Genomic DNA, 57671 nt, shown 5'->3' with positions numbered 1-57671 from the left:
AACAATATAGCCCTCATTATGGTTATCGCTAGCAACAGCTGGCATATCAAACATGGGAGCAGGAATACTGTCGCCTTTATGCAGTCTAATTGTCGCTGTAGCCGCCATACGAGTCTCGACCGCGGTACCACATACTTCTCCATCCCCTTGACATGCATGTGTATCGCCAATGCTAAGAAGAGCACCTTTGACCTGAACTGGTAAATAAAGCTTAGATCCCTTTACCAGATCGCGAATATCTAAGTTCCCACCACATACACGCGGGGGAACGATAGAATGAGAACCAGGTTCAGCAGGTGCTAACCCAATGGTCCCAGCAAACGGCCGGAAAGGAATAACGATATCATCATAGAAATACACTGACTCATTATCATACTCTGAAATTTTTAACCACGGCTTTGTAAACTCTTCAGCCAGTAAGCCGAAGCCAGGTATTATTCCTGTCCATCCCCAACCACCAGGTTCAAAATCTAAAAGCTCAATTTCGATAACATCACCTGGCTCGGCGTCTTCAATGAATAACGGACCACATACAGGGTTCAAGGCATCCATAGGCAATCGTGTAAGGATCTCAGCCTTACTGTCACGAGTAATCAACCCTCCACTAGCATCCAAAATATCAAATCTTCTAGTATCGCCAGAATTTATGATTTCAACGGGCTTCAAATCATGATCAAAGCAATGATGAACATCATGTATCGTTTTAAAATGCATATTAAATCTCCATATCAACTTCTTGGCCACGCATTTTAGCTAGGTAATAAATACCAAAACCTATTGCGGCCCAGACTGCACCAGTAATAATAGTATAGGATTCAAAGCCACTCCAAATATATCCCACAACACCTATTCCAAATAGAGGACTTAGGATGTGAAGAAAAAAGTTGTAAGACTTCTTTTTAAGTACAAAATAATACATCGTACTAACGTTAAGAATCAAAAACGCTGTTAAAGCACCAATTGTGACGATAGATGTCAGTAAAGCAAGGTGAGACATAAAAGCAATTGCGGCTACAATAGATATCACACTGACTAAGAGCGTACTGACATATGGTGTTTTATAACGAGAATGTACACGCGAAAGCGCGGTAGGTAATAACTTATCACGTCCCATACTGTATAGAATACGAGCTGTTGCAATTTGTGCAACTAGTGAGTCCGCAATACCCCAAGCAATTGCTGTCGTCGCTGCCGTTAATACTGCTAGCCACTCGCCACCAGCGATACGTGCTGTTTCGTAAAATGCGGTATCAAGGTTGTTAAACTGTTCTGGATCCGGTTGTATTAAGGCTGCAATCCATGTTTGAGCAATAAATAAACCACCGATAATAAACAGTACTAAGAAAATTGCTTTACTGACCGCTTTTCCTCCCCCTTTTGCTTCTTCAGCCAGTGTAGAAATACCATCAAATCCAAGAAAACTCAGAACAGCAATAGGTACAGCAGAAATAATAAGTCCCAGCGAAAAATTATCTACATCGTAAACAGGCGCTATTGAAAATACGGCCCCGTTAACATTATTGCTAATCGCCACAACTCCTACAACTAGAAATATAGCAAGAACGATAAGTTCAGCGATCAACATCCAACGATTGAATCCAGCGGTGAAACTGATACCACGGATATTGACGTAAGTGTTAAATATTACAAAAGCAATAATCAAAATCAAAGGTGAGATAGAGGGAAAAATATCGTGAATAGCGAGTGCTCCAACCACGTAGAGCAGAGCTGGTATGAGAACATAGTCCAGCAACATAATCCAACCTGTGACAAATCCGACAAAGCTATTAGTACCTTTAGACACATAAGAATATACAGAACCTGCTACAGGGAACTCTTTAGCCATTTGTGAATAACTAATAGCAGTAAAAAGCATACCTATTAGCCCAATTATATAGGCCGTCACGATCGTACCACCACTGGCGCTCATTACATGCCCAAAGATGCCGAAAGGTGCAATAGGAACGATAAAAATAAGGCCGTAGATCACAAGATCTTTCAGTTCCAGCGTTCGCGAAAGCTCTTGCTTGTAGCCAAGACTTTCAAGCGTATTTTCACTCATTGATGAACTCCTTTTATTTACAATTTCCTTTTTAGTATTTTGAAATCTTTTTATTTATTCGATCAGCAGAGCAACACTGACTTCATTTTTAAAAGAAGTGAACGCCTTTAAGTGTATGTAAATTTTGGCACATTGCCGACTCATTAAGTAGATACTATATTTTCTACAGTACCAATTCCTAAAGTTTTGTATAAATATTTACTGGAAGCCCATATGCGTAGAGTATAATTACACTGTACCGAAGATATCTATGCTTCGCTCTTGAACGCCTCTAGACTGTATTGGCTAATATCACCCCTTTCCTCACTCAGGGTATGCGTTTAGACGATCTTTTGTCTTTTTGTCTCACTATGCATTACTTTAACTAGTAGCTCACATTTGTTACGGTATATGCGCTGTGCGCTCATACCACAACTTGCCCGCTCGTAGTAGCTTGATAGCTTCACGTCTAATATATGACATACTCGAGTAATACTGAGAAAGTGCCTGTTATCTTTAAAGGCGTGCTTCGCGAGCTGCTCTTTGCAGAGTTTAATTAACCATTCTAAGTTGCATATTACTAAGAAGGATTAGTTTATGAAGACCTACTATAGCTTCGCTCTGACTTAAGAGGATGTCTCATTGAGACGATTGTCATTTACGAAGCTAAAATCACAGTATAAATTTTGATGCTTCTCACTATTAGGTATCAAATAGGTATTTAGACTGTAGGATTATTCGTAGCTTTATCACTAAAATCGTTATTAGCATTCGGCTTAATATAACGAGGCATTTTTTGTCCAGTTTCTTTAGCAACAGTATGTAGCATCTGTTCAATCCACCCAGCATCCATAATAAACATAAGCGAGCCATCCTCATTGAAGTTTACATTAGCACCTTCAACCATGATAAACCCCTCTGCACCTTCGTCACTTCTGAGTGTATGTGTTGACCCTGCTGGTTCAAATAAATAGCTCCCAGCTGTTTGCACATCATCTGGATACTCCAAATACATCCAAGATCCTGCTGTGGTATAAAAATGTACTATCCCAGTATGAAAATGCTCTGGCAGTTGTGTGTTAGGTTCAAAACGGGCGTAAATAACCCATACCCCTGTTTCAGAGTTCAAATAAAAGGGCGTGATATGAACACCTGGTAAGGCATTTTTTATCTCGCCTTCTTTTTTCATATTTAGTGTTAATAGATAGTCTTGAGGGGTGCCGATAGACATAATGCAATTCCTTTTGCGATATACGATTCATAGTCGGAGACAGCATCAGTGTCCTTCAGATGCTGTTAGTTGTAAGCAAGTTAAGCCATGACTGGACCTAATCTCTTGCAGATACTCTATTAGTATATTCGCCTAAAACTTACTGCCAACCACTCAAAAGAATGGTTTTTTATAAGCACAATACTGAGTACAACCATCCTTTTATTATCAATATTTATGCTAATTTTAATCAATATGACTAGGGCATGTCTGATAGTAGACTCTGATAGGGACATTTTATAACTATCTAACCTGCTTCATAGCCATATACCAGAAGAGTAAGTTTATTAGTTTATCTAGCTACTTAAGTTATAGGTGTTTAATAAAAGGAATATTTCGTATGGATACGAGAGCATCAGATATATTTTCAAAAGATTTATTTGCTCATAAAGTTGTCGTTGTGACCGGAGCAACATCAGGAATTGGACAAGCCGTTGCCATTGCCTTTGCACAAAAAGGCGCTAAAGTTTGGGCATTGGGACTGAATAGTAAGGAGGCACAATATCCACAGCAATTGGATATAGAGTCAGTGGAACTAGATGTCACTGATGAAGATAAAGTCGCCCATTTTTTCAAAAATTTAAATCAGCTTGATGTGCTTTTTAATGGCGCAGGTATTGGCTCGACAACAGAACACGAACTACCTATGTTTAAAAAGGTTGTTGATATTAATTTAACGGCAGTTTTTCATATCAGTGAATGCGCGGCGCCACTATTGGCAAAATCATCTGGTGGTTCTATTATTAACGTCTCATCTATGTACTCTATATTTGGGTCACAACTCACGCCTGCTTACGCATCATCCAAGGGCGCAATCGATCAGCTGACTAAATCTCATGCTATCTATCTTGCAAAAGATCATATTCGTGTGAATGCTGTAGCACCCGGCTGGATTGATACCCCTATGATTCAACAGTTAAAAGTACTAGACGGTTTTACCGATGGTATTATGGCAAGAACGCCTCTGGCAAGGTTTGGTGACCCAATAGAAGTGGCTAATGTGGTTTTATTTTTAGCTTCTGATGCAGCTAGTTGGATTACTGGTACCATTGTCAACGTCGATGGTGGCTATTCTATTGTTTAACATGCAAGTGCCCTGAAAATAGGTCATGGTCTGTTACGACTTGGCCTATTTCAGAATATACTGTTGATGTGCTTGCGCAACGGCTTGTGTTCGGGAGCGTACTTGTAATTTATGATAAATATTACGTAAATGCCATTTTACGGTGTGGATAGATAAAAAAATCTTATCGGCTATCTGTCCATCACTCAACCCCTTTTCAACCAATAATAGTATTTCAATTTCGCGCTCTGATAATACTATCCTACTATCAGAATCACTCTGATTATCACGAGATGGTTGCATAGTACTTTCTATTTGATATTGTTTATCTTTCGATAAAAAATTGATTTCTTCACGAAAAGCATGCCCCCCTATTTCTAGTATAGATACTACATATTTTTGGATATCAGACGATACGGCAATCTCACTTCCTTGATACTGATAAAGCTTATTCAACAACATCAAAATTAGAGGATGCTCATCGAGTATAATTCGATGTGTTTGAGTTGATTTAAATTGTTCCAATGCGTTTAATAAGCTCTTATAAGACAATATAGGCTGATCCAACACGTAATAGGCCATTGCCAACAATAACCTTATACGAGCATTACGTATCACAAAGGGTAAATCAGCTTTTAGAAATTTATTCAGCTCCACCACTGCTTGCACTACTTGCTGACTATTCCCTAGAAATATCGTCGTACGATATGGTAACAGATCCAATCCAGTCAGTAATTCAGTCAACGTTAAATCACTAAGCTCACCGTCCTCTCTTTTTGCTCGTTTTTTTATTTGATAACTAAGCCGATCATTCTTATCATCATATTTTCCTGTCACTATTATTGGCATTATTTTTTTCAAGTCTTGCTCGTCAATCCATCGTTGTATATCACTGCTTAGCCGAGGGAGCGACCATTCATCCGCTTTACTATTGGCTTTTGAGAGAGCTTGATAGCTAATACCTATCCCTGATAAGCAAGTTAGATTTAGTTCTGTCAAAAAACCTAGCGTAATCATATCCGTGATAACCATATTTTCACCTTGGCCAAAGTCTCTCAATGCTTGTTTAGCATCTTCAATACGATTGCACTCATAATAGAAGTTCGCTTTTAAACTACTTGCCACACTTAGCATCATGTTAAGATTGCTATCGTTGGTTCCTAATTGAGCATACTCTGGACTGATACCAATGCGCTGAAATTTCTTAGTAGCCGATGGTATATCACCTAACAACCTGTCACAGGTCGCATCAATACTGTCTATATAAGTTAAACCGTACGGATTATTGTCCTTGATATAAAGGTTTCTTGATTGCAAAATTAGTGAATGAGCATGTTGGATACTGCCACTATTAAGTTGATATAAAGCACAGATGGCCAATAACGGTGCTCTAAAGAAATATGCCTCTAGTGACAGTTGTTTAAGACCTTTTTGCGCTAACTGATGAGACCTAGGCAAGTCATCAGCAATAAAAACGGTCATTGCTGATAAACCCAATTGCTTATCTTTATGACTAATAGAAGTTTGGTTATCCCTATCTAATAAATAGAATTCTTCTTGCTCAAGTACTTTTATATAACGGGCAGCTTTATAATGTTGGCGAGATAGAATCAAACCCCAAATCAAATCGTATAGCAAGGCTGGATGTTGGCATAGCTGAACGTCAGTTAGAGATTCTGTCAACTCTAATAAATTATAAAGCCGCCCCTCCAGGACCAAATCATGACTGACTGCTGTTAAGGCTGATAGAATCAATGTGTTATCACCGATTACCTGTGCATGGTAGATCGTCTCCAAAAACATATTATGTGCTTGATACCATTCTGCTGCTTTAGAGTGAGAAGCCAAATACTTTTCTGGCGCTCGATTTTGTAGCCTTGTTTGCAGAAACTGTCTCATTAATTGATGTATACGAAACCACTGATATTGATCATCTATGGCTTGAATAAAAAGTCCTTGTTGACTTAAGTTTTTAAGCAAGACCTGTGCATCAGTTGCACCAGTCAACGCATGACATAAGTTGGCATTTATTTTCCTTAATACGCTAATGCTTAATAAAAGATTTTGCACATGCGCATCACATTGTAAAAATACCTGCTCCGCTAAGAAGTCAGCTATTTGCCGCTGTGCGCCGTTCATTTGATGTACGAGTTGATATAGATCTTTTTCATTCTTACAGCATAAATTAATGAGCTGTATACCTGTTAGCCAACCTTCTGTTTTTTCAATCAACATTGATACCAATTCGTTATCAATCAAAGTCAAAGTGTTAGCAGCATCTACTATCACCTTTGACAATGATTGATTGGCCGTCATGTAGGGCGTAAGCGTGGTATTTTTTATCAAATTGTCGTGTAGATATTGCTGTAGCATATAAGTGTCAGATGCTGACAAACGCAATTCATGTGCTCTAATAATTTGTACTAATCCTTGTAATTCACCTTTTGTAAGTGGCCAGTTTGGTAATGTACGTGAGGCAATAACTAAATGATAATTACTGGGTAAAAATAAATATAGCCACCAGATTATGTTCAAGCTATTAAGGTTGGTTAATACCTCTAGTTCATCAATAAACAACGTATAGGAGGTTGCCGTATCAAGCTGAGACAACAAATGATGAATATGACTCTTTGTCACCCTGTCTTCTACTAATAATTGTGAATCAGTTTTCTGAGTCAATATTGTCCACAAATATCGGTACAGACGTATAGGGTCGTTATCGTCGCTATCTAGAGTTAGCCAACTAACCGTGAGACCACGTATCTCTAGCTGTTCGCTCTGCTGTACCATAACAGTCGTTTTACCGTACCCTGCAGCGGCTTGCATCAAAGTCAACCGATGATTAGCTTCTCCAAACACTTGATGCAGTAATTTGGGACGCTCAAGTAATCTGACTTGTTGCAATTGTGGTCGTTCGATCTTTGTTCTTAAAATAAGCATCCTTGCCTCATTTTTTAACAGTTTGTTGCTAAATAACCTTTATAAATATGACTCAAGATAGCAAAAAACAAGAGAACTTATAAGCTCACCATTTAACGTTTCCAATGACTCAGAAGTTCTGATATAAATAAAATGTTAAAGGATTAACTTAGATATTACTCTCTGTTTATTATGAGTATTATCAGACTCAATAGTGTTCATACAAGGAAAAGATTATGCCAAATATTAATGTCAACGGAATCAACCTGTTTTACAACGATGAAGGTCCCAAAGATGCGCCGGTATTGGTACTAAGTCACTCGCTATTTTTTGATCATAAAATGTTCGCGCATCAGATAGAGCACCTATCTAAAACCATTCGAGTGGTGAGCTATGATGATCGAGATCAAGGGCAAAGCGCCCGTTCAGAATTGAAAAGCGTTGGTATGGATACTCATACCAACGATGCCATAGCATTAATTGAGGAACTCGATCTAGAACCTTGCTTTTTTGCTGGCAACTCTATGGGCGGGTTTATTGCCTTGCGTTTAGCTGCTCGTCGCTCAGATTTATTAAAGGGTTGTATTGTACTTGGGTCTAGCGGAGAGCTTGAATACAAACTAGCTGATTTTTCACCTTTGGTTGAAGGCCTAGGCGCACAAGGTACTGCACCGTTTATAGATACGCTTATGTACATAATGTTTGGCGATAACTATTTGGCAGACGATTCCCGAGAAAGCGAACGTGAGTACTGGCGTGATCATATGCTAAAGTTGGGAACAGATATTGCGCGTAGTGCAGATGGCGTTATTCATCGTACTGGCGTATTAGAGGAACTTCAGGGATGTAAAGTGCCTATGCTGGTACTAGCAGGCGAACAAGATCATGCCTATGAAGTACCTTTGTCAGAAAATATAACTAAAACAGTAGCAAATGGCCAAATGTTTGTGATCCCAAAGGCCGGCCATTCGGTAGCACTTGAGCAGCCAGAAATCGTTAATAGATATATTGCAGATTTCATTTCATCGCATTCATTATAGTGAATAGCTTGAGATATTGGCGACTTGATCGCTTCCGAAGTATTTACTCACTTAATTAAATTCAATAAAGCATGTTTTGTCTATGTTATTAGTGAGTTTGTTTATGTGTTTGACACTTCCAGCTTTAAAAAAACCGTCTGTCATTATCCGCAGTATTATGCTGTAACTAAGCTATACATTGACACCAAGCAGCTTAATAACATCGAAAAATTTAACTTCATCACTCAATAAAATTATATTTTATTATCTCAACTCCTATATTTCAAAGCGTTAAGGCAACTATTAAAAATTAAAAGGCGCGCTAATTAATTGAAAACTTCTTTGTCAAGATTAACCATATCATGCAATTTTTACTCGCTATGATAAATCAGACCTTTATTTCGTAGGTGCTATACATCTGACTTAACGTATTTGTTGACTTAATTAATGACACGTCGTAATTGGTATTGGAAGAATACGGTGAAGAAGGTAAGTCAGGCTATAAGCCTAATACCGTTAAATATCTCAAATATTTCCCGCTCTAAATACTTAAATAGCCTCACTTAACAGTAGGGCTTTTTTTGTCCAATTTTTAGGGCTCGTAGAGAAATTCTCGGAATATTTTTTAAATATATTTACGTATAACTACTCAATCAAAAAGTTCATTTTCGATGCGGTGCCTATTTGGTGCCCAAACTGTGCCCTGCCCTAAAACATCACATACATAAGTAACCACAACCTAATCATTAAAAATATTGAAATAGATTACAATCAAACTAGAGTTCAAAAAGATTTAGGCTATAAAACACCAAGACATCTGTGGTTTGATTATCGTTGTAAAGCTACTGAATTCAATTCTCTCAAAGTAATGTCTATGGGTTTGATAATCCAGTTCAAGATTAATTATAACTACTATAAGAGATACATATCAAAAATTGATGTTAAGAATAATTAATGGGTATTAATGTTAATTAAAGATTATTAATGTAAAAAACATTGACCTAAATTAAATGATAGTAAGGGCTGTAAAAATTATTTTATTAGTAATAATTTAATGTCGTCTATCGTTTAGAATCTACCATATATCGAATATTTTTTCACTTTTTAAGCTACGTATAGCATTGTTTCTTCTCTCATATTTTTATTGTTTTCTAAAACTATATTACGAAGGAGACTGCTTTAGTGGATAAGGTTAATATACATTTTACAGAGATAGACTACAGATGGGATCAAGAGATTTCAGAACACATATTTGATATATATCATTTGTCTGGTTGGATTAACTCGTCAACAGGAATAGATAAAGGTAAGTCTAAAGGCATTGTTGCTGAATATAGGAATAAAAAGCTTTTTTTACCAATCATCATAAGAACTATTAACAATGAATATTGGGATGCTACATCCCCTTATGGCTATGGTGGTCCAGTTGTAGATAGCTCTTTAACTGACGGTGAAGTAGATATTATTTTGAAAAGTATAAAAACATTTCTTCATAGAGAAGGTTGTGTGTCTCTGTTTGTAAGATTAAATCCAATTACTAATAAGAAATGGTCTACTAGCATTGGATCATCGATAACTCATGGATTAACTTTAATTTCAGACTTGGCCAAATCTGAAGCTGAACACTGGCAAGAAACTCAAAACCAGCATCGTAGAGGTATTAAAAAGGCCTTAAATAACAATATAATTACCAAAATTGAGAGTTTTACCGAAGAACGAATCAACATGTTTGCGAAGATTTACCGAGAAACCATGCTAAAAGTTGAAGCGGAAGACTATTACTATTTTGATGATAGTTACTTTCAAAAATTATCTACTAATATTCAAAATAGACTGTTATTAATAACTGCCTATGAAAATGATATTGCTATTGCATCTTCTATATATACTATTTGTGAAGAGACTGGAATTATGCAGTTTTATCTAGGAGGCACAACTAATAAGTACAGGGATTTACAGCCGTCTAAACTGATTACACATATTGCGAGAAATTGGGGTAGAAAAAATGGGTATAAAATATTACATTTTGGTGGCGGTGTAGGTAGTACTTCCGACTCTTTATACAGATATAAAAGAGGATTTAGCTCTCAAGAATTGTTATTTAAAACATGGAGGCTCATTACTAACTCAGAAAAGTATAAGGAATTAGTAATACTCACTAATGAGATAGCTGAACTTAAACTGGAGTCAGGCTTCTTTCCATTATATAGAGACACTACTGCGCGAACCGTAGATCATAGTGAAAAAATGGCTTAGACATACTCCAAATAAGGCTAAGATATGAATCATGCAACATCGTTGAAAATTAAAACCGAACGACCTACTCTAGTTGATGCTGCTGAGGAAGTTTACGAATTAGCAGTTATATATAGAGAAAAAAACAGAGAACGCTAGAAGACTTGCTCCAGCTATTATTGAACGGCTCTCAGATCTCCAGCTATTCAGAATAGGACTGCCAAAATTCTTATGGGGTTGGGAAGATAACCCTGTAGAAACTTTAAAAGTCTATGAACTGTTGGCTAGTGCTGAAGCTTCAGTTGCTTGGGTTGCTTGGAATAATCACTTAGCCTGTACTTTTGGACGTTATTTAGACGAAACTAGCATGAAAGAAATTTATAATAACCCCTCCCATATTTATGCCAACTCAGCACGTCCCGAAGGCGTAGCTATGATAGTTCCTGGAGGTTATATAGTGTCTGGTCAATGGTCGTTAGTATCTGGATGTGAGTTGGCGAATTGGTTTGTTTTACGGTGTTTAATTACCTCTGAAGACTCTCCTAAAGTTCTTGGCCCAGGAGCGAACCTAAAACTCTTTTTCATTCCAAAGAAAGACGTTAATGTAGTTGATACATGGGATGTAGGTGGGTTAAGCGGTACAGGTAGTCATGATATAGTGGTAAAAGATGCCTTTGTAAAAGAACAGTATGCAGTAGGTTTCAATAGTCCTGTCGCCATCGATAATGCCTATAGTCGCTTACCTATTGGCTGTATTAACTCTGCTGGTTGTGCTGCAATGACTTTAGGTATTTTAAAAGCAGCCACGGATGATTTAATTAAAATGTGTTTAGAAAGGGTTACGCCTGGGGCAAATCCGGATCTACGCGACCGTGGAACAGTTCAAGCAGCTATAGCGAAGAGTAAAACGTTATTAGCATCTAAACGCTCTCAATTACACAGTACTGTTGCAACAATATAGGATGAATCACAAAATGAAAATACCTTTACTGATGTGCAACTTGCCGATGTATGGATCGCTTCATGTGAAGCTGCAAAAGAAGCGAGAGATATGGTGTCTGAAATTTACGCAGTTGCAGGAACTTCTTCTTTATATAAAAAATATAAAATAGAAAGAGCCCATAGAGATATTTACGCTATCTTACAACATGGTATGGTTCAACCTCATTGGATGAATCAAGCAGGAATGGCTTATATTGGACTAACACCAACTGGTACAATGTTTAGAACATAAAAAACCATATCGAAATTATATCTTTGTTCTTTCAGAGATTTGGACTTTTAGTTGCAAACTATTAGGGCCTTTGATGGTATCACGAATTCTGTATAAGCAAGTGTTTAGGTTGGCAACACAACTTTAAACAGCCACGAGATTGTTAAAGGTTCAACTTTTTAGAGAATACGACAATGAAAAGACAAAACTACACTCCCGAGATTAAAGAACGCGCTGCTCACATGCTGATTGAATTTTCGAACAAATAGTTCCAGAAAAACAACTAAGTAACACCGGCCACCTTTGATACGAATGTAAGTCACATCACCTGCCTGGGTCTGATTAGAGGCATCTGAACTAAACCTGAAATCTAATACATTTTTAATATACCTCAACACAGGTTGCGCAATATTTATATCGTTAGTATCATTTCAGCTTTAGAATAACTCAACGACTATTAGGGAAGATCTTATGGCAAAATTAGAATCAAACATCGAATTAGAAGCCGCGGCATTTCGTCGCTTATTGGCGCATTTAGACGAGCGTAAAGATGTACAGAATATCGAGCTGATGAACCTTGCCGACTTCTGTCGTAATTGTTTATCTAAATGGTATAAAGCGGCTGGTGAAGAGCGTGGTATTGAAATCGACTACGAGGATGCGCGCGAGCTGGTTTATGGTATGCCTTATGCTGAGTGGAAAGAGAAGTATCAACAAAAAGCCACGCCAGAGCAGTTAGCGCGTTTTAACGAGATTGAAGCTGCTAAGAATAAAACGGATTAAAACTCCCTGGTAGTGGCTTAAACAAAGTAAGGAACCACCAAAGAGTAATACCAAAAAAGCCAATATTGCCATTAGATCAACGATTTTCTATAGATTTGAGTATGCTACTAAACCCTATGGTTCCTTGTTTCTGCATTTTACGATCAAATAGGCGACCAACTAATGGCAATGGTACAGTCAATCGACCCTCAGATACCCAAGTCACTTGTGTAGTACCATCACCCAAGTCTTTTAAATCAATCACGCCTTTATCATGTCGCATCTTGATAGGTTTAGACTTTTCGATTTGGTACTGCATATGAGTAGGACGCTCAAACGCTGTAATTCGCTCCCAGAACTTAACAGGTCCCGTTTGAATACTACGCAAAGCACCAACGCCATTGGGCTCATTAGTACCTTCAGCGACTAACTTAGCAACGCCCACTGCTTTAAATGAGCCATAGCTGGCATGGTCACTCAGTGCTTCAAAGACTTCATCAATCGGTTTTCTGACAATGCGTTCTACTTTTATTTTAAACATAGTACTATCTCGTTGAGGTTAAAGTTATTTAGCTTACTAGCATTTCAAAAATGAATAAAGTCATCACTTCCTAAAAACTTATTACTGTAAAATGGCTACCGCTTAGAGCCTCGACCTTTTGAAGGACGCTTGCCATTGGTAGTAGGTTTGCCGTTGCCTCCAGACTTACCATTACCCCCTGACTGCTTACCACGACCAGTAGGACGCCCACCCCTACCTTTAGAGCTCGCTGGGTTTCTAGCATCATCTTTGGCGTACTTGCTACGCCCCTTTGCTACACCTGCCGATTTTGGAGATGCTTTTGACTTTGACGAAGTATCAGTACGAGGTTTTTTTCGTGGCGCATTACGAGATTTCTTGTTTGAGTGATTGTCTTGTGAAGATGAGTCCTCTACAGCTTTAAGTAACACAGAAAGCTCTTTTGGCGTTAAATCACGCCAGTCACCAACAGGCAAACCCTTGAGGCCCACATTCATAATTCGCGTACGCTCAAGCTTGACGACTTCGTAGCCGAAATGCTCACACATACGGCGAATTTGACGGTTCAACCCTTGAACGAGCGTGATGTTAAATACGGTTGGCGCTACTTTAGTCACTGGGCATTTTTTTGTCATCTTGCCGAGCATAGGCACACCGCCCGCTAAACCCTCGATAACACTATCCGTTAACGGCTTATTCACCGTTACCAGATATTCTTTTTCATGGTTATTGCCAGCACGTAGTACTTTATTAACTAGGTCGCCATTGTTGGTCAAAAAGATTAAACCTTGAGAATCTTTATCCAAACGACCAATCGGGAAGATACGTAGACTGTGTCGTACAAAATCGACAATGTTGTTTTTCTCGGAGCTTTCTGTGGTACTCACAATGCCCACTGGTTTATTCAAAGCAATAAATACAAAATCATCAGGCTCTCGTGGCTCAATAAGCTGGCCATTAACTTTTACTGCATCTCCGGCAACCACTTGATCACCTACTGAAGCACGCTTACCATTGATGTACACGTTACCTTGTTCAATAAAACGGTCAGCGTCACGCCTTGAGCAAATACCACTTTCGCTGATGTATTTATTTAAACGAGTCGAAGAAGCGTTGAACATAAAGCACCGTTTTACCTGATAAGAAGCTTGTTTGCTAAGAAAAAAGCTTAAATTGAATGGATCATCAATAATGAAGTAGCTCGTATTATATAGGAAATTGAGCAACCCTTTGAGGAGAGATGGACAGAAAACTAGAAATGTATACAGAACTGCATAGACTTGAATAGCGTAAAAATAGCTTTCTTATGATGTTAGAAATTCGAAAAAATACTATAAAAACAGAGCTGTCATCTTCTGGCATAAGTGAGTAAGTATCATAATGCTTTATCAATATACCTTACAAAAAACACCCCATCTTCTGAGAACTCGTTTGGTTTTGTTTGCAATGTTACTGATTACTCCGTTGCCTTAGCGCTCTAATTTCTAAAGTAGATGAAGGATAGTAAATATCTGGGAAATATCTCGCTAAGTACAAAACAAGAAGTATTTATTAAACTGTCGTAAAAAGTCGTCTATCATGGATAAACGGCTTTTTTGCACTGGTAGCTAATTATTTATATTTAAAAAATTATCGGAAATTAATAAGTCGCTAGCTCAAGTCCTATACCGGCACCAATATCGCTAGAGCGATTATCAGAATCAACTCCCCATACTCTAGTCGTCATTTTAGTCATAGGCTGTAACTGATGCTCCCAAGAGACGTCGATAGCGGTAAGCTTATCGGTCGTTGGAAAGGCTTGGTTATCCATCTCCCCAGTGCGAGAGCCTAACTCTCCTGACTGATTGACTTTGGCGTGTTGCAGTTTGGCATGAATAAAGTTACGCTCATCGAGCCATAAACGACCGCCAAGCGCAACACTTTCAGCATCACCGCCAAGCGCATAGCCGAGTGGATAGCCTTGCTGATAATAACCATCGGTATAATTGACGTGATCATAGGATATCCCTTTCACCTCACCACTGGTGCGTGTATCCGTATATTCAGCATAGAGTTGGTAGGGTTTGCCCATCGCCGCAGAGGCATAATCTACGCCAGCCAAATACATGTTTTTGGCCGGTAGTCCGCCTGCTTCATCTTCGCCAACATACTGACCATAGACACTCGCTGGCACGTTAATTAATGATGCTAGCTGTATGCGCGCATCAAAGCCGCCTAGCTGATTGGCTGGGTCACCGCCATCATTACCGCCATTATCTTTGGTCCCTAAAATCGCATCACCAAAGGAGCTGAGACTATCTGGACGACCTTCCCCGCCCCACATAAAGGTACGTGATGCACCGACTTCTAACCAAGGTAATGGACTCGCTGCTAGTCGTGCGCCAAACAATTTAGCGTCTGGAACGGCTTCATAATCGTCCAATTGGCCAGCAAATAGCTGATACTGCCAAGGGCCTACCCAATTCAAATATTTGTAATTTGGTGCGGTTTGCGTATCACGCTGCATCGTAAAGCCAGTAACTGCTAGACTGGCATCACCGCGGATCAGGCTACCATCATGCCCTGGACCCCACCATGCCGGAATCTTACCGGCGATCAGCCATTGATTGGCCGCCATACCAGCGATGTAAGAGCCCTCAAAGCTAATCTCTGAATCATCTTCGATTAGCTCATCATTTTTTAGCGTCGCCTGTAGGTTGAACTCCCAATTGGCTTCACTAAGTCCAATAGCACCGCTAATTTTCTGTCCAGCGAGCTGATCATCGCTAAAGGTCTGCGGTAAGGACTGACGAGCCGTCTGTAGCGTGATCTCACCAGTGGCTTTGACCAAAGAATCACGATCTTGATTTAGCCGTGTTTGTATCGACTGTACCATTTGCTGCTGCACGTCACTAGTTGATTGAGCATTCTGCAATCCTCGCTCGATCTCATTTGCAGTCAACGGCCAAGTGCTGGTACTGATCTGCGTTACGCCTTGGGTATTTAACCAATCGATATCAGCTTTTAGGCGTAGATCGTTCATGTACAGATTTTGTGCTGAGGCAGTCGTGGCTATGAGTGATACTATACTTGCGCTTAGGGTACTTAGGATAGTGACTAGCTTTTTATTCATAAGGGTCTGCTTTTATAGCGATGATTGGATAATCAACCGTGATATGGGGTTTTAGTCCCGCTTAGTTGTCTTAACTAGTTGCCTTAAAAATCATCAAAGCTGAATTAAGCACCCAGCATATGATTTTTTACTCTAAAGCTAGTGTAGGATGGTATACGTTAATAAGTCTTAGTTAGACACTTGAAATTTAGAGTCATGCATTTTAGTCAATACGCTATCGATAGCAGCTACAGTCTGCTCAATCTCAGCTGTCGTCAAAGTCGGATGGACTAAAAACATGAGGCTAGTCTCACCCAATTGCTTAGCTATCGGTAACGGTGACTCGGGACGTAGACCCGTATTATCAAAGGCTTTTTCTAAATAAACCTCAGAAGCTGAACCTGAGAAGCATGGCACATTCAGCGCATTGATCTCAGCGATGATACTATCACGCGACCAGCCCTCAGGTAAGTTCTCTAGCTGTACATAAACATAGAGCTTGTAATAGCCATGCGTACAATCGGCAAATTCAGGCATATGCTCTAGTCTAGGCACAGAGAGATAACCTTGCTGCGCCCATTTATCACATTCGTCTAGTATGGCATGGGCATTAGCAGTACGCTTAGCTGTCCAATCAGCCATTTTCGTTAATTGAATACGGCCGATCACCGCTTGCATCTCGGTCATGCGCCAATTGGTCCCGAAGCTCTCGTGCAACCAGCGATAGCCGGGAGGGTGCTCGGTCTCATAGACAGCCGCGTAGCTCTTGCCATGATCCTTATACGCCCACATCTTTCGCCATAGCTGCTCATCATTAGTAGTGACCATGCCGCCTTCACCGCCTGTGGTCATGATCTTATCCTGACAAAAGCTCCAAGCACCTATATGACCGATACTACCAACGCTACGACCTTTATAGCGCGTACCATGCGCTTGGGCACAGTCTTCTATCACATACAAGTCATGCTCAGCTGCCAAGGCCATGATACCATCCATGTCACAAGGCCAGCCTGCCAAATGCACACAAACAATAGCGCGGGTTTTATCAGTCAATACGGCAGCAATTGACTCAGGTGTGATATTACCCGTGGCAGCATCGACATCGGCAAAGATCGGAGTTGCACCAGCATTGACCACGGATGAGATACTGGCGATAAAGGTGCGCGGGGTGACAATCACTTCATCACCTTCTCCTAAACCTAACGCTTGCAAAGCAACATCCAACGCTAACGTACCATTACCGATGGCAATCGCATACTGACTGTCGGCCCATGTCGCAAATTCTTTTTCAAATTCGCGACCCTCAGTACCGGTCCAGTAGTTGACCTTGTTAGATAACAAAACTTGGCTGACGGCATCGGCCTCAGCTTGGGTAAAGCTTGGCCAAGGTGAAAATGAGGTGTTTAGCATGTTAAAAATTTACCTTATGAAATATTTTATTAATTTTTAAAGAATAAGATATAGGCATACATTTAATCTACATAGAAATTTTGGATTATATAAGGTCTCTTGCCACTTCTTTGAGCAGGTATATCATCAACATAATTAAATTTAATGATTGCTCCAGAACCTAGTATATTTCGATAAGCTTGAATTATATTAACTTCACCTACAGACGACTTATCAGTAATAATTTTTAATAAATACTCTTTGCTACCTTCTTGAGAAAATTGAAACTGAATAATATCTATTGATTCTCGAAGAGCACCATTGATTGAAAAAGATGAGACTTCTTCTCCTTTCACATCACGAATAGTAGCTAACTTTCTACCCTCAACACTTTCAATTTTTGTCACCTGACCTTTGATAATTTCATAAGGCTTTGCTAGATCACCTGTATCATAACGGATTAAGGGCATAGCCTCGTTAAAGAGGTCAGTAACTACGATTCTACCAAGTTCACCAATAGCAACCTCCTTGTTGCTATTTAACTCTAATATCTCAACAAGGTAGTTAGCTTGATTAAGCCAAAAAAACTCTCCAGATAAATCTTGATTTGCTAGTACACCAAACTCCTCAGATGAATATCGACTAACGGGCGGACATTCGAAACTATTTTCAATTTGTAGGCGCATAGCATCTGATAGTACTTCTGAAATGGTAATGATCCCATTCATTGGTAAATGAATATCATTTCTATAAATATAAGAAGCCAATCTTGTAATAGCAGATGGATAACCAACTAAAACTTTGACCTTTTGTTTTTTTAATCTTGCAATCGAGGCTTTACACCACTCATCATCAAGCTTATCTACGGTTATCATAACTTGGTTTTGTATCAATTGAGACGTTTTGCTCTTCTTCTTTGAAACAATATAAGCATGTTTAGAACCAAGAACAAAGTTACTTTTTTTACCGAAGTAGTAAACCTCGGCAATCATTTTTTTTCGCTTTTCGCTATTTAAGTAGAAGGTAAAAGGAGTGCCATAAGAACCACTCGTCGTCACTTTGTGCAAAGAGCCGATTTCCTCTTTATAAGGATTAGAGATAAAATCATTATAGTTTCTTTTAATGATAGACTTATCTAATACAGGGTACTCATTGAAACTATCATACTCTTTATAATTATTGTAATGAGGAGTGTTTTCAATTGCATATTGCGTAATAGCTTGCAATCGCGAAGATTGAGCAGGAAAAACATGATTAAATTGGCTTGTTAGATCGGCCAAATTTTCGTTTAATGAGCCTTTTTTTAGTTGGTCTTTGACTATATATACTAACTTTCTAATATTCATTTAATATTCCTATGGTTTAGGTCTTGCAGGTACACCAACAACAGTTACATTTGGCAAAACATCTTGAACGACGGCTGCGCCTGCACCTACAATAGCGTCCGAACCTATCGTTGTAAGCTGACGTACACTTGAACCAACTCCTATCCACGCACGATTACCTATATAAGCACCGCCTGCTATTCTAGCACCAGGACAAATATGCACCGCGTCTCCAAGAGTGCAATCATGTCCTACGCTACTGCAGGTATTGATAATAGCACCTATACCAATGGTACAATCTGGATTGACTACCGCACCGGCGACAACAACAGATCCTAAACCGATTTTAGTATATTTGCTTATAATCGCAGAGGGATGAACTAGTGAAACAATATTCGCTTGAGCACTCTGTAATTGAAGTAGCTTTTGTTGTCTAATCTTGTTATTACCGATAGCGACAATCACGCCTTTATAACTTGCTAAGTTGTTTAGCAAATCTTGAGTATTTCCAACTATCTGCCATGCGCCATTATATTGATTATCAGGCCAAGCATCATCGAAGAACTCAATACTACTCCATCCCGTAAGCTCTGCTATATCTGCTAGCACCTTGCCGTGACCACTAGCTCCTAAAATAGCTAACATATTAGTCTTTACTTCCTGTAAATCTAGTCATAGAAACATTCTCACTAGCATTTACGCCTTCTCTTATAAGAACTTTTTTCAGAGTTAAAAAGATGACTTTCAAATCAATTAGTAAGCTTTGATTCTCTACGTACCAAGTATCTAGCTCAAACTTTTCTTCCCAACTAATTGCATTACGTCCATTTACTTGAGCCCAGCCTGAGACCCCTGGGCGTACATTGTGACGACGCGCTTGTTCTTCATTATAAAGTGGTAAGTAGTCCATAAGTAAAGGTCGCGGCCCAACTAGACTCATATCTCCCTTAATGACATTCCATAGCTCAGGCAGCTCATCGAGGCTTGTGGAACGTAGGAAGTTACCAAACTTGGTATATCGTTGCTCATTAGGCAAAGGATTACCTTCATTATCATAAGCATCTAGCATAGTACGGAACTTTATCATCTCAAATGGCTCACCATGGAGTCCAGGTCGCGTTTGCTTGAATAGCACAGGCGAGCCCAAGTTTTTCTTTACTTTATAAGAGGTAAGAGCATATACAGGAGCTAAGGCCACTAGGGCTGTAGTTGCGGCAGTAATATCAAAAAGTCTTTTAATCATAAAATATCCATTTCTTTTAGCATAGTTTGGTTGACAGCATGTACATCGAATTTTTCTTCTACTAGCTGTCTCGATGCTGCTCCCATCTGTACGATAAGCTCTGGATCAATGATAAAATGTTCCATGGCAGCGACTAATTCGTCTACAGCTTTGACAGGCACGAGATAGCCATTGTATTTATTAATGACGGTCTCGCGACAACCTGGCGCATCAGTGGTGATAATAGGTCGTCCCATTGCCATAGCTTCCAACACAGTTCTAGGTGTACCCTCTCTATATGATGGTAGTACATAAACTGAGTTCGCTAAAATAGCAGGTTTTACATCATTTACTTTGCCCCAGTAATTGAATAACGCTTCATCAATCCAAAAATCTAGTTCACTTTGACCAATTGCACTGGGATTGGTATCGATAGGGCCGACTAGGTCAAACTGCGCTTGTGGGTATTTGGCTTTAGTCAGTCGAGCCGCTTGGGCATACTCTCTGACGCCTTTGTCCCCTAGTAGACGCGCTATTAATAAGAATCTAGGCAGGGGCTTGTGATCAGCTGCAGGAAAAGGCTGCACGCTATATTCAGAGGTATCAACGCCAGAGCCATTGACAACTTTGGTTGGGGTGTTAGGTTTTATAATGCCCATAGATTTAAATAAAGCCTCATCATCAGGATTTTGAAAAAACACTTTATGAGTCGAGGCTAACGCTACGGAATAGAGCTTATGCATGATCTTTTGAAGATTAGATTTTTGGTAATCTTGCTCATCCGCTCCTTGAAAAGCGTAACCTAGTCCTGTGATAAGCGCAAAGCGATGCGGCACTCGTGCCATCTTAGCAGCTAGTGATCCGTAAATAACAGGCTTTATGGTATAGGCCATCGTGTAGTCAGGTTTAATTTTTCTCATCAGACGATACAAGGTTACCAAAGTTTTTGCGTCTGATATAGGATCAGTGCCTGTACGTTGCATAGGTATATCATGCACTATATAACCTAACCCTGTTAACTTATCATACTCTTCTAGATATTTATCAAACTCAGGGGCAGCTACGTGAATCTTAAAACCGAACTGCTGTATAGCTGCGATTAATGCGCCACGGAATTTTAGAACAGAAACGGGATGGCTAGCAATTATTAGGAATTTCATGGGTAAACTCGCGCTTTTTCTAATTTCTGAGTATTATATAAATAAATTAATAAGTATATGACGACAGGCATAAACATCCATTTTTGCCGCGCAGCAATACCTAAATTAGATAATCCGTAAGACAGCATAATAGAAATCAGCAACACGTATAATGATAACCAAAGTCTTTCATTAGTAAAAATAACCTTAAGTTTGGACTTTGAACGATAAATAATAAAAATAGAGAATATTAATAAAAAGGTATTTTCTATACTTGCTACAAATGCTATAAAACTGTGTGCTTCAAAAGGTAGCGGCCTGAATATATACGAAAAAACCTTTAATGGAAGAGGCATAGATGAAGTGTCAATAGCACCGCCACCATTCATGTTGCTTCCTTGACGCTCATCGTAGAAGTCACTTATGCCACTAAGTGAGGCCTCATCTAAACCTGTGTACTCTTGGATAAAGCCTAACGATAAAAATGTACCAGTTGCTATGATAGGGATAAAAATAAGCTTTAAGACAATATGAGCTTTAGACTGCACAATAAAGTATATCAAATAAGAAACAGCCATTATAAAAGCCACATGAGGTCTAATCATAAACATCAAAAGTAACACTATAAAATAAAGTACAATTTTTTTTCTACCGACAGTAGCAGCATATATCAGTAAAGACACTGCAAAAAAAGCTATGGAGTCTTTACCTATCGCAGAGCTCCAATAACTAATGGAAGGTAAAAATAGTATGAGTGTCCAATACCAAGGCAAACTTTCAAGGTGTTTTTTTAGTGATAGATAGAGCAAAAGGAGCCCAAAAGCTCCTATCATATTGTAAATTAAGCTAACATTTAAGTAACTTAGTTCAAAGTTTCGAGTTAAAAGATAAGTAGCAAACGTAACAAATCTAGTTCCAGGAACAAACTCCACATTATGACCAGACAATGAGTTTAGGTAGTAAGCTCTTGAGTCTCCAACACTATTACTGCCAGCTGTGAAATAGAAATAAAGTAATGAAAACAATGTATGCCATGAAAACAACAGAAACATTATAGGCAAGTCTTTTTTCTTTCTACCAAAAAAAAACAATAATAACAAAAGGCTGACTATTAAGATTATAGGTGTCAATAGGTTTTGGGATACACTAAAGTCGAATAGATCTATATTACGCATCTATATATTACCCTAACCAAATGTCTTTGTACTTAGAGACCATATTTTGAATACTGAAGTTTTGCATAATATGTTGCTGACTTGACTGTCTTAAACGTTGCCACTGTTTATCATCATGCATTAGATCTAAGTTTTTCATTATAGCCAATGATAGTTTTTCAATACTATTCGATTCTACTATCGTTCCATAATCGCCTACTATGACTTTAGAATCTCCTATATCCGTTGCAATACAAGGAGTTCCACAAGCCATAGCTTCAGCAATAACGTTTGGAAAACCTTCGCCATAAGAAGAACTCAATACATGTATGTCTAAAGCATTCATTATGCTTGGAATATCATTTCTTTGACCCAATAGATAAGTTTCATTATATAAGTTTGCTTTTTTAATTTGTTCTAAAATAATTTCGTTTTCATCATTTAAATCTCTACCTATCAAAACTAGTTCAAAAGCATAACCTTTCTCTTTTACAATTCCTAAAGCCTCTATAAGGCCTCTATGGTTTTTCTGTGGGTCATATCTACCGACCATTCCTATGACAGGTGTTTTTCCAATATTCAGCTCACTTCTAATCAAACTGCGAGAATTATCATCGATCTTGAAAGTGCTTAGATCATAGCCATTTCCAATAACGACAATTTTTTCTTCGCAATAGCCTAGATCAGTATGAGCTTTGATAGCACCTTGTGCACAGGATATAATTTTCTTAGGTATTACCTTACTTAATTTTGCGTTTAATTTTGCAATTTTTATAGTACTAGATTTAGTATGATTGCTATCGAAATTGCTATGTCTTAAATTCCAAAATATATTCGTAATACCTGCTGCTCTTGCAGTGAGCCCGCCAACCAAGTCCGCATGGTACATCCAAGTTTGAACTACGTCTGGATTATTTTTCTTTAAAATTTTGTACAATTTTAATAAGGGCTTTGGAGAAATTTTTCCTGCACTCATATTCAAGTCATGTAAATCTATGCCTTTATCTAACAGCATCGGTCCGTACTTACCAGCGTCCATCATTGATATAACGATATGCTCATTTGCGTGATCGTGAGTGACTAAACGATAGAGAACACCTTCTGCACCACCGTTATGCAAGCCCGTGATTATATGTACTATCTTCATATTTTAAGTCTCTTAGATTCATTAGAGAATATATTATTTTGAATTATTTAAATAATAGTCTCTGTACCATTTAACAAACTTCGAAATACCATCCTCAATACTTGTATTAGGCTTAAAATCAATATCATCTATAAGTTCATCTACATCAGCGTAGGTAATAGGCACATCGCCAGCTTGCATAGGTAATAAATTCTCTCGGGCTTTTTCCCCACAAGCATTTTCGATAGCTGTTATAAAGCGACGTAGCGTAATCGGCTGATTATTACCGATGTTATAGACTTTATATGGCGCGGTGGCAGCCGACGTCAATGATGACTGAGAAGTAGGTACCTTATCTATTAGACGAGTTATACCTTTGACAATATCATCAATATAAGTAAAGTCTCGTTTCATCTCACCATTGTTAAAGACATCGATAGTTTTACCAGCGAGTATCTTTTTGGTAAAAGAAAAATAAGCCATATCAGGTCGACCATAAGGCCCATAAACCGTAAAGAACCGTAGACCAGTGGTAGGAATATTGTACAAATGACTATAGGTATGTGCCATTAGCTCATTGGATTTCTTGGTAGCAGCATATAAGCTGATAGGATAGTCAACACAATCATTAGTGCTAAAAGGTTGCTTAATATTCATACCATATACAGAACTTGAGCTAGCATATAGTAAATGCTTAACCTTAGTCTGTCTGCAACCTTCAAGAACATTTAAAAACCCTACCATATTAGAATCCATGTAAGCATTCGGGTTTACAATTGAATAGCGTACACCAGCTTGTGCTCCAAGATTGATAACAATATCAAACTCGTAATCAGTAAATAAAGCCGCCATCGCTTCACGATCAGCAAGATCAAGCTTAATGAATTTAAAGCGCTCAGCTTGAGAATGATTGCCAAGTACTGTCAAGCGTTCATGCTTCAAGCCTATATCATAATAGTCGTTAATGTTATCAATACCAACAATAGTTTTTTCATCTTCTAATGAGGGTGCTTCCAAAAGAGCTTTGATTAGATGAAAACCGATAAATCCTGCTGCACCTGTAACGAGTATTTTCATTCGTCACCTCCAAAGATATCCCTAGTATAAACTTTATTCATGACATCATCTAAATCACTGGATAATCTATTAGTAACAATAACATCGCTTAGTTTTTTGAACTCCTCTAAGTCTTTAAAAACTTTGGAATTAAAAAATTCTGATTCATCTAATACAGGCTCATAGACTATGACATCTATACCTTTAGCCTTTATACGTTTCATTATCCCCTGAATAGCGGAAGCTCTGAAATTATCTGAACCTTCTTTCATTACTAGTCTATATATACCGATTGTCTTCGGACTCATTGCCATAATTGAAGCTGTAATGAAGTCTTTTCTTGTACGATTTGAGTCGACAATAGCTCTTATAATATTGTTAGGCACCTCATCATAATTGGCTAACAGTTGCTTTGTATCTTTAGGCAAACAATAGCCACCATAACCTAGTGATGGGTTATTATAATGGCTGCCAATACGATCATCTAAACAAACACCCTCAATAATTTGACGAGTCTCCAATCCAAAAGATTGAGCATAGGTGTCAAGCTCGTTAAAGTAAGCAACACGCATAGCTAAGTAAGTATTAGAAAACAGCTTAATCGCTTCTGCCTCTGTAGAATCAGTAAATAATATAGGACTATCTTTCTTAATCGCTCCTTCTATTAGCATTCTTGCAAATAACTGAGCTCTATCAGACTTTTCTCCTACAATAATTCTTGAAGGATATAAGTTGTCATATAGCGCCTTACCTTCACGCAAGAACTCTGGAGAGAATATTATATTATTTGTACCTAACTGCTTTTTTATATTTTTAGTGAATCCAACTGGAACGGTTGATTTGATAATCATTATAGCTAGTGGGTTAATTTCTTTAACTTGGTTGATAACTGACTCGACACTACCAGTATTAAAGTAATTGGTCTTAACATCATAATTGGTAGGTGTCGCTATAATGACAAAATCAGTATCCTGATAAGCCTCATGCGGATCAAGAGTCGCTCTAAAATCTAGGTTTTTTTCACTTAGAAATTGCGATATTTCTACATCTTGAATAGGAGAAATACGATTATTCAATAGTTCGACTTTCTCAGGCAATATATCGATAGCAACAACTTCGTTATGTTGTGAGAATATCATTGCATTGGATAGTCCAACGTACCCAGTACCAACTACTGCGATTTTCATACTTATCCCTCAACCTTCTCTAGATTTAGGTTGTCTTTAAGATAGTAATTTAATGCGTAAGCATAATTAGACTCTAGGTCTTTACAGTTATTTTCTGCGACCCAGTCTTTACCTTGATATACATAACGATATGGAGCATTCAATAGTGTATAAGGACCGAAATTCGTACCTTGAAATTCAATTAAATGACAGCCAGTAGCTGACTGAGCAATGTCTAAAGATAAGTAGGGGTTATCTAAAATCGAAGCTACTTCCCTAGCGTATTCTAGTACTTCTCTTGGAGGTTCTACGAACTCGAAATTACCACTTCCGCTAGCTCTAAAGTCATTTTTTCTTATAGATCGTTTTAGAACAAAATAACGATTACCAAAGACCAGAACTTTGAAATCATGCTTTAAGTCAGGTATAAACTGTTGCTCAACAAATAAGCTAAACTTCTTATATCTATATTTATAAGTTTGATAATCAGAACTGCTTAATTTTATCTTTCTTTGCAACTTGATCAGTCGTCTTTTTAAATCATCAGTAAAGAAGTCAGATTTTATCTTGGCTAATTCTTTTAAATTCTTTACTAAGAAAACGCCAGAACTTCCTGCACCTTGCGATGTTTTTAGTACTTTAGGAAATTTTAAACTACTCTTGTCTATGTCAAAGATATAGTTACCTTTCAAGTTACCAAAACCTTCTTTATGCTTTAGTATTTCCTGAAACCCTTTATCTTCGTGAGCCATCAATAAATCATAGCTTGGTATAAGCCTTACTGTATCTTTCAGATAAAACAAGTTATTTTTTAAAAAGGTTCTAATGACTTCGTTTTCAGATGAAGTATAAATTAAAACATCATGCTTGTTAAAAGTTAAATTATTTATATTATCTATAGTTTCAACCTTAACTTCAAAGTCTAAATTAATCTTCAATCTATTTAAGTTTAGTTTTTTCCAGCTTTGACCAGCGCTTCCAAAGGTTCCATTTGGCATAATCAGTAAATAAATAGTCATAATCATAATTCTCGTTTTCAAATATTTTTAAGTTCTTTATTGCTTTCTAGTTAATCTTGAAATAATTATGAATATTTCAATAGATAGTATCCTGTTTAAAATGACCTTGCATTTAGATTAGTAATTTCAATATCTCTCATAAAATAAATCTCCTGCATAAGTACTCGATAGCTCTTGTAGATACATTACTAGAAGTCAATCCATAAGTGTTTTCATAAGAGGTTTAATATCTATACATTAATTTTTCGCTATTCTTTTGTACAAGATAAAAGCACTACCACCCATCAATAATTGTGCAAATGCAATGTTTATTGCGCCGCCTATCACACCTAAGTTTGTTATAAGTGGGTAAGAGGTTAGCAACCCAACTAGCGATATCATAAATGTTATTTTCATGACAGTCTTATCATGACCTTTTGGTATCAAAAAGTTTGTAGAGTAAATACTGTAAACCACAATGCAAGTGACCCCAAATGCTAAAATAAGAAATATGGCAGAAGATAACGGATCAGATATTTCCATCCATTGAAGTATATATTTGTGTAATACAATAAGACTCATAACAATTAATGAAAAGCCAATCATATAAATCTTACTAAATACATTGAATTTATCTTGCCTACGTACTAAATAAGGGAACACTACAGTAGATACCACTGAATTAAAAACGCTCAGTACATTAACGAGCTGTCTAACAGCACCGAATAATCCTACTGCCTGCTTACCTAATAGCATCCCGACCAAAAAACTAGTAGTATTATTATAAAAATTCGGCATAAACTGATTAACAAATAAAGGAAAGCCAAATTTTAGATTATTTATTACATTACGTCGTTTTACTAACTGAAATGATAACTTAAACTTTTTGATGATTAAAAAGTGAGAGAGTATGGCAATGAACATATACCCTAAACCAAATAATAAAGGATAAAGCCAATAGTCCTCAGGAGATTTGATCAATACAAAGACACCTATAGTAAAGCTTCCTTTAACGATCAAATCTAATATAGTGATATAACCCATTTGCTCCACACCACGGAAGAACCACTCAGGGAACATCGCCTGACCAATCAACATCAAGCACATCAATAAATATACTGGCAAATCTTCTCTAAACTGAGGCACAATCATGACAGTGGGTACTAATATACTTAAGGAGAACAGTAGTAAATAAAGTTTTGACGTTTGGGTTTTACTATAAATAAAGCTTAACTGCTGACGACTGCTCTTGTGCCTTGCAATTTCTCTTGTCGCTGATAAATTAAAGCCATAATTCGTTATTGATTGAAAATAGGCAATCAATGATAGAGCCAATACAATCGCACCATACTGCTGAAGTCCCAACACCTTAATCAAATAAGGCAAAGTAATAAAGGGCAGAACAGCATTGACGAGTTTCAGAACAGATAATGAAAAAAAATTTTTTATTAGTCGTCTGACATCTTCAACCTGTAAAGCCTTGCGAATTTTACGAATCATAAAGTTAAGTCACTATTTTTTCAAAGACTTAACATACCAAGGCATCGCCTTAGCAATACCTTGAATAATATCAAACTGCGGCGCATAGCCTATCGAATTCTGTATTTTACTAATATCAGCCTGACTATGACGCACATCGCCTGCTCTAAAATCTCGATAGACTGGGTCTTGAGAGTAGCTAACGCCATTAGTACCTAAATGCTTTTTAAGTGCTGAAAATAGCGTATTAAGGGTAGTACGACCGCCCACAGCGACATTGTATACTTGGTTCTTGGCTTCTTCATTAGCAATCGCTGCCAAAATATTGGCTTGTACCGCATTTTCGATAAAGTTAAAATCGCGACTGGTATCGCCATCACCGTTGATATAAACGTCATCGCCTTCGATCATAGCTGCCGTCCACTTAGGGATTACCGCTGCATAAGCACCATCTGGTGTTTGACGCTTACCAAAAATATTGAAATAACGTAGACCAATCGTCTGAAAGCCATAAGTACGTGAGAACACATCTGCATAAAGCTCATTGACGTATTTGGTCACTGCATAAGGCGATAAAGGATTACCAATATTTTCCTCAACTTTTGGCAGTGCTGGATGATCACCATATGTTGAGCTACTAGCCGCATAAGTAAAGCTAGACACCTCTGCATCGCGTGCCGCTACCATCATATTTAAGAAGCCGGAAATATTAGTCTCATTAGTTGCGATAGGATTAGCAATAGAGCGAGGTACAGAGCCTAAAGCAGCTTGATGTAATACGTAATTGACACCTTTACACGCTGCTTGACAGTCTGCGAGCTGACGGATATCACCCTTTACAAAGCTAAACCGTGCCCATTGCTCAGCGCTTACTAAGCCTTGTACTTCATCAAGATTATGCTGAAATCCAGTGGAAAAATTATCTAGACCCACGACCTTTTGATCCAGTAGGAGTAGCGTCTCTAGTAAATTAGAGCCAATAAAGCCCGCTACCCCAGTGATCAGCCATACTTTGGGCGATTGTATCAGTGACTCTTTGACTTGTTGATATGCTGTCGCTGTCATATACGTTTCTCTTGTGATGTTTTTATGATTTTGTACTTTTGTAGTTGTTACATGGCTATCAAAGGTTACAGACGAATATCTGTGTCTTCTTTGGCAAACACATATTTCAAATCATAGAGCACATGATTGGCTTTACCTAAGCTGCGAATGTGTGCGGCCCCCATCTCTACAAACTCACTATGAGCCACGGCAAGGATAATACTGTCGTAGCTATCGATCACAGGCGTACTAGTAAGTGTGATGCCATACTCTTTTTGAGCTTCTGCTTTATCTACCCAAGGATCATAGACATCGACTTCGATATTGTACTCTTGTAGCTCATGGACGATATCGATGACCTTAGTATTACGCACATCAGGGCAGTTCTCTTTGAAGCTCAAGCCTAAGACCAAAACTTTGGCGCCCTCAACTTGGATACGTTTTTTGATCATAGTTTTGACCAATTGAGTGACGACATACTCGCCCATACTGTCGTTTAAGCGGCGCCCAGCCAATATAATCTCTGGATTATAGCCAATTGCCTGAGCTTTATGAGTCAAGTAATACGGATCGACACCGATACAGTGACCACCGACCAAGCCCGGACGGAATGGCAAAAAATTCCACTTGGTACCTGCTGCTGTAAGCACTGCCTCTGTATCGATGTTCATTTTGTTAAAAATAACAGCCAATTCATTGATCAAAGCAATATTTACGTCTCTTTGGGTGTTTTCGATGACCTTAGCTGCCTCAGCAACTTTGATATAAGGCGCTTTATGTGTACCCGCAGTGATGATTAAGTTGTATACCTCATCTACAAAATCGGCGACTTCGGGAGTAGATCCCGCCGTTACCTTTAAGATATTGGTTACCCGATGCTCTTTGTCACCTGGATTAATACGTTCAGGACTATAACCTGCATAAAAATCTTGATTAAAGACCAACCCAGAGGCTTTTTCTAATACTGGAATACAGACCTCTTCTGTTGCTCCCGGATAGACCGTCGACTCATAAACTACGATATCGTCTTGTTTCAATAAATCACCGATAGCTTCTGACGCTTTAATCAATGGTATTAGATCAGGTTGTTTATAGTCATCGATAGGCGTAGGCACGGTGACGATATAGAAATTACAGTCTTTCAGCTCATTGATATCAGAGCTATAGGTTAAATGAGTCGCTTGTGCTAATTCTTTATTACTCACTTCTAACGTATGATCGCTGCCCGCTTTTAGCGCTGTAATACGCTCAGCATTGATATCGAAGCCGATGACCGAGTGCTGTTTACCAAATTCAACCGCTAGTGGTAAACCCACATAGCCAAGACCGATGACCGCAATTTTTAAATTTTTAATATTATGTATCTCATTTATCTTAGTCATTACTTACTGTTCCATTACTGATTTAAGAGCTTTCACGGTTGGTTTGTTAGTTTTACTGGTCGACTTATTGTTCAAGGTATTAACACTATTGCTATTCATTTCTGTCGTAGGTGTGCCACTCTGATAACCTGACACAAAATAGGTAAACTGCTGCTTAAGCCAAGCTATATCATATTGATCTGCCTTATCTGTAAGCTGATGTAGCATAGCCTCAATATCAGATAGCGGATAGCTATGCTCCATCGCTTGCATGATGAGCGGATGAGACGTTTCTTGTACATTATCTTCACCAATGATCAGCTCTTCATACAGCTTTTCACCTGGTCTTAGGCCCGTATATACGATTTCTATATCACCTTCTGGATGCTCATCCTCTTTTACCTCGTAGCCACTCAAATGTATCATGCGACGGGCCAAATCAACGATTTTGACTGGTGCACCCATATCAAGGACGAATACCTCACCGCCTGCTGCCATCGCCCCTGCTTGGATCACTAAGTTAGCCGCTTCTGGTATCGTCATAAAGTAGCGCGTGACATTTGGATGTGTGACTGTGATAGGTTTACCCTGCTCTATCTGTTTGGTAAACAATGGCACCACCGATCCTGACGAGCCAAGTACATTGCCAAAGCGCACCATGCTGATACAAGTACCACTGTTAGCAGGATCCTGACTCAGTCCTTGACAAACCAGCTCTGCTAAGCGTTTGGTTGCACCCATGACATTGGTTGGCCTTACCGCTTTATCAGTAGATACTAATACAAAAGTCTCGACCTGAGCCGCTATCGCTGCGCGAGCGCAATGATAGGTACCTTTAGTGTTATTAATAACTCCCTCAAACGGATTGTGCTCAACGATAGGTACGTGCTTATAGGCGGCAGCATGATAGACAGTCTGAATACCATAGTCGCTCATCACTCGAGTCAGATTGGCTTCATTGGTTACATTACCGATGATAGCCATGACCTCGATGCCTTTATATACATCCTTACTCACTATCTTAGCCATCAGCTCTTGATGAATGCTATATAGCGCATATTCTGATAGCTCATACAATACTAGGCAGCGTGGCTTATTTTTGACGATCTGTCTACACAGCTCGCTACCGATAGAGCCGCCTGCTCCAGTGATCAATACACATTTATTCGTTATATTCTGCTATAATAAGCGCTCGTTTGGCTCTACTGTCTGCCTGTCCAGTACATCGAGAATATTGACCTGACGCATAGTACTGACTGTAACTTTTTCGTCAGCGAGCTCTTGTAGACTGGGTAACTGTTTGATTTTTACTGATACATCAGCGAGCTGATCAATAATCTTACGACGATGAGAGAGACTAACCGATGGTAATGCCAAAAATACCTGTGCAATATTCAAACGCTCGACCAGCTCAAGCAGTTCACTAGCATGGTAAATCTTCTTACCCGAAAAATGAGCACCTGTGAGCTGAGTATTATCATCGATAAAACCGACGATATTATACTTATGTGAATGTCTTATTCCTTCAAATAGCTCTTGTCCAGCTAACCCTGCGCCATAAATAATTATATTTTCTGGTTCACCATATTGTTTATTACGGCTATGACGTTTACCCTGCCAACGTGCCAATAGCTCTCTAATTGTAAGACGACTGTTCCATAACCAAATAAACAATAAGAACAGATAGAGAATAGGGGTTGAGCGTGGCATACCCGGTAGCCAGTCCAAAAATATAATCAATTGATATACTAAGATCAGTACCACAAATAGCTGCAAAACATGGCGCATCACCGCATCAAAAAAGACGCGCGAAATCCCTTTATAAAAGCCAATCACGTATAAACCAATGACTGGAATTGTTGCATAACAGAACAGCGTAGCAGGGCTAATATGATTGGCAATATAGCCATAGCGTAGGGCCACTGCCAAAAATAAGCTGAGCATAGACATTAGCAAGTCAGCACTGATCAATATACCGCGCTTGACACCACGTGGCAGCGACAACAACCAATTTGTGCTACGGTAATGCCAAGAGGTTTTGGTATCAGCTGTATTATTAATATTGCTAGAAGAATGATGACTATCATCCACGTTTGACTGTAACGACATAATTTCCAACTTTACCTATTGGTATGACCAAAGACGAACTGATTTTGAGTATTTACCGCTTATTCGTAACTACCTGTACGTTAATCTAAGAGCCACTAATCATTGATAGCTATTAATTATTAAGAGTTACTAATTATTAAGAGCTATCATTAGCTACTTAGTATCACCGTAAGCATAACTATAGTGATAACTATACTTATCCATTAAGCCTTGTTGTACATCGTTCAAAATAATACCGTCTACTTGCATATTGGCTTTATGCATTTGTTTGACCGCGTAGGTGACCTGACCTTCTATTGACTTATCATAGCGTGTGACCATCAGCACCTTATCAGCACTTTGCGCTAATATAAGTGAATCTGACGCAGCCAGTACTGGTGGTGAATCGATGACGATATAATCGTATTGCGTCTTAAGTACGGTCATTAACTGCGCAAACCTCTCGCTCATGAGAAGCGAGGCTGGATTATGCGGATGTCGACCACGCGGTATAAAATCAATATCACTGATACCTGTCGGATGAATAAAGCTGTCAATGCTTGGATCGGCAATAGGCTGTACTGGCGTGGCTTTTTCCAGTTTATTCAAACGGCTGTGTCCTTCCGTCAAATAATCAGCCAGACCATTGTCTTGACTTAAGTTGAACATCTTATGCAGCTCACCTAAGCGCATATCTCCATCGATCACCAACACCTTCTTGTTCAACTGAGCAAATACTTCTGCTAGGTTAGCACTGATAAATGATTTACCCACACCTGGGCTCTCTCCTGTCACCAAGATAATCTTGCCCTCGTGACTGAACTGCATACCATTATTGTCGTTATTACCCTCAAACACACTAGTCTGTTTCGGCATTGAGAAAACCAGACTTGTTCTCAGGCTTTTTATGGCTTCATAACTTAAACTATTGTGATCAACATGAGCCAATAAACGCATACTTGCTTGCTTATTTTTGCCGATCCTTGATAGCAAAGGTGAGCGCGGTATCGTAGCAACTACTGGGATACCAGTTTTTACTTCTATACGTTCAGGGTCTTTGACTACATTTCTGAGTAGGTTTTTCAGCAGCACTAGCATTGTGCCCAACATTGCACCTAACAATAACGCCAATACGATTATTTGTAGCTTCTTAGGTGCGATGGCTTTATACGTACTAATCGGTAAATCGACAATACGTGCAAAGCCAATTTGGCCTGCTTTCACGATTTTAAGTTGTTCATAGTTTTTGAGTAGCGTCAGATAGATCTCTCTATTGATCGCCGTATCTTCTGATAGTTTCAAGAACTCTCTTTGAATCTCAGGTAAGCCAGCTATCGTACTATCGATGTCTCGTTTTCGACTATTGAGCACGGCGAGTTGCTCATTGATTTGTACAACCAATGGATGCTCATTGGTATAGTACGTAGTCAGGTCTGCTTTTTTTAGTTTTAACTCATTGAGCTGTGTATCGATTTGCGAATTTTCTGTCAGCAGTAGTTCAGCTTCTTTGGCCACATCGATGGTGCCATACTCTTTACGAAATTCATTAAAAATCGCCTCAGAACTCTCGAGTTTGTCTTTGAGCGCTGGTATCTGAGTTTCCATAAAGGTCAGCGTTTTAGTGGTTTCTTCTGAGCCACGTGATTGGTTTTGCTCAATATAAGAAAGCACGATTTGATTCAGCACGTTTGTGACTTGCTCTTGACTATTACCAGTCATGGACAGCTGAATAATACCTGTTTGCTTGCCTTGCTCCACTACAGATAACGCACTATTGATACTGTCTGTGGTCGCTTTCAACGATTGCTTACTGATTGCTATCGGGTAGCTCTCATCAGGTAGCTCATTGACTGTAATATGTATCTGGCCATCGTTACCACGGAACTTATGCGCTTGACCGATTTGACCTTTAAACTCATCAAAGCCATCTGTCAACACAAACCCTGTCTCTGACTTGGTTAGCGTAAATGGGCGATTTAAATAAGCGCGTGATACATCAAACTGACTGACTTGTACACGGCCCTGCTCGCTATCCAAAGACACTCCTTCTGGAGTGTTGATTTGACTATCAATGCGATTGGTTTTGATTTTATCTACAGCCCCAATGTTAGGGTCAGCGAGCTTGATACGTAAATGTAATAGCGTAACTACGGGCTCTAGAATCATCCGCGATCTGATCAGCTCAGCTTCAGTCTGGGCCTTACTCGCTTCAGAGCCTACTAACTCAGAAATACTCTCACCCAACGCTGCGATACCTTGACTGTTTTCTTCAATCTGTATTAGCGCATCCGATTTAAAGGTAGGATTAACATAGCGACTATACAAAACCCCAATGACTAAGCCTAATAGTGCAAAGAACAGTACGATCTTCCAGCCACGCAATAACACCCAAAGCAGTGCCATCAGATCGATTTCGTCATCGTCTTTTTCAATAGTGTTTTTAGATGTATTCGATGAATCTTTAATCATAAAGGTTAGTTCATTAAAGTGAGATAGAGGCTTATTTATTGCCAGTGTTTCTGTATCGAACCAATGATAGTAAATGCTTAGCTAATCTTATTGGCCCATGGTTTCAGACTGTCAAAAATATCTTGCCGAGTGTCTTCAAATACTGAGAGCTCGTGGCGATATGGATCAGCAATATCTTGATCAATCCAATGACCAATTCGGAAGGTTTTGCCGCGGCAATGTGGCCAACGGTCCTCAATCCATTTACTCTGATTATCAGACATTGTCAAAATCAGATCAGCACGCATCACTAACGTCTCATCAATCTGTTTGGCAATATGCTCAGACATATCTATACCTAGCGCTGACATAACCGCTAAGGCATTGGCGTCAGCACCGTTACCAACCACGGCAGACAGCCCAGCAGAGTCGATCGTTTTATGAGGATATTGCTGCGCTAATACCGCTTTAGCAATAGGGCTACGACAGATATTGCCAACACAAACTACCAAAATATTTTCAAACGCCATAATAACTATCCACTATTTCAAACAATGACTCATTACCGTCAGTCGCTATCCTATTAATAACTCTTTTACTAGGTCTAGATACGCTAGCAGCTATAAAGTTGTGAAGCTTTTGATAGCTGTCGTTGATGGTAATATTGAGCTGATAACTCGGTTCCAACGTGTCAAGCCAGTAGGATCAACATACAAAATATCATTTGGTTGCATCTCAAAACGGTTGGCAATGGCAAGATTAGTAATGGTTTGCATATCGATGTAGTAGATATTGGTACGCTGATACTCAGGGTTGTCACGCACGACATATATTTTTGCCGCATTGGCTGTGACAGGGTTCAACCCTCTGGTCTCACCCATTACCTGTGCTAAGCTCAACCCTTGCTCTAAGATCGGTACTGGCTCTACTTGACCGAACTCACCTAATACATAGACTTGATTGCGGCTTTGGCTGTTGACATGAATAGAGTCACCATCTTGGATATAGATCTGATTACCTGATGAGCCTATTTGACGTAAGGTTTGTAGCCCGATGTTATAGTTGCGGCCATTACGGTTGAGGACGATACTATTTGAATCACCTGTCTCTGTCGCGCCGCCCGCTTTTGATATCGCACTGTACAGCGATACAGGAGCGTCATCTATTGTGAACTCACCAGGCTGTCTGACTTCACCATCGATAAAGAATTTATTACCACGGTAATTAATAATTTTTACTTGCGGATCTGAATATTTTAGATAACGTTGCAGCTTGCTCTGTAGCGAGGCCGTAAACTGCGGCACACTCAAGCCTGAGGCTTTTACTCTCCCTACTAAAGGAAACTGTACAAAGCCTTGCTGGTCTACCGGATATCCTGACGCGTAGGGATTGCTACTACTTGACACTGCAATAGGCGTCATATCTGGATAACCAATCAAATTAATGCTTAGAATATCTCCGCTAGAGATGCGATATTCCATCTTTTTTGAGCTATTAATCAGCTGATAAATATCTTTATTAGGGCGACTTACTTGAGGCGCTGGTAATGTTGTTAGGTTTAGCGGCTGAATATTAAACTGTAAACCATTTTCAGCAGTAAAGTCTCCTACTGGTGGTAGGTCTCCGGCTTGTAGCCCAGAATTAATAGTTGTTGTAGCACATCCAGCGGACCACAAGACAGCAAGCAACAAACTTGATGCACTCAATAATTTAAAAGATTGGCCCATAATAAAACCCTTCAGAACATGACACTATGCAGTGGTAAGCAGTAGCTATAAAAATTAGCTGCTACAAGAGCAGCTGAAACATCAATGAAAACCTAAACAAAAGATTCCTAATGAATATTTTTAAATACGAAAAAAGAACACTATTCTATCATGTATTTACGTATTTCGTACATTAATTACAATAAAAACTATAATATTAACATGAGGATTCCTCTTTTGTATTAACTTTATTTGGAAAAAAATTTAATGAAAAACAATATATTACCTATTAGCCATATTATAAATATTCTGATACTAACTTACTTGCTAAGCAATAAGTATGACCAAATTCTGAATGAACAAGTGTTAACAATAAAATTAAAAAAGCCTCACTACTCTCGTTTGGAGTAACGAGGCTTTTTCTATAAACCTTACCGATATTAATAACTTTCGAAATGTATTTTGAATACAATTATGTATAACTATTCAATCAGATATCTGCCATAAAGAATTTAGATAACTCCCAAGAATAAGGAATATCTTAAATGATTGAAGATAGCCCTTTATTTCGTGGTAATTGTAAACAGCAATGCTACTCACCTTACGAAATAGTCTTTCACCTTACTCAGCATCATCTAGTAGTTGATTCAGCGCGTCCACCATCGGATCATCAATGATGCTGTTTTCTACATAGCTGATTATCTCATCTACAGTCGTCAGATCCATTTCACGAATGCCCAAACTGGCTAGTTGCGCATTAATAGACGCTAAGCTATCGTTATCCTCAGAATCATCTAATAATTCTTCTTCGAATCTACCTCTGACAAACCAATACATTCTTTCTAGTACAGTATCTTGTTTGGTCAAAGTAGAATAACCATCACCATAGATAAATAGATTGAAATGATAAGGTATCTCTATATCATTGAGGAAAAAGGTACGCTGGCACTCTAATGTGTAGGCTCGAATCTCTTCATTTTCAGCACTTTCATCATTTTTGTTGTCTTCATCATATTCAATTGCCTCTTCTATCAACTTACCTAATATCTGATAATCGCCGACTTTGATTTTATGGTTATAAATGATGGCAGAATCTGCAATTGCATCAAAAATAATGGCACTGACATCTAAGATATGGTTGTCGATATCATAGAACGCTTTTAGCGCTGGCAAAAACTCTGTTAGCTCTTCTTCCGGCACTTGAATGAGAAACTGCTGCTCGTATATTTTAATCATATCTTCAGGAGCATAGGTATTAGCAGTATCAGTCTCGTTTCTACCTGTCGGCTGCAAGGGTAAAAAATTATACGGGTTATGTTTGGTCATTCAGGACTGCCTTTTTACTTAAGTTAAATTTATTAAATATCTGCATTGCTCAATCTAAGAGTCTTTGAGCACGCTGCTATTTTTCAGTATCAATTCTCAGCACCAACAGACTTTAGTCTTGATAAGCGTATTGTCTCTTATTGGAGTAATTTTAGATAGACAGTTATAAATATACAAGTTTAATCAATCAGTTTTAGACAAGCAGTCTGGATAACACAGACTAAGTTGCATCATCGGTTTGCTCTCCCGTAATGATCCCAACGAGTAGCATCTTATCTATTGGAGAGAAAATTTGTAAACTCGTATCCAGATGCGATGCCAGTGATGTCTTCAGTCTTAGCCTCGCATATATGTAATATCACAACCTATGAAAACAAAAGCTAATTGATGCGTTTTTAGCGGTACTAGAAGATGAAAAAGTCACGAGGTGCTCAATGACGCTCTCTCCTTACGCATGCTTTTTGATATTTTTATAGGGTTTATCAGTCGACTTGGGTTAAACGCATATCATTCACCAAAAAGCCCCACAATAAAGTGAGGCTTTTTCGTATTTATTTTTCAATTAATGCGACTATTCAATCAATGTAATTAACAGTACGCGCTTCTTATACACTCAATACTGTTTAGATACTGCTAGATTTTGGTAATCCATACTCTGCATGGTCGACCACATGGTTGTTTTTTTCGATAGTCAGTCGATAGCTCTTTATAATACCGTCGTATGGCAAACTATACTCATACTGCTGATAGTGCTCGCAGATACTATCTTGAATCACTGACTCACGTGCAGCATCGTCTAGTTTGGCAAAACCGCTAGGCAGGTGTACTTGCGCAAAACGTGAAGCTGCACCGCGAGACATCCAATTATTTGCACTCGTAAATGTAAAATCCACTTCCGCTCGTAAGCTATACTTAGGTAGCGTATGAGAGCAATTTGCCAAGTCATATTTAATCTGCGCAATATCTTCTGCGAATGGCTGATACGGTATTTCGAGTACGGCAAACAGCTTCGCTAAAAATTCATCAGCAGTAAAGTATTTATCCATGTAGCTACCATCAAGCCCTAAATACCTATTAGACAACACATGGCGCAGGCGGTCGTAGGCAGGTATGGTATGTTTAAGAGGATAGCCCATTTGCTTGACGATATCTTGCGGGCGCAGCTCAAGCGACTCTATTTGATTGATAATATGTTGCGCTAGAGAATGACGTGGATGATAACGACGGGTATATTTAGATGGATTAGCAATGTGGCTCATGATATTGAACACCTTAGACTCCTGTAACTCCGACGAAAAAGTATGATATAGGCCCAAATAGGGAAAAAATCAGGCACAAATGAGTTTGTCGGAGTACAGGCTCATGCGCTTTACCAGAGTTGTTTTATATCGTGCTGGAAGTTGCAAGGTTTGTCACACAGCCATTAGACTATTGTCATGGTCGGCGATAACAAAACTGTTAAACCCACGATAGATCGTGCAACGATGATAGCACATCAGGCGATAGAAAATAAATACTGATATTTGTGACCGTTTGTGAATAATTATTTTTCACTCTGGTCACTCAAATTTGAACGTATCCATGCATCGCTTATTCATATGCTAAAAGAAGCTAAATATTGAAAACGTCAACATTAAAGCATTGAAGGATGTGCTTGCTAACCTAACGGTTAACATCAACAACTATTCGACCACGCACCTTACCATCTAATAACTCGCTGGCTGTCGGAATGACTTCGCTTAGACCAATCTCTCTGGTAATTGCTTCTAGTTGTGTCATATCCAAACTCGTGCTCAAGCGCTGCCATGCTTCTACGCGCTCATCGTAAGGTCGCGTCACGCTATTGATACCAAGCAAGCTGACACCGCGTAAAATAAAAGGAGCAACAGTAGCAGGGAAATCCATGCCTTGAGCCAGTCCGCAGGTAGCGACTAAACCATCCTCACACGTACTGGCACAAACGTTGGCCAGCGTATGACTACCAACAGAATCAATTGCAGCGGCCCATCTCTCCTTACCAAGCGCACGTCCTGGATTACTCAGCTCATTACGGTCAATGATCGTCGTTGCACCAAGGTTTTTTAAGTATTCTGCTTCCTCTAGGCGACCCGTGGAAGCGGTAACAGAGTAACCTTGGTTTGCTAATAGCGCTATAGCAAAGCTACCAACGCCGCCATTGGCACCAGTCACCAATACTTCGCCATTCTCTGGTGTGAGTCCATGACGCTCTAATGCGATTAGACAAAGCATCGCTGTGTATCCCGCGGTGCCTATCGCCATCGCTTGACGCTCAGTCATCGATTCAGGAAGCGGGATAAGCCAGTCACCGTTTAACCGTGCTTTTTGAGACAGTCCGCCCCAATATTTCTCACCCACGCTCCAACCATTTAACAACACCTTGTCGCCAGCTTTGTAGCGAGGATGGCTGCTTGTTTCAACAGTGCCTGCTAAATCAATCCCTGGAACCATAGGAAATGTGCGTACCACAGGGCTACGACCCGTGATAGCCAATCCATCTTTGTAGTTGAGCGTGCTATATGCCACACGAACCGTAACATCCCCTTCTGGCAATTGCGTGTCCTGTATCTCAGTCAGATTAGACTGATAAGCACCGTCATTTTTTTCAATTAATATTGCATTAAACATAATCGCTCCTATTTAGACCAATCGTCTATAAATGAGTAAAAATAATTTAGACCGGTCGTCTAAAAATATAGATAAAAAATTACTTCTGTATTCCTGCTATAAAACCTTGGAAAAAAGTATCTAACGGATTGACATCTTGCACCAACTTAGCACGCAAAACCGCACCTTCCCATCCAATCCAAAAGAAAGCAGCAAGCTCATCACAATCACTATTAGAATGTATCTGCCCTTGTTGCACTGCTAGGCGCAAACAAGCCGCTAAACGCTTCTGCCAATCAAGCAATATACCTTCTAGCTCACAACGAAAGCTCTCAGGTAATACAACAATCTCTTGGCCCAAGTTGCCTACTAAACAGCCACGTCGAAATTCATGCTTGATCATTCCTGACTTAGCATCTTCAACAAAGTCACTAATACGCTGCATAGGAGACACTTGCTCGTTTAAAAAACAATGGTCCAGCTTGCGAGCAAAATACAACGAGTACTGCCGTAATACTTCCTGTCCAAACGCTTCTTTATTTTTGAAGTAATTGTAGAAAGAGCCCTTAGGCACATTGATGCGTTTGAGTATGGCATCAATACCAGTGGTCGCAAAGCCCTGCTCTGTCAGCATCTCCATCCCAGATCTTAAAAGAGCCTCACGGGTATCCGTAAACTCTCGTTCAACATTAGGTGGACGCCCTCGACGGGCTTTTGGCTTAGTAATTGTCATTCATAGATATTATGACCGATCGTCTTTAATGTCAATCGATTATTTTTAGAGGTCTGTTTATTCAGCATTCACTGTAATTGTTTAACTGTTTTTGCTATTACTCAGTAGCCTCTTTCTCTTTAAAACCTTCTAACAAGTGCTCGATTAACAATCATTATCAAAAAACATCTTTCACGATCGACGTTGGCTTGCTATCTTGCCTCGCAACTCTTGTATTCTAATTAAACCTGCCCCACTTTGACCTATCACACGTAGTATCTGCATCTGTATTGGATTTTATGACACATAACCTTGAAGCCAGCTCAAACGCTCGCCGAACTCAGTATTTTCAAGTATTTTTGATGGGCGTTAGTGCCTTTATTATGAACACCACAGAATTTGTTCCTGTGGCGCTGTTGAGTGACATTGCCCAAGACTTCTCTATTACGACGGCAGAAACTGGCTGGATGTTGACACTCTATGCTTGGATTGTCGCGGCGATGTCATTACCACTAATGCTACTGACCAGTCGATTTGAGCGCAAACGCTTGCTCTTGGGGCTTTTTGCCGTCTTCATTGCCAGTCACGTACTGTCTGTATTTGCGTGGAGCTTTAACGTGCTGCTTATTAGTCGGATTGGGATTGCCTTATCGCATGCGATATTTTGGTCGATCACAGCCGCAATCGCGATACGTGTCGCACCTGAAGGCAAAAAAGCCATGGCGCTTAGCGTACTGGCGACTGGTACATCGTTAGCAATGGTGTTAGGTGTACCGCTAGGACGTTTGGTTGGGCAATGGTTTGGCTGGCGGGCGACATTTGGCGGTATTGGCGTCATCGCCTTAGTTGTATTTATTCTACAAGCGAGACTCTTACCAACATTGCCGAGTATGTTTGAAGGGTCCTTTAGAAAGATTCCAGAGCTACTTAAAAACCCATTATTGGTCTGTCTATACCTGCTTATTTTATTGGTCTTTACAGCGCACTACACAGCTTATTCTTATATAGAGCCATTTATGCGCCAAGTCGGTAATATCAGTGAAAATGCTGCTACTTTTGTACTTCTATTATTTGGTGCAGCAGGAATTGTAGGTAGTGTAATTTTCAGTCGTTGGGGCGACAAATTCAATACCAAATTGATGCTGATATCGACCATATTGATGCTTGTCTCTATGCTTGCACTATTGCTAGCAGTGACCTCTGTATGGGCGCTCAGCTTTATCGCTTTGCTTTGGGGTGCAGCGCTCATGCTACTGATTATCTCAATGCAGGCCAAAGTCATCATGGTCGATGTCAATGCGCAAGACATGCTGATGTCGATGTTCTCAGGTATTATTAATTTGGGAATTGGTACGGGTGCACTATTCGGTGGTTATGCCGTGACGCACATATCACTATCTAGCGTAGGATACACGGGTGCTGCCATCGCAGTGGTGGCGTTACTTTTAATGCTATTTATGATCAAGCGCTTTCCCGAACTAAGTAAGCGACTTGGCTAAATAATAAGCCTATATTAAAGTGTAGCCAAAAAATAGTAGTCGAGAAGTAACCGTCAGAAAGTAACAAGCAGAATAATGCCAGCCATCTAAATGGGCTGACATTTTCTTTATGTATACATACAAAAATGTAGCCTATAAATCATTTCAAGGATTTTCTACACACTCATTGAACGGACGTTCATGTACAGCTATACTAATTTTATTGGACATAAGTATACTTAGGATATAAACGTACTTAGCGAAAAGTTGATAAATACTAAGCACAAAAGGATGAGTGTAAAATGGATAATATTCAAAACAAGGAAGTTGTTGCCTACGATCTAAATTTATTTACGACGTGCATTGTGAGCTTTCAACTTATTGGAGATTCATGATGCCTGATGGAATGAGCCAACAAGACAGTCCAGATCAAGGAAATTCAGATAACACTGCACCCCTTAAACTAGGCAGATTACATTACGCTTGGATCGTTGCTGCGACAGGATCTGTAGCCATGTTCTGTGGACTTGGATTAGGTCGATTCGCATTTGGCATGTTACTACCGTCCATGTCATCTTCTTTAGGATTAAGTTACACACAAAGTGGTCTATTGGGATTCGCTAACCTAATAGGATATCTCGTTGCAGTTATGCTTAGCCCATTAGTTCTACCTCGGCTTGGTACCCGCAATACTGCGACGATAAACCTTGTCTTGATTGCCATCTCTATGCTCGGTATGGCTTTTACTACAAACTTTCCTATGCTTTGTGCACTCTATGTCTTGACGGGTATCGGTAGTGGCGGCGTAGTTTTACCAATGATGAGTGTCATGTCGCATTGGTTTTTTCCTTCGCACCGCGGTCTTGCTCTGGGGTTAGTCATGGCAGGGCCTGGATTTGGTATCATTTTGTCAGGCTTTGTCGTACCCAGGCTATTACCCATCTCTAGCCTACTATCTTGGCAGACAGGCTGGCTAATTTTTTCCGTGATTAACATTGCAGTCGCTTGGCTTACTTTTATGTTGATTCGCAATCATCCAAACGATGTTAGCCAAGACCCTTTTGGACGTACACCCACACTACCTGTTAAAAACAATCAAAAGCTAGAACGTAGTAATATTAAGCTGCTCGTACATTTGGGGATCATTTTTGCCATCTATGGTGCCACTTACATGGTTTACGTCACCTTTATCGTCACCAGTATGGTTAGCTCGTATCAATTAAATGAAGCGACTGCAGGTGAAATTTGGGCGTGGATTGGGTTACTTAGCATGTTCTCAGGTATATTGTTTGGCTGGATTTCTGATCATATTGGCAGACGCCTTGGTCTTGCATTGGCCTTCTTCTTCCTTGCTATCGCTTATCTTTTGGTCGGGCTTACTGACTGGAGTCTGGGACTGTATTCATCCATTATTCTGTTTGGCTTAGTGGTTTGGAGTGTTCCTGTTATTATGTCTGCCTCAGCGGGAGACTACTTCGGGCCTGCGGCGGCAGCAAGCGCACTCGCGGCGCTGACTTTTGCGTTTTCAGGAGGACAAGCTCTCGGACCAGTAGTAGCAGGCTATCTCGCAGAAATCACTGGGGACTTTAGTATCAGTTATATGACATCTGGTATCGCCGCCTTTGTAGCACTTGGACTTGCTCTATTATTACGCCCACAGAAACAACCTTAGCTTTAGTCGATATAAAGTCGATACTGATGTCTATGCTGAATAAATAGTCATATAAAAGTTAAATACCTATAAAAGCGCTGTATAGAGGTACGTAAAATATAATATTAGTAAGATAGTATAGTTTTTAATATTTACTGCACTTTTTAATACTCTAAAGACTTACTCAAGTGAGGCCAGATTATTGAAATTTCGCAATCAAAACGATTGCTAGCATTCTAAAAAGTGGTTACACTCGATTAATAAATTATTACATTGTTGACAAGGAAGTCACTATGCCTCGTAATACCTCACGTTCTAAAATTAGCCATAACACTCTTAAAACTTTTACCAAAAGCATGCTGGCTATCAGCCTATCTATAGCTGGTATTGCTCACGCAAATGCCTATGACAGCGTTACTTTTTTTGGTGATAGCCTGACCGATGGGGGCTATTTTAGTCCCCTTACTCAAGGACCGCTAGGGTTTGAAGAATCAGGTCAGTTCACTACCAATCCTGACAATACATGGGCGACCTCATTCGCTGAGCAACTGGGCACAACATCTACCGCCAATACTTTTGATGGTAGTCAAACTGGTAATAACTATGCGATCGGCGGGGCAAGAGCAGGTGTAGATGTCACAGCTTTTGGTATTCCAGTAGCTTCTGCCAATAGCCAAGTCGATAGTTATCTTGCCAATAACAAAGTAGACCCTAATGGCCTATATGTCGTTTGGGCAGGTGCCAATGACTTGCTTGCGGCGGCTGAAAATCCTACTGATGCCCAAGCGACCATACTTGGGGCAGTAGCTAGCCAGACCGAAACGATTAATACATTAAAGGACAACGGTGCTAAATATATTTTAGTACCCAATATTCCTGATGTCGGTCTAACCCCTAGATTTACCCCAGACCCTGATCTAGAAGGTCAAAACCTTATAGATGCATTAACAGCCCAAGCATCTGCAACTGGTGCGGCCAGTCTCTACAATCAATTCATGCTCAGTGCCGCCGAAAATACTGGAGCAAATATCATACCGCTAGATATGTTTAGCTTGACAAGAGAGATCACCGCGTCGCCTGCTCAGTATGGCTTTACTAATGTGACCGATGAAGCCTGCGGTGACAACAATAGCTCTCTAACTTGTGGTCGTGACACTCTCGTAGAAACAGATGCTAATGAAACCTACTTCTTTTCTGATGGTATCCATCCAACCGGTAAAGCGCATCAAATGATTGCTGACTATGCAAATGCTGTCGTTACTGCACCTAGCCGAATCGGTGTCTTACCACATATTGCGACCACAACTGGACTAGCAACCAATGAGCTCTTACAGTCGCACATCAACCAAATCCAAAGCAGTGATCAAAAACCTGCCCGTACACTATGGGCCGTCGGTGAAGTCGCTAATCAAGAAATTGCAGGGTTTGATGGTGATGATAATACCCAAGTATTGCTTGGTGTGGATTTTGCTCATCCTAACTCAGCCAATGCAGTGACAGGCTTATACGGTAACATCACTCAAAAAGAGTTTGATAATTCAGGTGTTAACACTGGTCTAGATAACATCGATCTAGGAGAGGTCGGTTTCGGTGTCTATCATAGCAATAAATTTGGTGGCTTAGAGATCAATAGTGCGGCAGGCTTTGGCAACATGGAAGTTGATGTCACACGCGCCGTTACGCTTGGCACTAGCAGACAGCAGTTCAAATCAAACGCTGATGGTAAGCGCTATTATGCCAACTTGCAGGCAGGCTATCCGATGCAAATGAGCAGTATTGCCGTCACACCTTATATTGGTGCAACAGCAAGCCGCATAAAAATTGATGGGCTCAAGGAAAAAGAAATGTCTGGCGTTGCCATGCAGTTCGATGAGCAGAAATATTCTACAACATATGGCAAGCTTGGACTCAAAGCCAATCATACCTTAACGGAGAACCTAAACTTATTTGGTGATATTCACTACCAAAAGCAGCTAAGTGACAATCGTGAAGCAGTAACCGCACGTTTGAATACACTACCAAATATCAGCTTTGAAACGCCTATCATCGAAACTGATGATGATAATGTTGCCATGACACTTGGCTTATCTAGAAGCTTTGGCCTATTGAACGCCAATGCTGGTGTCACACATTCACAAGGTGATGACGACGATTCAACCAGCTTATTCGTTGGACTTAATGGTGCATTCTAAATAAATAGTTAATCTAGAATAACGGTATAGGCAACCAACTATTGCCTATACCGATTTACAATTAAAAATTGCGACAACCTAACCTACTATCACTGATACTTTATAAACTTGCTGCCACAAAATTCCTCAACACCAAACTCTAATATAGCAAATTCTCTAAAAGTCCACTTTACCGCGCAAAGCCTTTGTTTTGCCGCGCTGAGTTTTTTTATCCACTCGTTTACGTTTGGCATTTCTACTTGGCCTGGTAGGCTTTCTGGTTTTATTGATATAAGTGGCTTTGGTTATAAAGCTTTGCAAACGTTCAAGTGCATCTATTTTGTTGCGCTCTTGTGTTCGAAATTGCTGCGCCTTGATGATTAGCACGCCTTCTTTGGTTATTCGGCTGTCTTTACTATTTAGCAATCGCTGCTTGTACTCATCATTCAGACTTGAGTTATTGATATCAAAACGCAGGTGAATGGCAGAAGATACTTTGTTGACATTCTGCCCACCTGCGCCTTGCGCTCGTATGGCGCTGACTTCCACCTCATTATCATTGAGGCTAATATTGTTGTTAATAAAAATCATAATGTGCTTTTATCGAATATGAATGGCTATGGTTCATGATAAAGCATCATATAGTCAACCCTCTATAAATTAGGTACGGTGTCAGTCTCGCTTAGTATACTGCTTGTAATGCTTTCACTCGGCTTCCTGATATCCAAGTTATATTGAACCGACTATAGATTGGTCTGCTACTTTGCCAACAGTTGACAACAACGTTCAACCACTGGTGCGTCGACAGCTTTTAGACGCTTACTATTAGAGATAACGATGATATATTTGCAAAGTTTTTGTAGCTCTACTTTGAATTATTAGGATTCAGATTTTTTAACATTTAGCGAATCGCTTTCGATAAGACCGTCTACCAGATTGATAGTCCGATCACAGGATGCGGATAGACGTGGATCATGGGTGACTAGCAATACACCACAATCACGCTCGCGGTTGACTTTGCGAAACAACTCGAACACTTCGGCAGCCGTTACCGTATCTAGATTACCTGTGGGTTCATCCGCTAATAATAATGCAGGCTCAGTTATCAGTGCGCGAGCAATAGCCACTCGTTGTTGCTGACCACCTGAAAGCTCATTTGGTTTGGTATTCGCGAACTTCTCTAAACCCACTGAAGCCAGTAACTCACGCGCTTTTTGTATGGCAGATTGATTCGGGCGACCCTTGGTCAGCATTAATGGCATTAACACGTTATCTAACGCAGTAAATGCTTGAATAAGATGATGAAACTGAAAAACAAAGCCAATACTATTACCTCGTAGTGCCGTGCGACCAGCATCATCCATCTTGCTCGTTGCCTGCCCGAGTAGATACAGTTCACCACTAGTAGGTGTATCCAGTAAACCAAGCACATTCAATAGGGTGCTTTTGCCAGAGCCAGAAGGCCCAATTAGCGCCGCAAAGTCATCATTATCGATACGTAAATCGATACCATGTAGCACCTCAATCTCATTGGGCTGGCCGATGTTATAAGATTTTTTTAGCGCCTCTAAACGCAGCACTTCATGAGAGTTATTATTAGACATAACGAATAGCCACCACTGGGTCCAATGCGGCAGCTCGGCGCGCTGGTATCGCCGCTGCCAATATACCGGTTAACGTCGCTAGCAACATAGCCAGCAAGACAAGCTCTATAGACACTGGAATATAAAACAAACTTGGGCCAAAAGTGTTAAATGCCCACACCAGCACATAACTCACCACACTACCCAAAACAGATCCTAGCAAACCAAACACAGCGCCCTGAATCAAAAATATCCATAATATCTGCTGACGAGTGGCACCAATTGCACGCAAAATCCCAATTTCTCGAGTACGCTGTACCACACTGACGGATAGTACGCTCGCAATGCCAAAGGCGACTGAAATACCCACAAATACAATAATCATATTGGTAGATAAGCTCTGCGCTGAAAGACCACTCATTAATTGGGCGTTGGTCTCAATCCAACTCTCTGCCTGTAGCGATGTCAATCGCCCTACTTGTTCAGCGATATTGTCTGCCTCAAAAATATCTGCAACCGTCAGATCTATCACCGTAACGCCGCCTGGTAGGCTTAATAATGATTGTGCTTGTTTTAAATCTAGATAGACATAACGCGCGTCCAGCTCTCGAACACCCAATTCAAATATACCAGCCACATTTACCACAGTATTGTCCTGCTGACCTGTATCTAATCGCAGCTTGCTACCCACTTGCACACCGAGATTTTTGGCAAGCTCGCTACCGATGAGCACATTATCAGCACCGATTCGCAGATCGCCACTGATTAGATACTCGTCAAGCGGTATGATTTTTTGGTAACGCTCAAGCTCAGTACCGATCAAGACCACCGACTCTAAGGCTTCTCCTCGCCGAACGAACGCAGGCCCTGATACCACAGGTGAAACTGCCGTCAAAAATGGCAGTTGATCAAGAGTATCGGTAATCTGCTGCCAGTTATTGATAGATCGTAACCGCTGAGGGCGCTTGTCTTCTTGCACCAGCTGTACGGTACCCGCTGCTACTGGTGCCACTAGGTTTGTTTCATCTGGCGATACCAATTGAATGTGGGATTGACTACCAAGCGTGCTATCAATCAGATTGGTCTGTAAACCTTGAATCAAGGCTGTGATAAATACAATAACAGCCACACCGATGGCCACACCCACAGTGATCATCAGTGACTGTACCCGCCCTTCACGCAAAAAACTGAGCGCAATGACGGCATTGATCCATAGTCGCCCAAAAAATATTTTCACGTTGTGGCCACCGATGCTTTATCGCTAGCCGCTGAGTCGTCATGGTTGTTCGAAGCCTTATCTTTAGAAACATTATTTTTAGAAGCATTGCTGTTTGAAGGATTATTAGACGAAGCATTGCTGTTCAAAACATTGTTAGACGAATCGCTGCTAGTCAGATTGCTACTAATAACAAGCGGCATCTCTTTCGATTCCGTGCGTACTCGCTCACCATCGGCTAATGACAAGGTCGCATCAGCCAATACTTGGTCGCCCTCACTTAATCCTGAAACCACTTCGGACATTGCCAAGCCGCGTAGCCCTAACGTTATTTTTTGACGTTGTACTTTGCCATCACGTAGTAATCGTACTTGAGCTGTATCTTTTTGAATATTTGTTAAAGCATCATTCGGAATGACCAACGCTTGTGCGCGTCGACCTGTTTCGATATTCACAGAAACGGTCATGTCTTGCCGTAAAGACTCAGGCACTGGATCAACTGACAGTCTAACTTCAACCGTACCACGCTCAGAATCAATACTTGGCGCTATAAAATCAATACGAGTGGGAAAAGGCTGATCCGGATAAGCATCGGCAATAGCGACTGCCTCTTGCTCTAATGCCAAACGTGATAAGTTGCGCTCATCAAGCGGCACATGAATTTCTGTATTGCCAGCAAGCGCGATGGTGAATAATGTTTTGCTTGGCTGTACCAAGTCACCTGGTTCGACATCACGTGTGAGTACCGTGCCAGCTACCTTGCTACGTACTTTAGTCTTATCGAGCTGAGCTTGCAATACCGCGATACGCTCACGTATTAACACTTCTTCAACACCGCCAGCGGCTAATGCCTTAACTCTTAGACGCGCAGCTTTTAGGTCGTTACCTGCTTGGCTTTGTGCCTGTTTTGCTTGCTCCAACTCTTCATCCGAGATGGCTGAAATCGCTGCCAACTCACGGCGACGTGCCACATCACGAGTCGCTTGTGCCAGCTGCACTTCAGCTTTGGATAGCTCTACCATGGCTTGTGGGCGTCTACTGCTCACTAGCTCAGCCAGTTCAGCCTCTACTTGACGTACTTGTGCAGCCACATCGTCTGAGCTGAGTACCAATAATAAGTCACCTTTTGCTACTTGGTCACCTTCTTGTACCAAGCGCTCAAGCACCACTCCGGTCACCTCACTACCGATTTGCGTGCGTGATGTCGTCACGACACGTCCAGTTGCAACCACTGTTTGCACGAGCAGCATAGGGGTGATGGTATAGCTAGGTAATAGTGGGCCTCGCCATGCACGAAATATAACAAAACCAACTGCAACTATTAGCAGCAAAATCACAATCAAATACTTATAGTTGATAGCGCGCAATGAACTTCTCCGATTTTGAGTAAGAGCGTCTCATACTGACGGGCAATATAATCTATGTAGAAATATTCTATACAAAATAATATCGAGTGATAAAATCATTATATCAATAATAATAGTGTTGATTTAACAAAGTTTACCTACTTATCTAATAGTTGACGACAACGCTCAATCACTGGCGCATCAACCATCTCTTCATCTATCTTAAAAACTGCCTGCCCGCTGCGCTCATACTCCTCGACCACACGCTGAGCAAATAACAGTGCCTCATCTGTCGGTTGTAATGCTTTTTGCACGATTGCTACCTGCTTGGGGTGAATACAAAGCATCCCTGACATTCCCATCTGTGACCATAACTGCACTCGACTGATCAACCCTACTTCATTATTGAAGTTAGGATAAATGGTATCGATAGGCGGCGATAATTGGTGCACTTTTGACGTCAGGATTAGTTGATAGCGGATTTGATTAGCGATGATATCTGCGGCAGGCGTTGCTACTTGTACTTGCAAATCGTTGCACAAATCTAGAAATCCATAACTGAATGCGGCCAAGCCGACTGCTTTTGCCATACTATCGAGTTTATACAATCCAATAGCACTCTCAATCAATGTAATCACGGGTAAATTGGTCAGCTGATGTACACTCTCTATATCGGACGCTTCCTCAGCTTTGGCCAACAATACGCCAGCCAGATTAGGCATCGTCTGACAGAGCACTATATCTTTAAAGAACGCTTCGCTACTTGCCTTATTAATGCGAACCCAAACTGGCTGATAGTCAGCACTGTTATGATATTGCTGCAATGCTTCACGTGCGGATGCTTTATCTTCTGGCGCAACGGCATCCTCTAAATCGACAATAACTGCGTCTGCCCCACTAGCAAAGGCTTTGGCTACTCTATCAATGCGAGTCGCTGGTACAAACAACCATGTTTTATTTTGAGAAATCGTTTTTATTTTTTGATTAACAACTGAATCCATGCGTAACTCCATTATATTGCCCAAGTGACTTTATACTATCCAAGCGACTTTTAGCATCTATATTATGCCACTATACAGCTGATGCTCATTTAAAATTAGCAATTTATTTGTTAGTGAAAAACCAAGAGTATTTAGACATTTCATCACAAAAACAAATCAAAAAAAACCGCATGGAATTTAATCTCATGCGGTTATTGATCGTGACTTTCTTATGTAGCCGTTCCATAGATTAGCGATTAAGCCAACATACCACCATCGACAACGATAGTCGCGCCTGTGGTATAGCTTGAAGCGTCAGATACTAAGTACAACACTGTGCCAGCCATTTCATCAGGATTTGCAACGCGCCCTAGCGGAATAGCATGCAGTGCCATATTTAAGACTTTGTCATTGGTTGTCAATGCAGAAGCAAACTTGGTATCTGTTAGGCCCGGTAATAGCGCATTGACTCGAATATTGAGTGGGCCACATTCTTTGGCAAAGGCTTTGGTCATGCTGATGACTGCAGCTTTGGTGATTGAGTAGATGCCTTGCTTATCACCCGCTACTAATCCATTGACTGATGCGGTATTTAAAATGACACCGCCACCTTGCTCTTTCATCATTTTGCCAGCAGCCGTCGACATAAAGAAGTAACCACGGATATTAACTTCAACCGTTTTATCAAAAGCGGCTAAGTCTGTATCTAAGATATGACCATAGTACGGGTTGGCGGCAGCGTTATTGACTAGGATATCAATTTGACCAAATTCACTTTTAATATGCTCAAAAATCGCATCAATTTGCTCCATTTCACCTACGTGACAAGCAAAAGCACTAGCTTTATGACCATCAGCTTTAATGCTATCAGCGACTGCTTGGCAAGCATCAATTTTACGGCTAGAGACAATCACATGTGCGCCTCTAGATGCCAATAGACGAGCAATAGACTCACCAATACCACGGCTGGCACCCGTTACTAGAGCAACCTTACCGGTTAAATCAAATAAATCTTTCATCATTATTCCTTATACTTTTATAAATTGTCTATTTTTGAGTATTCGTTTCTAAGCACTACTGAACCATTGAAGACAGATAATCGCTGTTAGATATAACAGCGATTATCGCGCACTAGCCAATTGAACAAGGAGCACTCAACGATCGCGGTTACGCTAGCATACCACCATCTAAGGTAAAGGCATGACCATTCATGAAGCTGCTTTCATCGCTGGCAAGCCACGCAATCGCATTAGAAATTTCATTCACGTTTCCTAATCGGCGTAGCGGACTGGCCTTAATTGTTGCTTGCTGCGTACGCTCATCCATGGTCGCCATGGTATTACGGACCATTGGTGTATCAATAAAGCTTGGACATACCGCATTGAAGCGGATATTGGCGCGGGCATATTCATGGGCAGCAGATTTAGTAAGCCCCATCACCCCATGTTTGGCCGCACTATAAGCTGATATCATCGGCGCTGAACGTAGGCCTGCAATAGATGCCACATTGATCACATGGCCACCGCCATTGGGTAGCATACATTTTACGGCTGCACGCATACAGTGCCAGACACCTTTTAAATTCACGGCGATATTGCGATCAAATTCCTCTTCGCTCAGCTCATGCATGGGTGAAGGCTTGTGATCGATACCAGCATTGTTTATCACAACATCTAGGCCACCAAGCGTCTCCACTGCAAAGTCAAATAACGCGCGTACTTCATCACCGCTAGTCACGTCCACTTTTTTGAAGGCAATACTATTGCCAGCATCTTGACCTTGTTTGGCAACCGCCTCTCCCATCTCTTCTGCCATATCACCAATGACAACTTTAGCGCCGCGACTGGCAAGCAATAGCGCACTTGCTGCACCGATGCCTGATGCACCACCCGTGATCAAAATTCGTTTGCCAGCCACATCTGATGCAATTCCGTTTGTATTCAGTGTCATGATCTATCCCTCTACCTTAAGTACTAGTTTGCCGAAGTTTTCACCGTTAAAGAGCATCATCAAAGTATCAGGGAACGTCTCGATACCCTCAACGATATGATCTTTTACTTTCATATCACCTGAATGAATCCAGCCAGCAATCTCTTTCATGGCGATTGGATATTCTTTGATATTATCGAACACCACAATGCCTTCCATACGAGCACGGTTTACGAGTAATGATAAATAGTTCGATGGACCTTTTACTTCTGTAGTGTTGTTGTACTGACTAATCGCACCACAAATAACGATACGCGCATGTAGATTAATCTGAGTAAGCACATCATTTAAGATATCACCGCCTACATTATCAAAGTACACATCGACACCGTCTGGACAAGTTTTTTTCAGTGCTTTTTTGACATCTTCGTTTTTGTAATCAATCGTTGCATCAAACCCAAGCTCATCGACTAAGAATTTGCATTTCTCAGCGCCGCCCGCAATACCAACAACGCGGCAGCCTTTAATTTTGGCAATCTGACCAACCAAGCTACCAACGGCACCAGCAGCTCCTGACACTACTACCGTTTCGCCTGCTTTTGGCTGACCTGTTTTTAGAAGACCGAAATACCCTGTCATACCTGGCATACCTAGTACGCCTAAGTAGTAAGAAAGTGGTGCTAAGCTTGGATCAACTTTATGCAGATTAGTACCATTACTGACGGCATATGACTGCACGCCATCGTGACCTGCGACATAATCTCCAACGGCAAATTTCTCATGCTTACTTTCAATCACTTCGCCCACAGTGCCGGCGCGCATAACTTCACCAATTTGTACTGGTGCGATATAAGATTTGGCATCATTTAGCCAGCCACGCATTGCTGGATCGATAGAGATGTATTCAACCTTAATCAGTAGCTGACCATCGGTAATAGTAGGAACTTCTGTCTCAGTGTAATCCCAAGTCTCAGCACTAGGCGCGCCAACAGGTCTTGCCTTTAATCGCCATTGTTTATTTATTGCTGTCATGTCTCTTTCCTTAGAGTTGCTTTTAGAGTCGTCTTTAGAACCAATCCGCTTGCATATCAGTGCAAACCGAGTTGGTATTGGTTAAAATTTCGATGTCACGTTTAACTAATGGTAGTTCCCAATCGATAAAGTATTTGGCCGCTTGTATCTTGCCTTTATAAAAATTCTGCTGCTCAACATCTTGCGTCGTACTTAATAGCTGCTCAGCTTTACTGGCTTGGCGAATCCAAATCCAGCTCAATACAATTGAGGCAAAAATGTTCATCAGCGCTTGAGCGTTACCAGTCAGGGTCAGTGCTTCTTCTGTCTGTAGAACTTTGCCTAAATGCACAAGCACTTCATGCAACTGACCCATATAAGGCATTAGCTTACCTGCAAGCTGTGCGCTCTCAGGCGTAGTGATGCTTTCTAAATCTTGTGTAATCTCACGTTTTAGAATCTGAATACCAAGACCACCTTTTTGCCATAACTTACGGAATGACAAATCTAGCGCCTGCACACCATTTGTACCTTCATGAATAGGATTTAGACGGTTATCACGCCAAAACTGCTCAGCTTGATATTCACGCGTATAGCCTGCGCCGCCCAATACTTGAATACCTAAATCGTTGGCTTTCGGGCCATATTCAGATGGCCATGCTTTTAGCACTGGCGTTAGCAGATCTAATAATTCTGTTAGCTCGTTTTTTAGCGTCTCGTCTTCACAAGTATTGATACGGTCAATGAGGTTTGAGCCGTATAAGCACAATGAGATGCCACCTTCTGAGTAGGCTTTTTGCGCCAGTAGCATGCGCTTTACGTCACCATGCTGAATAATAGCCGTTGCATCATCTTCAGGCTTATTATTTGGCTCGATGCGACCTTGTGTACGGTCTTTGGCATAATCTAGCGAATACTGATAGCCGCGATAGCCAATCATAGAAGCACCGAAACCAACTGCGATACGCGCTTCATTCATCATTTTGAACATATAACGCAAACCGAAATGTTCTTCGCCGATTAAATAACCATGACAGTCACCTTCATCGCCAAAGCTCAAGGCGGTAGAAGTTGCACCCCTATAACCAAGCTTATGAATCAGGCCAGTTAGATGTACATCGTTGCGCTCGCCAACAGACAAATCATCGTTTAAGCGATACTTAGGCACCGCAAATAAAGAGATACCTTTGACGCCGCCTGGACCACCGGGCACTTTGGCTAATACTAGATGCACGATATTGTCAGACAACTCATGATCACCTGCTGAAATATAAATCTTGCTACCTTTGACACGGTACGAGCCATCATCTTGTTTTAAAGCGATGGTTTTGATATCGGCAAGTGATGAACCAGCATGCGGCTCGGTCAGTGCCATGGTGCCGGTGAACTCACCTGTTAGCATGCGCGGCATAAATGCTGCTTTAATCTCGTCACTAGCAAAGTGTGAGATAACGTTAATGGCCGCTGTGGTCAAAAATGGATAGGCAGTCGTTGATGGGTTGGCTGCCATAAAATAACCTGCCACGGCTGTCATAACCGTTTCAGGCAATTGCATGCCACCGTCTTCGAAGCTGTAACGACCTGCGATAAAACCGGACTCACGGAACGCATCAAAGGCGACTTTTACATCGTTTAGCATGCTGACTTTTTTACCATCAAACTGCGGCTCGTTCTTATCTGCAATATGGTTGTGTGGCAAAAACAAATCTGTCGCAATCTTATTTGCTGTCTCCAGCACAGCATCAAATGTCTCGCGGCTATGCTCTGAAAATTTTGCATGCTCGGTCAGTGTTTCTGTACCTAGCACGTCATACAATTGGAACGGTAATTCGAAATCGTTTAGGAGGGTATCTGCGGCCATAGTATTCTCGTTAACTGATTAAATGTGGTTATCAATTGATATTAGTCTAATTTGATACATGTCCGTATTGTCATTTATGACATAATTATGGTCAAATAAGACATTAAGAGAGTATGTAATTGGCTAAAATTGACCAAATAATGGCTGTTTTGGTAAGTACAGCAAAGGAAACGAGTGACTTATGCCCTATTTCAAACCTTTTAAAATGATTATTCTTGGATTCGATGGCGTTCTCGGCAGTGTACTCTCTGGCGCATTGGACTTGTTTTCATTCACAGGAGTCAGCTGGCAACGCTTTTCAAATGAATCTGTAGAACCACGATTTAATGTACAGATCGCAAGCTTGGGTGGTGGTGATATTAGGTGCAGCAATCGGCTAATCATGCAGGCCCACTGCGATATCAGGGACGTAACAGAGTGCGACTTATTGCTTGTACCCACCATTGGAGATTCTATTGATAAAGTGTTGAAACAAAACAGTGAGCTATTGCCACACTTAGTACGGCTTGCGAATACCAAGGCAGATATAGCAAGTAACTGTAGTGGTGCATTTTTTTTGGCAAAGGCGGGATTGTTAGATCATAAGATAGCCACCACTCACTGGGGCTATGCCAATAAGTTTAAGGCAGACTTTCCATTGGTGGACTTACAAGAAAATCAGTTTGTGACCCATTCCAGAAGCGAGTTCACCAATCAATCAGGCAATATATTCTGTGCAGCAGGCGGTAGTGCTTTTTATGATTTGGGGTTACTGTTGATTGAACGTTACTGCGGACGTGAGATTTCTACCCAAGTGGCAAAAACCCAGATTATCGATAGCAAACGAGGCAGTCAAAACAGCTATACCAATGTGACCTTGCATAAACCACATTCAGACCACGTAATCAAACAAGTACAAGAATATATCGAAGAGAACTTCCAGCATTCTTTGCAGGTTAGCAGACTAGC

General features: G+C 40.3%; 48 protein-coding genes (1 of these 48 running past the window's edge). 10 read left to right on the top strand and 38 right to left on the bottom strand.

Annotated features, from left to right (window positions below; all coding sequences use genetic code 11):
• From ACT3QR_RS11895 to ACT3QR_RS11885, 3 genes are all read right to left on the bottom strand, one after another.
• Positions 1-714, bottom strand: the 5' portion of a protein-coding gene (locus ACT3QR_RS11895; RefSeq protein WP_444521542.1) for an acetamidase/formamidase family protein. It extends 225 nt beyond the left edge of the window; 714 of the gene's 939 nt are visible here — the first part of the coding sequence; the start codon lies at positions 712-714; the stop codon falls past the left edge of the window.
• 1 nt (position 715) lies between these two features.
• Positions 716-2062, bottom strand: coding sequence for an APC family permease (locus ACT3QR_RS11890; RefSeq protein ID WP_444521541.1), 1347 nt, complete (start codon positions 2060-2062; stop codon positions 716-718).
• 700 nt (positions 2063-2762) lie between these two features.
• Entirely contained in the window at positions 2763-3272 is a 510-nt protein-coding gene (locus ACT3QR_RS11885; RefSeq protein ID WP_194618425.1) for a 2,4'-dihydroxyacetophenone dioxygenase family protein, read from the bottom strand.
• 379 nt (positions 3273-3651) lie between these two features.
• Between ACT3QR_RS11885 and ACT3QR_RS11880 the strand changes: the two genes are divergently transcribed.
• Positions 3652-4395, top strand: coding sequence for an SDR family NAD(P)-dependent oxidoreductase (locus ACT3QR_RS11880; protein ID WP_444521540.1), 744 nt, complete (start codon positions 3652-3654; stop codon positions 4393-4395).
• Positions 4396-4440: 45 nt separating this feature from the next.
• Here ACT3QR_RS11880 and ACT3QR_RS11875 read toward each other — a convergent pair whose 3' ends face one another.
• Positions 4441-7314, bottom strand: a complete 2874-nt coding sequence (locus ACT3QR_RS11875) for a LuxR C-terminal-related transcriptional regulator (RefSeq protein ID WP_444521539.1) — start codon at positions 7312-7314, stop codon at positions 4441-4443.
• Positions 7315-7529: 215 nt separating this feature from the next.
• Between ACT3QR_RS11875 and ACT3QR_RS11870 the strand changes: the two genes are divergently transcribed.
• The 5 genes from ACT3QR_RS11870 (at position 7530) to ACT3QR_RS11850 (ending at position 12543) form a co-directional block, all read left to right on the top strand.
• Positions 7530-8333 carry an alpha/beta fold hydrolase gene (locus ACT3QR_RS11870; RefSeq protein ID WP_444521538.1) on the top strand — a complete coding sequence of 268 codons (804 nt, stop codon included), beginning with the start codon at positions 7530-7532 and terminating at the stop codon, positions 8331-8333.
• Between the two features lie 1161 nt (positions 8334-9494).
• Positions 9495-10568: a peptidoglycan bridge formation glycyltransferase FemA/FemB family protein gene (locus tag ACT3QR_RS11865; RefSeq protein WP_444521537.1), complete on the top strand. Its 1074-nt coding sequence runs from the start codon at positions 9495-9497 to the stop codon at positions 10566-10568.
• A 346-nt stretch (positions 10569-10914) separates the two neighbouring features.
• Complete coding sequence (locus ACT3QR_RS11860; RefSeq protein ID WP_444521536.1) at positions 10915-11508, top strand: hypothetical protein; 594 nt, start codon at positions 10915-10917, stop codon at positions 11506-11508.
• Positions 11509-11541: 33 nt separating this feature from the next.
• Entirely contained in the window at positions 11542-11781 is a 240-nt protein-coding gene (locus tag ACT3QR_RS11855; RefSeq protein ID WP_444521535.1) for a hypothetical protein, read from the top strand.
• Positions 11782-12231: 450 nt separating this feature from the next.
• Complete coding sequence (locus ACT3QR_RS11850; RefSeq protein WP_201602008.1) at positions 12232-12543, top strand: DUF1244 domain-containing protein; 312 nt, start codon at positions 12232-12234, stop codon at positions 12541-12543.
• 76 nt (positions 12544-12619) lie between these two features.
• Here ACT3QR_RS11850 and ACT3QR_RS11845 read toward each other — a convergent pair whose 3' ends face one another.
• From ACT3QR_RS11845 to acuR, 25 genes are all read right to left on the bottom strand, one after another.
• Positions 12620-13063 (bottom strand): SRPBCC family protein, encoded by a 444-nt coding sequence (locus ACT3QR_RS11845; RefSeq protein WP_444521534.1) that lies wholly within the window; start codon positions 13061-13063, stop codon positions 12620-12622.
• Positions 13064-13158: 95 nt separating this feature from the next.
• Positions 13159-14163: a 23S rRNA pseudouridine(2604) synthase RluF gene (gene rluF / locus ACT3QR_RS11840; RefSeq protein ID WP_444521533.1), complete on the bottom strand. Its 1005-nt coding sequence runs from the start codon at positions 14161-14163 to the stop codon at positions 13159-13161.
• Between the two features lie 518 nt (positions 14164-14681).
• Positions 14682-16154 (bottom strand): capsule assembly Wzi family protein, encoded by a 1473-nt coding sequence (locus tag ACT3QR_RS11835; protein WP_444521532.1) that lies wholly within the window; start codon positions 16152-16154, stop codon positions 14682-14684.
• 168 nt (positions 16155-16322) lie between these two features.
• Positions 16323-17543 (bottom strand): DegT/DnrJ/EryC1/StrS family aminotransferase, encoded by a 1221-nt coding sequence (locus tag ACT3QR_RS11830; RefSeq protein ID WP_444521531.1) that lies wholly within the window; start codon positions 17541-17543, stop codon positions 16323-16325.
• A 62-nt stretch (positions 17544-17605) separates the two neighbouring features.
• On the bottom strand, positions 17606-18868 hold the full coding sequence (locus ACT3QR_RS11825; RefSeq protein ID WP_444521530.1) for a hypothetical protein: 1263 nt from the start codon (positions 18866-18868) through the stop codon (positions 17606-17608).
• A 9-nt stretch (positions 18869-18877) separates the two neighbouring features.
• The gene (locus ACT3QR_RS11820; RefSeq protein ID WP_444521529.1) at positions 18878-19492 is read right to left on the bottom strand and encodes an acetyltransferase; all 615 of its coding nucleotides are present in this window, start codon (positions 19490-19492) and stop codon (positions 18878-18880) included.
• 1 nt (position 19493) lies between these two features.
• Positions 19494-20090 carry a sugar transferase gene (locus ACT3QR_RS11815; RefSeq protein WP_444521528.1) on the bottom strand — a complete coding sequence of 199 codons (597 nt, stop codon included), beginning with the start codon at positions 20088-20090 and terminating at the stop codon, positions 19494-19496.
• Complete coding sequence (locus tag ACT3QR_RS11810) at positions 20087-21229, bottom strand: glycosyltransferase family 4 protein (RefSeq protein WP_444521527.1); 1143 nt, start codon at positions 21227-21229, stop codon at positions 20087-20089. The genes ACT3QR_RS11815 and ACT3QR_RS11810 overlap by 4 nt, the downstream gene beginning before the upstream one ends.
• The gene (locus ACT3QR_RS11805) at positions 21226-22383 is read right to left on the bottom strand and encodes a hypothetical protein (RefSeq protein WP_444521526.1); all 1158 of its coding nucleotides are present in this window, start codon (positions 22381-22383) and stop codon (positions 21226-21228) included. The genes ACT3QR_RS11810 and ACT3QR_RS11805 overlap by 4 nt, the downstream gene beginning before the upstream one ends.
• Positions 22384-22390: 7 nt before the next feature.
• The gene (locus ACT3QR_RS11800; RefSeq protein WP_444521525.1) at positions 22391-23509 is read right to left on the bottom strand and encodes a glycosyltransferase family 4 protein; all 1119 of its coding nucleotides are present in this window, start codon (positions 23507-23509) and stop codon (positions 22391-22393) included.
• A 33-nt stretch (positions 23510-23542) separates the two neighbouring features.
• Positions 23543-24565: an NAD-dependent epimerase gene (locus tag ACT3QR_RS11795; RefSeq protein WP_444521524.1), complete on the bottom strand. Its 1023-nt coding sequence runs from the start codon at positions 24563-24565 to the stop codon at positions 23543-23545.
• Positions 24562-25731: a nucleotide sugar dehydrogenase gene (locus tag ACT3QR_RS11790; RefSeq protein WP_444521523.1), complete on the bottom strand. Its 1170-nt coding sequence runs from the start codon at positions 25729-25731 to the stop codon at positions 24562-24564. Before ACT3QR_RS11790 ends, ACT3QR_RS11795 begins: the two co-directional genes overlap by 4 nt.
• Before the next feature lie 2 nt (positions 25732-25733).
• On the bottom strand, positions 25734-26729 hold the full coding sequence (locus ACT3QR_RS11785; protein WP_444521522.1) for an ATP-grasp domain-containing protein: 996 nt from the start codon (positions 26727-26729) through the stop codon (positions 25734-25736).
• 237 nt (positions 26730-26966) lie between these two features.
• Complete coding sequence (locus ACT3QR_RS11780; protein ID WP_444521521.1) at positions 26967-28208, bottom strand: oligosaccharide flippase family protein; 1242 nt, start codon at positions 28206-28208, stop codon at positions 26967-26969.
• 12 nt (positions 28209-28220) lie between these two features.
• Positions 28221-29252, bottom strand: coding sequence for an NAD-dependent epimerase/dehydratase family protein (locus ACT3QR_RS11775; RefSeq protein ID WP_444521520.1), 1032 nt, complete (start codon positions 29250-29252; stop codon positions 28221-28223).
• A 65-nt stretch (positions 29253-29317) separates the two neighbouring features.
• Positions 29318-30613, bottom strand: a complete 1296-nt coding sequence (tviB, locus tag ACT3QR_RS11770) for a Vi polysaccharide biosynthesis UDP-N-acetylglucosamine C-6 dehydrogenase TviB (RefSeq protein WP_444521519.1) — start codon at positions 30611-30613, stop codon at positions 29318-29320.
• A 3-nt stretch (positions 30614-30616) separates the two neighbouring features.
• The gene (locus tag ACT3QR_RS11765) at positions 30617-31747 is read right to left on the bottom strand and encodes a UDP-N-acetylglucosamine 4,6-dehydratase family protein (RefSeq protein WP_444521518.1); all 1131 of its coding nucleotides are present in this window, start codon (positions 31745-31747) and stop codon (positions 30617-30619) included.
• Positions 31748-31771: 24 nt separating this feature from the next.
• A complete protein-coding gene (locus ACT3QR_RS11760) occupies positions 31772-32701 on the bottom strand; it encodes a nucleoside-diphosphate sugar epimerase/dehydratase (protein WP_444521517.1) in 930 nt (309 codons plus the stop codon).
• Between the two features lie 153 nt (positions 32702-32854).
• Positions 32855-35149, bottom strand: coding sequence for a polysaccharide biosynthesis tyrosine autokinase (locus tag ACT3QR_RS11755; RefSeq protein ID WP_444521516.1), 2295 nt, complete (start codon positions 35147-35149; stop codon positions 32855-32857).
• 77 nt (positions 35150-35226) lie between these two features.
• Positions 35227-35658 carry a low molecular weight protein-tyrosine-phosphatase gene (locus ACT3QR_RS11750; protein ID WP_444521515.1) on the bottom strand — a complete coding sequence of 144 codons (432 nt, stop codon included), beginning with the start codon at positions 35656-35658 and terminating at the stop codon, positions 35227-35229.
• Positions 35659-35748: 90 nt separating this feature from the next.
• Entirely contained in the window at positions 35749-36855 is a 1107-nt protein-coding gene (locus tag ACT3QR_RS11745) for a polysaccharide biosynthesis/export family protein (RefSeq protein ID WP_444521514.1), read from the bottom strand.
• Positions 36856-37455: 600 nt separating this feature from the next.
• Positions 37456-38160 (bottom strand): hypothetical protein, encoded by a 705-nt coding sequence (locus tag ACT3QR_RS11740; protein WP_444521513.1) that lies wholly within the window; start codon positions 38158-38160, stop codon positions 37456-37458.
• A 623-nt stretch (positions 38161-38783) separates the two neighbouring features.
• A complete protein-coding gene (locus tag ACT3QR_RS11735) occupies positions 38784-39419 on the bottom strand; it encodes a hypothetical protein (protein WP_444521512.1) in 636 nt (211 codons plus the stop codon).
• A gap of 403 nt (positions 39420-39822) precedes the next feature.
• Positions 39823-40806: an acrylyl-CoA reductase (NADPH) gene (gene acuI / locus ACT3QR_RS11730; protein ID WP_444521511.1), complete on the bottom strand. Its 984-nt coding sequence runs from the start codon at positions 40804-40806 to the stop codon at positions 39823-39825.
• Between the two features lie 79 nt (positions 40807-40885).
• Positions 40886-41518, bottom strand: a complete 633-nt coding sequence (gene acuR, locus ACT3QR_RS11725; RefSeq protein WP_444521510.1) for an acrylate utilization transcriptional regulator AcuR — start codon at positions 41516-41518, stop codon at positions 40886-40888.
• A 278-nt stretch (positions 41519-41796) separates the two neighbouring features.
• Here acuR and ACT3QR_RS11720 point away from each other — a divergent pair, with 278 nt between their 5' ends.
• The 3 genes from ACT3QR_RS11720 to ACT3QR_RS11710 all read left to right on the top strand — a co-directional run bounded on the left by ACT3QR_RS11720 (position 41797) and on the right by ACT3QR_RS11710 (position 46818).
• Positions 41797-42996: a sugar transporter gene (locus tag ACT3QR_RS11720; protein ID WP_444521509.1), complete on the top strand. Its 1200-nt coding sequence runs from the start codon at positions 41797-41799 to the stop codon at positions 42994-42996.
• 370 nt (positions 42997-43366) lie between these two features.
• On the top strand, positions 43367-44647 hold the full coding sequence (locus ACT3QR_RS11715) for an MFS transporter (RefSeq protein WP_444521508.1): 1281 nt from the start codon (positions 43367-43369) through the stop codon (positions 44645-44647).
• 272 nt (positions 44648-44919) lie between these two features.
• Complete coding sequence (locus ACT3QR_RS11710; protein WP_444521507.1) at positions 44920-46818, top strand: autotransporter domain-containing protein; 1899 nt, start codon at positions 44920-44922, stop codon at positions 46816-46818.
• A gap of 156 nt (positions 46819-46974) precedes the next feature.
• Here the strand turns inward: ACT3QR_RS11710 and arfB are convergent, their stop codons facing one another.
• The 9 genes from arfB to ACT3QR_RS11665 all read right to left on the bottom strand — a co-directional run bounded on the left by arfB (position 46975) and on the right by ACT3QR_RS11665 (position 56723).
• Positions 46975-47388: an alternative ribosome rescue aminoacyl-tRNA hydrolase ArfB gene (arfB, locus tag ACT3QR_RS11705; RefSeq protein WP_444521506.1), complete on the bottom strand. Its 414-nt coding sequence runs from the start codon at positions 47386-47388 to the stop codon at positions 46975-46977.
• A 287-nt stretch (positions 47389-47675) separates the two neighbouring features.
• A complete protein-coding gene (locus ACT3QR_RS11700; protein WP_444521505.1) occupies positions 47676-48401 on the bottom strand; it encodes an ABC transporter ATP-binding protein in 726 nt (241 codons plus the stop codon).
• A complete protein-coding gene (locus ACT3QR_RS11695) occupies positions 48394-49617 on the bottom strand; it encodes an ABC transporter permease (RefSeq protein ID WP_444521504.1) in 1224 nt (407 codons plus the stop codon). Before ACT3QR_RS11695 ends, ACT3QR_RS11700 begins: the two co-directional genes overlap by 8 nt.
• Complete coding sequence (locus tag ACT3QR_RS11690) at positions 49614-50963, bottom strand: efflux RND transporter periplasmic adaptor subunit (protein ID WP_444521503.1); 1350 nt, start codon at positions 50961-50963, stop codon at positions 49614-49616. The genes ACT3QR_RS11695 and ACT3QR_RS11690 overlap by 4 nt, the downstream gene beginning before the upstream one ends.
• A gap of 137 nt (positions 50964-51100) precedes the next feature.
• Entirely contained in the window at positions 51101-51943 is an 843-nt protein-coding gene (locus tag ACT3QR_RS11685) for an HpcH/HpaI aldolase/citrate lyase family protein (protein ID WP_444521502.1), read from the bottom strand.
• Between the two features lie 236 nt (positions 51944-52179).
• A complete protein-coding gene (locus ACT3QR_RS11680; protein ID WP_444521501.1) occupies positions 52180-52944 on the bottom strand; it encodes an SDR family oxidoreductase in 765 nt (254 codons plus the stop codon).
• Positions 52945-53089: 145 nt separating this feature from the next.
• Entirely contained in the window at positions 53090-53872 is a 783-nt protein-coding gene (locus ACT3QR_RS11675) for an SDR family NAD(P)-dependent oxidoreductase (protein WP_444521500.1), read from the bottom strand.
• 3 nt (positions 53873-53875) lie between these two features.
• The gene (locus tag ACT3QR_RS11670) at positions 53876-54883 is read right to left on the bottom strand and encodes an NADP-dependent oxidoreductase (protein WP_444521499.1); all 1008 of its coding nucleotides are present in this window, start codon (positions 54881-54883) and stop codon (positions 53876-53878) included.
• Positions 54884-54917: 34 nt separating this feature from the next.
• Positions 54918-56723 (bottom strand): acyl-CoA dehydrogenase, encoded by a 1806-nt coding sequence (locus ACT3QR_RS11665; protein WP_444521498.1) that lies wholly within the window; start codon positions 56721-56723, stop codon positions 54918-54920.
• A 181-nt stretch (positions 56724-56904) separates the two neighbouring features.
• Between ACT3QR_RS11665 and ACT3QR_RS11660 the strand changes: the two genes are divergently transcribed.
• Positions 56905-57671, top strand: a 767-nt coding sequence (locus ACT3QR_RS11660; protein ID WP_444521497.1) for a DJ-1/PfpI family protein, incomplete at its 3' end; no start/stop codon positions are given.

Origin of the sequence: Psychrobacter sp. AOP7-B1-25 (genome assembly GCF_052376195.1) — a bacterium.
Taxonomy (GTDB): Bacteria; Pseudomonadota; Gammaproteobacteria; order Pseudomonadales; family Moraxellaceae; genus Psychrobacter.
The sequence above is the reverse complement of the archived record's forward strand: the minus strand, read 5'-3'. Positions and strand labels throughout refer to the sequence as shown.

What these genes read in the sequence shown, in the direction of transcription:
- rluF (WP_444521533.1), bottom strand. Translation starts at nt 14,163, where the DNA reads ATGTTCAACGCTTCTTCGACTCGTTTAAATAAATACATCAGCGAAAGT.
- ACT3QR_RS11780 (WP_444521521.1), bottom strand. Translation starts at nt 28,208, where the DNA reads ATGATTCGTAAAATTCGCAAGGCTTTACAGGTTGAAGATGTCAGACGA.
- ACT3QR_RS11735 (WP_444521512.1), bottom strand. Translation starts at nt 39,419, where the DNA reads ATGAGCCACATTGCTAATCCATCTAAATATACCCGTCGTTATCATCCA.
- ACT3QR_RS11830 (WP_444521531.1), bottom strand. Translation starts at nt 17,543, where the DNA reads ATGCTAAACACCTCATTTTCACCTTGGCCAAGCTTTACCCAAGCTGAG.
- ACT3QR_RS11680 (WP_444521501.1), bottom strand. Translation starts at nt 52,944, where the DNA reads ATGATGAAAGATTTATTTGATTTAACCGGTAAGGTTGCTCTAGTAACG.
- ACT3QR_RS11745 (WP_444521514.1), bottom strand. Translation starts at nt 36,855, where the DNA reads ATGGGCCAATCTTTTAAATTATTGAGTGCATCAAGTTTGTTGCTTGCT.
- arfB (WP_444521506.1), bottom strand. Translation starts at nt 47,388, where the DNA reads ATGATTTTTATTAACAACAATATTAGCCTCAATGATAATGAGGTGGAA.
- ACT3QR_RS11820 (WP_444521529.1), bottom strand. Translation starts at nt 19,492, where the DNA reads ATGTTAGCTATTTTAGGAGCTAGTGGTCACGGCAAGGTGCTAGCAGAT.
- ACT3QR_RS11755 (WP_444521516.1), bottom strand. Translation starts at nt 35,149, where the DNA reads ATGATTAAAGATTCATCGAATACATCTAAAAACACTATTGAAAAAGAC.
- ACT3QR_RS11685 (WP_444521502.1), bottom strand. Translation starts at nt 51,943, where the DNA reads ATGGATTCAGTTGTTAATCAAAAAATAAAAACGATTTCTCAAAATAAA.
- ACT3QR_RS11890 (WP_444521541.1), bottom strand. Translation starts at nt 2,062, where the DNA reads ATGAGTGAAAATACGCTTGAAAGTCTTGGCTACAAGCAAGAGCTTTCG.
- acuI (WP_444521511.1), bottom strand. Translation starts at nt 40,806, where the DNA reads ATGTTTAATGCAATATTAATTGAAAAAAATGACGGTGCTTATCAGTCT.
- ACT3QR_RS11785 (WP_444521522.1), bottom strand. Translation starts at nt 26,729, where the DNA reads ATGACTATTTATTTACTGATTATGCCAAATGGAACCTTTGGAAGCGCT.
- ACT3QR_RS11825 (WP_444521530.1), bottom strand. Translation starts at nt 18,868, where the DNA reads ATGAATATTAGAAAGTTAGTATATATAGTCAAAGACCAACTAAAAAAA.
- ACT3QR_RS11760 (WP_444521517.1), bottom strand. Translation starts at nt 32,701, where the DNA reads ATGTCGTTACAGTCAAACGTGGATGATAGTCATCATTCTTCTAGCAAT.
- ACT3QR_RS11805 (WP_444521526.1), bottom strand. Translation starts at nt 22,383, where the DNA reads ATGCGTAATATAGATCTATTCGACTTTAGTGTATCCCAAAACCTATTG.
- ACT3QR_RS11700 (WP_444521505.1), bottom strand. Translation starts at nt 48,401, where the DNA reads ATGTCTAATAATAACTCTCATGAAGTGCTGCGTTTAGAGGCGCTAAAA.
- ACT3QR_RS11775 (WP_444521520.1), bottom strand. Translation starts at nt 29,252, where the DNA reads ATGACAGCGACAGCATATCAACAAGTCAAAGAGTCACTGATACAATCG.
- ACT3QR_RS11845 (WP_444521534.1), bottom strand. Translation starts at nt 13,063, where the DNA reads ATGTTTAAAATAAAAGTAGAACGCATTGTCAGAAAACCGATTGATGAA.
- ACT3QR_RS11715 (WP_444521508.1), top strand. Translation starts at nt 43,367, where the DNA reads ATGATGCCTGATGGAATGAGCCAACAAGACAGTCCAGATCAAGGAAAT.
- ACT3QR_RS11710 (WP_444521507.1), top strand. Translation starts at nt 44,920, where the DNA reads ATGCCTCGTAATACCTCACGTTCTAAAATTAGCCATAACACTCTTAAA.
- acuR (WP_444521510.1), bottom strand. Translation starts at nt 41,518, where the DNA reads ATGACAATTACTAAGCCAAAAGCCCGTCGAGGGCGTCCACCTAATGTT.
- ACT3QR_RS11870 (WP_444521538.1), top strand. Translation starts at nt 7,530, where the DNA reads ATGCCAAATATTAATGTCAACGGAATCAACCTGTTTTACAACGATGAA.
- ACT3QR_RS11790 (WP_444521523.1), bottom strand. Translation starts at nt 25,731, where the DNA reads ATGAAAATCGCAGTAGTTGGTACTGGGTACGTTGGACTATCCAATGCA.
- ACT3QR_RS11810 (WP_444521527.1), bottom strand. Translation starts at nt 21,229, where the DNA reads ATGAAATTCCTAATAATTGCTAGCCATCCCGTTTCTGTTCTAAAATTC.
- ACT3QR_RS11795 (WP_444521524.1), bottom strand. Translation starts at nt 24,565, where the DNA reads ATGAAAATACTCGTTACAGGTGCAGCAGGATTTATCGGTTTTCATCTA.
- ACT3QR_RS11720 (WP_444521509.1), top strand. Translation starts at nt 41,797, where the DNA reads ATGACACATAACCTTGAAGCCAGCTCAAACGCTCGCCGAACTCAGTAT.
- ACT3QR_RS11880 (WP_444521540.1), top strand. Translation starts at nt 3,652, where the DNA reads ATGGATACGAGAGCATCAGATATATTTTCAAAAGATTTATTTGCTCAT.
- ACT3QR_RS11750 (WP_444521515.1), bottom strand. Translation starts at nt 35,658, where the DNA reads ATGGCGTTTGAAAATATTTTGGTAGTTTGTGTTGGCAATATCTGTCGT.
- ACT3QR_RS11675 (WP_444521500.1), bottom strand. Translation starts at nt 53,872, where the DNA reads ATGACACTGAATACAAACGGAATTGCATCAGATGTGGCTGGCAAACGA.
- ACT3QR_RS11885 (WP_194618425.1), bottom strand. Translation starts at nt 3,272, where the DNA reads ATGTCTATCGGCACCCCTCAAGACTATCTATTAACACTAAATATGAAA.
- ACT3QR_RS11670 (WP_444521499.1), bottom strand. Translation starts at nt 54,883, where the DNA reads ATGACAGCAATAAATAAACAATGGCGATTAAAGGCAAGACCTGTTGGC.
- ACT3QR_RS11850 (WP_201602008.1), top strand. Translation starts at nt 12,232, where the DNA reads ATGGCAAAATTAGAATCAAACATCGAATTAGAAGCCGCGGCATTTCGT.
- ACT3QR_RS11860 (WP_444521536.1), top strand. Translation starts at nt 10,915, where the DNA reads ATGAAAGAAATTTATAATAACCCCTCCCATATTTATGCCAACTCAGCA.
- ACT3QR_RS11875 (WP_444521539.1), bottom strand. Translation starts at nt 7,314, where the DNA reads ATGCTTATTTTAAGAACAAAGATCGAACGACCACAATTGCAACAAGTC.
- ACT3QR_RS11665 (WP_444521498.1), bottom strand. Translation starts at nt 56,723, where the DNA reads ATGGCCGCAGATACCCTCCTAAACGATTTCGAATTACCGTTCCAATTG.
- ACT3QR_RS11815 (WP_444521528.1), bottom strand. Translation starts at nt 20,090, where the DNA reads ATGATTAAAAGACTTTTTGATATTACTGCCGCAACTACAGCCCTAGTG.
- ACT3QR_RS11800 (WP_444521525.1), bottom strand. Translation starts at nt 23,509, where the DNA reads ATGAAGATAGTACATATAATCACGGGCTTGCATAACGGTGGTGCAGAA.
- ACT3QR_RS11835 (WP_444521532.1), bottom strand. Translation starts at nt 16,154, where the DNA reads ATGAATAAAAAGCTAGTCACTATCCTAAGTACCCTAAGCGCAAGTATA.
- tviB (WP_444521519.1), bottom strand. Translation starts at nt 30,613, where the DNA reads ATGACTAAGATAAATGAGATACATAATATTAAAAATTTAAAAATTGCG.
- ACT3QR_RS11740 (WP_444521513.1), bottom strand. Translation starts at nt 38,160, where the DNA reads ATGACCAAACATAACCCGTATAATTTTTTACCCTTGCAGCCGACAGGT.